Source organism: Sporosarcina sp. Y352, from assembly GCF_056786535.1.
In genome coordinates this window covers 1-56,554 of record NZ_JBXCJE010000017.1, presented here as the reverse complement: position 1 = coordinate 56,554, position 56,554 = coordinate 1, and the positions used below count along the sequence as shown (strand labels likewise).

At 42.4% G+C, this 56,554-nt stretch carries 57 protein-coding genes, 1 tRNA gene and 1 rRNA gene; 52 read left to right on the top strand and 7 right to left on the bottom strand.

Annotated elements, in window-relative coordinates:
- The 11 genes from rrf to rsmI all read left to right on the top strand — a co-directional run.
- Positions 1-97: ribosomal RNA gene (gene rrf / locus AC1TO6_RS19255) — 5S ribosomal RNA — on the top strand; the annotation flags it as partial.
- 264 nt (positions 98-361) lie between these two features.
- On the top strand, positions 362-1,810 hold the full coding sequence (locus AC1TO6_RS19250) for an aminotransferase class I/II-fold pyridoxal phosphate-dependent enzyme (RefSeq protein WP_482103240.1): 1,449 nt from the start codon (positions 362-364) through the stop codon (positions 1,808-1,810).
- A 7-nt stretch (positions 1,811-1,817) separates the two neighbouring features.
- A complete protein-coding gene (tmk, locus tag AC1TO6_RS19245) occupies positions 1,818-2,459 on the top strand; it encodes a dTMP kinase (RefSeq protein ID WP_482103243.1) in 642 nt (213 codons plus the stop codon).
- A 35-nt stretch (positions 2,460-2,494) separates the two neighbouring features.
- Positions 2,495-2,824 carry a cyclic-di-AMP receptor gene (locus tag AC1TO6_RS19240; protein WP_482103239.1) on the top strand — a complete coding sequence of 110 codons (330 nt, stop codon included), beginning with the start codon at positions 2,495-2,497 and terminating at the stop codon, positions 2,822-2,824.
- 19 nt (positions 2,825-2,843) lie between these two features.
- Complete coding sequence (locus AC1TO6_RS19235; RefSeq protein WP_482103238.1) at positions 2,844-3,284, top strand: YaaR family protein; 441 nt, start codon at positions 2,844-2,846, stop codon at positions 3,282-3,284.
- Positions 3,285-3,346: 62 nt separating this feature from the next.
- Entirely contained in the window at positions 3,347-4,354 is a 1,008-nt protein-coding gene (gene holB / locus AC1TO6_RS19230) for a DNA polymerase III subunit delta' (protein ID WP_482103237.1), read from the top strand.
- On the top strand, positions 4,347-5,174 hold the full coding sequence (locus AC1TO6_RS19225; protein ID WP_482103236.1) for a PSP1 domain-containing protein: 828 nt from the start codon (positions 4,347-4,349) through the stop codon (positions 5,172-5,174). The genes holB and AC1TO6_RS19225 overlap by 8 nt, the downstream gene beginning before the upstream one ends.
- A 13-nt stretch (positions 5,175-5,187) precedes the next feature.
- A complete protein-coding gene (gene yabA / locus AC1TO6_RS19220) occupies positions 5,188-5,562 on the top strand; it encodes a DNA replication initiation control protein YabA (protein ID WP_482103235.1) in 375 nt (124 codons plus the stop codon).
- Between the two features lie 95 nt (positions 5,563-5,657).
- A complete protein-coding gene (locus AC1TO6_RS19215) occupies positions 5,658-6,407 on the top strand; it encodes a tRNA1(Val) (adenine(37)-N6)-methyltransferase (RefSeq protein WP_482103234.1) in 750 nt (249 codons plus the stop codon).
- Positions 6,391-6,678: a GIY-YIG nuclease family protein gene (locus tag AC1TO6_RS19210; RefSeq protein ID WP_482103233.1), complete on the top strand. Its 288-nt coding sequence runs from the start codon at positions 6,391-6,393 to the stop codon at positions 6,676-6,678. Before AC1TO6_RS19215 ends, AC1TO6_RS19210 begins: the two co-directional genes overlap by 17 nt.
- Complete coding sequence (gene rsmI / locus AC1TO6_RS19205; RefSeq protein ID WP_482103232.1) at positions 6,656-7,534, top strand: 16S rRNA (cytidine(1402)-2'-O)-methyltransferase; 879 nt, start codon at positions 6,656-6,658, stop codon at positions 7,532-7,534. Before AC1TO6_RS19210 ends, rsmI begins: the two co-directional genes overlap by 23 nt.
- Positions 7,535-7,605: 71 nt before the next feature.
- Here rsmI and AC1TO6_RS19200 read toward each other — a convergent pair whose 3' ends face one another.
- Positions 7,606-7,884 carry an AbrB/MazE/SpoVT family DNA-binding domain-containing protein gene (locus tag AC1TO6_RS19200; RefSeq protein ID WP_149582631.1) on the bottom strand — a complete coding sequence of 93 codons (279 nt, stop codon included), beginning with the start codon at positions 7,882-7,884 and terminating at the stop codon, positions 7,606-7,608.
- A 390-nt stretch (positions 7,885-8,274) separates the two neighbouring features.
- Between AC1TO6_RS19200 and metG the strand changes: the two genes are divergently transcribed.
- The 18 genes from metG to spoVT all read left to right on the top strand — a co-directional run bounded on the left by metG (position 8,275) and on the right by spoVT (position 26,401).
- Entirely contained in the window at positions 8,275-10,248 is a 1,974-nt protein-coding gene (metG, locus tag AC1TO6_RS19195) for a methionine--tRNA ligase (protein ID WP_482103231.1), read from the top strand.
- Between the two features lie 200 nt (positions 10,249-10,448).
- Complete coding sequence (locus tag AC1TO6_RS19190; RefSeq protein ID WP_482103230.1) at positions 10,449-11,216, top strand: TatD family hydrolase; 768 nt, start codon at positions 10,449-10,451, stop codon at positions 11,214-11,216.
- A 135-nt stretch (positions 11,217-11,351) separates the two neighbouring features.
- Positions 11,352-12,590 (top strand): ubiquitin-like domain-containing protein, encoded by a 1,239-nt coding sequence (locus AC1TO6_RS19185; RefSeq protein ID WP_482103229.1) that lies wholly within the window; start codon positions 11,352-11,354, stop codon positions 12,588-12,590.
- Positions 12,591-12,729: 139 nt separating this feature from the next.
- Positions 12,730-13,296, top strand: coding sequence for a ribonuclease M5 (rnmV, locus tag AC1TO6_RS19180; protein WP_482103228.1), 567 nt, complete (start codon positions 12,730-12,732; stop codon positions 13,294-13,296).
- A complete protein-coding gene (rsmA, locus tag AC1TO6_RS19175; protein ID WP_482103227.1) occupies positions 13,289-14,182 on the top strand; it encodes a 16S rRNA (adenine(1518)-N(6)/adenine(1519)-N(6))-dimethyltransferase RsmA in 894 nt (297 codons plus the stop codon). The genes rnmV and rsmA overlap by 8 nt, the downstream gene beginning before the upstream one ends.
- Before the next feature lie 145 nt (positions 14,183-14,327).
- Positions 14,328-14,594, top strand: coding sequence for a biofilm formation stimulator Veg (veg, locus tag AC1TO6_RS19170; RefSeq protein ID WP_482103226.1), 267 nt, complete (start codon positions 14,328-14,330; stop codon positions 14,592-14,594).
- A 133-nt stretch (positions 14,595-14,727) separates the two neighbouring features.
- Complete coding sequence (locus AC1TO6_RS19165; RefSeq protein ID WP_482103225.1) at positions 14,728-14,913, top strand: small, acid-soluble spore protein, alpha/beta type; 186 nt, start codon at positions 14,728-14,730, stop codon at positions 14,911-14,913.
- A gap of 196 nt (positions 14,914-15,109) precedes the next feature.
- Positions 15,110-15,976 carry a 4-(cytidine 5'-diphospho)-2-C-methyl-D-erythritol kinase gene (gene ispE / locus AC1TO6_RS19160; RefSeq protein ID WP_482103224.1) on the top strand — a complete coding sequence of 289 codons (867 nt, stop codon included), beginning with the start codon at positions 15,110-15,112 and terminating at the stop codon, positions 15,974-15,976.
- A 55-nt stretch (positions 15,977-16,031) separates the two neighbouring features.
- Positions 16,032-16,859, top strand: coding sequence for a pur operon repressor (gene purR, locus AC1TO6_RS19155; RefSeq protein ID WP_482103223.1), 828 nt, complete (start codon positions 16,032-16,034; stop codon positions 16,857-16,859).
- A gap of 1 nt (position 16,860) precedes the next feature.
- Positions 16,861-17,238: a RidA family protein gene (locus AC1TO6_RS19150; protein WP_482103222.1), complete on the top strand. Its 378-nt coding sequence runs from the start codon at positions 16,861-16,863 to the stop codon at positions 17,236-17,238.
- A 359-nt stretch (positions 17,239-17,597) separates the two neighbouring features.
- Positions 17,598-17,882, top strand: a complete 285-nt coding sequence (spoVG, locus tag AC1TO6_RS19145; RefSeq protein ID WP_482103221.1) for a septation regulator SpoVG — start codon at positions 17,598-17,600, stop codon at positions 17,880-17,882.
- A gap of 234 nt (positions 17,883-18,116) precedes the next feature.
- Positions 18,117-19,487, top strand: coding sequence for a bifunctional UDP-N-acetylglucosamine diphosphorylase/glucosamine-1-phosphate N-acetyltransferase GlmU (gene glmU / locus AC1TO6_RS19140; RefSeq protein ID WP_482103220.1), 1,371 nt, complete (start codon positions 18,117-18,119; stop codon positions 19,485-19,487).
- Between the two features lie 14 nt (positions 19,488-19,501).
- A complete protein-coding gene (locus AC1TO6_RS19135) occupies positions 19,502-20,461 on the top strand; it encodes a ribose-phosphate diphosphokinase (RefSeq protein WP_482103219.1) in 960 nt (319 codons plus the stop codon).
- Positions 20,462-20,542: 81 nt separating this feature from the next.
- A complete protein-coding gene (locus AC1TO6_RS19130; RefSeq protein WP_482103218.1) occupies positions 20,543-21,175 on the top strand; it encodes a 50S ribosomal protein L25/general stress protein Ctc in 633 nt (210 codons plus the stop codon).
- A gap of 75 nt (positions 21,176-21,250) precedes the next feature.
- Positions 21,251-21,814 carry an aminoacyl-tRNA hydrolase gene (gene pth, locus AC1TO6_RS19125; protein ID WP_482103217.1) on the top strand — a complete coding sequence of 188 codons (564 nt, stop codon included), beginning with the start codon at positions 21,251-21,253 and terminating at the stop codon, positions 21,812-21,814.
- A gap of 54 nt (positions 21,815-21,868) precedes the next feature.
- The gene (locus AC1TO6_RS19120) at positions 21,869-22,099 is read left to right on the top strand and encodes an anti-sigma-F factor Fin (RefSeq protein ID WP_482103216.1); all 231 of its coding nucleotides are present in this window, start codon (positions 21,869-21,871) and stop codon (positions 22,097-22,099) included.
- Between the two features lie 145 nt (positions 22,100-22,244).
- Positions 22,245-25,775 (top strand): transcription-repair coupling factor, encoded by a 3,531-nt coding sequence (gene mfd / locus AC1TO6_RS19115; protein ID WP_482103215.1) that lies wholly within the window; start codon positions 22,245-22,247, stop codon positions 25,773-25,775.
- Between the two features lie 89 nt (positions 25,776-25,864).
- Positions 25,865-26,401 (top strand): stage V sporulation protein T, encoded by a 537-nt coding sequence (gene spoVT / locus AC1TO6_RS19110; RefSeq protein ID WP_482103214.1) that lies wholly within the window; start codon positions 25,865-25,867, stop codon positions 26,399-26,401.
- 321 nt (positions 26,402-26,722) lie between these two features.
- On the opposite strand, the gene AC1TO6_RS19105 is transcribed toward spoVT, so the two are convergent.
- From AC1TO6_RS19105 to garR, 4 genes are read right to left on the bottom strand one after another with little or no spacing between them, the layout of a single operon-like run.
- Positions 26,723-28,045, bottom strand: coding sequence for a gluconate:H+ symporter (locus tag AC1TO6_RS19105; protein ID WP_482103213.1), 1,323 nt, complete (start codon positions 28,043-28,045; stop codon positions 26,723-26,725).
- A gap of 52 nt (positions 28,046-28,097) precedes the next feature.
- Complete coding sequence (locus AC1TO6_RS19100) at positions 28,098-28,937, bottom strand: class II fructose-bisphosphate aldolase (protein WP_482103212.1); 840 nt, start codon at positions 28,935-28,937, stop codon at positions 28,098-28,100.
- 37 nt (positions 28,938-28,974) lie between these two features.
- Positions 28,975-30,420 carry a four-carbon acid sugar kinase family protein gene (locus AC1TO6_RS19095; protein WP_482103211.1) on the bottom strand — a complete coding sequence of 482 codons (1,446 nt, stop codon included), beginning with the start codon at positions 30,418-30,420 and terminating at the stop codon, positions 28,975-28,977.
- Positions 30,421-30,423: 3 nt separating this feature from the next.
- Positions 30,424-31,317 (bottom strand): 2-hydroxy-3-oxopropionate reductase, encoded by an 894-nt coding sequence (gene garR, locus AC1TO6_RS19090; RefSeq protein WP_482103210.1) that lies wholly within the window; start codon positions 31,315-31,317, stop codon positions 30,424-30,426.
- A gap of 242 nt (positions 31,318-31,559) precedes the next feature.
- On the opposite strand from garR, the gene AC1TO6_RS19085 reads away from it, so the two are divergent.
- A complete protein-coding gene (locus AC1TO6_RS19085) occupies positions 31,560-32,201 on the top strand; it encodes a GntR family transcriptional regulator (protein WP_482103242.1) in 642 nt (213 codons plus the stop codon).
- Between the two features lie 225 nt (positions 32,202-32,426).
- Here AC1TO6_RS19085 and AC1TO6_RS19080 read toward each other — a convergent pair whose 3' ends face one another.
- Positions 32,427-32,600 (bottom strand): Spo0E family sporulation regulatory protein-aspartic acid phosphatase, encoded by a 174-nt coding sequence (locus tag AC1TO6_RS19080; protein ID WP_482103209.1) that lies wholly within the window; start codon positions 32,598-32,600, stop codon positions 32,427-32,429.
- 220 nt (positions 32,601-32,820) lie between these two features.
- Between AC1TO6_RS19080 and AC1TO6_RS19075 the strand changes: the two genes are divergently transcribed.
- The 7 genes from AC1TO6_RS19075 (at position 32,821) to AC1TO6_RS19045 (ending at position 38,038) form a co-directional block, all read left to right on the top strand.
- Complete coding sequence (locus tag AC1TO6_RS19075; protein ID WP_482103208.1) at positions 32,821-34,413, top strand: putative polysaccharide biosynthesis protein; 1,593 nt, start codon at positions 32,821-32,823, stop codon at positions 34,411-34,413.
- 1 nt (position 34,414) lies between these two features.
- Positions 34,415-35,884: a bifunctional methyltransferase/pyrophosphohydrolase YabN gene (gene yabN / locus AC1TO6_RS19070; RefSeq protein WP_482103207.1), complete on the top strand. Its 1,470-nt coding sequence runs from the start codon at positions 34,415-34,417 to the stop codon at positions 35,882-35,884.
- Positions 35,871-36,161, top strand: coding sequence for an RNA-binding S4 domain-containing protein (locus AC1TO6_RS19065; protein WP_482103206.1), 291 nt, complete (start codon positions 35,871-35,873; stop codon positions 36,159-36,161). Before yabN ends, AC1TO6_RS19065 begins: the two co-directional genes overlap by 14 nt.
- Positions 36,162-36,249: 88 nt before the next feature.
- Entirely contained in the window at positions 36,250-36,546 is a 297-nt protein-coding gene (yabP, locus tag AC1TO6_RS19060) for a sporulation protein YabP (protein WP_149582686.1), read from the top strand.
- Positions 36,543-37,010, top strand: a complete 468-nt coding sequence (yabQ, locus tag AC1TO6_RS19055) for a spore cortex biosynthesis protein YabQ (RefSeq protein WP_482103205.1) — start codon at positions 36,543-36,545, stop codon at positions 37,008-37,010. Before yabP ends, yabQ begins: the two co-directional genes overlap by 4 nt.
- Positions 37,011-37,064: 54 nt before the next feature.
- Positions 37,065-37,484, top strand: a complete 420-nt coding sequence (locus tag AC1TO6_RS19050; protein ID WP_482103204.1) for an FtsB family cell division protein — start codon at positions 37,065-37,067, stop codon at positions 37,482-37,484.
- 128 nt (positions 37,485-37,612) lie between these two features.
- Entirely contained in the window at positions 37,613-38,038 is a 426-nt protein-coding gene (locus tag AC1TO6_RS19045) for a S1 domain-containing RNA-binding protein (RefSeq protein ID WP_179393599.1), read from the top strand.
- A gap of 381 nt (positions 38,039-38,419) precedes the next feature.
- On the opposite strand, the gene AC1TO6_RS19040 is transcribed toward AC1TO6_RS19045, so the two are convergent.
- Positions 38,420-38,493 (bottom strand) — tRNA-Met (locus tag AC1TO6_RS19040).
- Positions 38,494-38,709: 216 nt separating this feature from the next.
- Between AC1TO6_RS19040 and AC1TO6_RS19035 the strand changes: the two genes are divergently transcribed.
- The 15 genes from AC1TO6_RS19035 (at position 38,710) to lysS (ending at position 56,086) form a co-directional block, all read left to right on the top strand.
- Positions 38,710-41,124 carry a SpoIIE family protein phosphatase gene (locus AC1TO6_RS19035; protein WP_482103203.1) on the top strand — a complete coding sequence of 805 codons (2,415 nt, stop codon included), beginning with the start codon at positions 38,710-38,712 and terminating at the stop codon, positions 41,122-41,124.
- A gap of 101 nt (positions 41,125-41,225) precedes the next feature.
- Entirely contained in the window at positions 41,226-42,629 is a 1,404-nt protein-coding gene (gene tilS / locus AC1TO6_RS19030; RefSeq protein ID WP_482103202.1) for a tRNA lysidine(34) synthetase TilS, read from the top strand.
- Positions 42,630-42,658: 29 nt separating this feature from the next.
- Positions 42,659-43,201: a hypoxanthine phosphoribosyltransferase gene (gene hpt / locus AC1TO6_RS19025; protein WP_482103201.1), complete on the top strand. Its 543-nt coding sequence runs from the start codon at positions 42,659-42,661 to the stop codon at positions 43,199-43,201.
- A gap of 130 nt (positions 43,202-43,331) precedes the next feature.
- The gene (ftsH, locus tag AC1TO6_RS19020) at positions 43,332-45,362 is read left to right on the top strand and encodes an ATP-dependent zinc metalloprotease FtsH (RefSeq protein ID WP_482103200.1); all 2,031 of its coding nucleotides are present in this window, start codon (positions 43,332-43,334) and stop codon (positions 45,360-45,362) included.
- A 222-nt stretch (positions 45,363-45,584) separates the two neighbouring features.
- Entirely contained in the window at positions 45,585-46,349 is a 765-nt protein-coding gene (locus AC1TO6_RS19015; protein ID WP_482103199.1) for a type III pantothenate kinase, read from the top strand.
- An 18-nt stretch (positions 46,350-46,367) separates the two neighbouring features.
- The gene (gene hslO / locus AC1TO6_RS19010) at positions 46,368-47,255 is read left to right on the top strand and encodes an Hsp33 family molecular chaperone HslO (protein ID WP_482103198.1); all 888 of its coding nucleotides are present in this window, start codon (positions 46,368-46,370) and stop codon (positions 47,253-47,255) included.
- The gene (locus tag AC1TO6_RS19005) at positions 47,233-48,156 is read left to right on the top strand and encodes a peptidyl-prolyl cis-trans isomerase (RefSeq protein ID WP_482103197.1); all 924 of its coding nucleotides are present in this window, start codon (positions 47,233-47,235) and stop codon (positions 48,154-48,156) included. Before hslO ends, AC1TO6_RS19005 begins: the two co-directional genes overlap by 23 nt.
- Before the next feature lie 257 nt (positions 48,157-48,413).
- On the top strand, positions 48,414-49,340 hold the full coding sequence (gene cysK, locus AC1TO6_RS19000; protein ID WP_482103196.1) for a cysteine synthase A: 927 nt from the start codon (positions 48,414-48,416) through the stop codon (positions 49,338-49,340).
- Between the two features lie 164 nt (positions 49,341-49,504).
- On the top strand, positions 49,505-50,914 hold the full coding sequence (locus AC1TO6_RS18995) for an anthranilate synthase component I family protein (protein WP_482103195.1): 1,410 nt from the start codon (positions 49,505-49,507) through the stop codon (positions 50,912-50,914).
- A 15-nt stretch (positions 50,915-50,929) separates the two neighbouring features.
- Complete coding sequence (pabC, locus tag AC1TO6_RS18990; protein WP_482103194.1) at positions 50,930-51,784, top strand: aminodeoxychorismate lyase; 855 nt, start codon at positions 50,930-50,932, stop codon at positions 51,782-51,784.
- The gene (gene folP / locus AC1TO6_RS18985) at positions 51,784-52,635 is read left to right on the top strand and encodes a dihydropteroate synthase (protein ID WP_482103193.1); all 852 of its coding nucleotides are present in this window, start codon (positions 51,784-51,786) and stop codon (positions 52,633-52,635) included. Before pabC ends, folP begins: the two co-directional genes overlap by 1 nt.
- A 16-nt stretch (positions 52,636-52,651) precedes the next feature.
- Positions 52,652-53,275, top strand: coding sequence for a GyrI-like domain-containing protein (locus AC1TO6_RS18980; RefSeq protein WP_482103192.1), 624 nt, complete (start codon positions 52,652-52,654; stop codon positions 53,273-53,275).
- 100 nt (positions 53,276-53,375) lie between these two features.
- On the top strand, positions 53,376-53,744 hold the full coding sequence (gene folB / locus AC1TO6_RS18975) for a dihydroneopterin aldolase (RefSeq protein WP_482103191.1): 369 nt from the start codon (positions 53,376-53,378) through the stop codon (positions 53,742-53,744).
- Positions 53,741-54,226 carry a 2-amino-4-hydroxy-6-hydroxymethyldihydropteridine diphosphokinase gene (folK, locus tag AC1TO6_RS18970; protein ID WP_482103190.1) on the top strand — a complete coding sequence of 162 codons (486 nt, stop codon included), beginning with the start codon at positions 53,741-53,743 and terminating at the stop codon, positions 54,224-54,226. Before folB ends, folK begins: the two co-directional genes overlap by 4 nt.
- Positions 54,227-54,595: 369 nt before the next feature.
- Entirely contained in the window at positions 54,596-56,086 is a 1,491-nt protein-coding gene (gene lysS / locus AC1TO6_RS18965; RefSeq protein WP_482103241.1) for a lysine--tRNA ligase, read from the top strand.
- Positions 56,087-56,554 lie beyond the last annotated feature (468 nt).

Genomic DNA, 56,554 nt, shown 5'->3' with positions numbered 1-56,554 from the left:
AGGTCACACCCGTTCCCATACCGAACACGGAAGTTAAGCTCTTCAGCGCCGATGGTAGTTGGGGGTTTCCCCCTGTGAGAGTAGGACGTCGCCGGTCTCAAAGTAAAGTCATTGCCTTCGGGTAATGGCTTTTTTTATGTTTATATAAGATTTTAACCAAAGGTTATATTGATGGCATACATAAAATGTAAATGGCTTGGCGCAGAGGCGTCCATTTTTGAGGGAGATACAATTGGGAGTTTGGATTTTAGATTGTTTGGTGCTTTGGGGAGGCATCCAAACAGCGTCGAAGCGATATTAACAGGATTTATTGATACTCTTACCTATCTATAGTCGTATATAATAGAAGGAAGAAAAGGGAGTGGAAATTGTATTGAAAAGTTCTGAACGTCCACTTGTTGAGGCAATAACCAAATTTAAAGATGCAAATCCGATTTCATTTCACGTGCCGGGACACAAGCATGGAATGCTTTCTGGATTACCTTCCGAACTGCAGGGAGCACTTCAATATGACTTCACTGAATTAAAGGGACTTGATGATCTCCATGAACCGAATGGTGTTATTGAAAAGGCGCAGCAGAAGCTGGCTTCGTTGTACGGTTCCGACCGTAGTTTTTTTTTGGTGAATGGCACAACCGTAGGAAATCTGGCAATGGTTTATGCAACTTGCCGTGCAGGAGATACTGTTATCGTTCAGCGTAACGCGCATAAGTCGATTTTCCATGCTATTGAGTTGACGGGGGCCCGACCTGTGTTTGTATCTCCAGCTTGGGATGAAGCAACCAAGACAGCTGGCACTGTGACGTCTGCGCAAGTTAACAAGGCGCTCCAGGCGTTTCCAGAGGCAGTAGCTGTTATTCTGACTTACCCCACCTATTACGGCATAACAGGTTTGGAGCTGGAAGAAACAATCAGACTTTGTCATATGAATGGAGTGCCTGTATTGGTGGACGAGGCACACGGAGCACACTTTGTCGTAGGTGAACCGTTCCCGCGTTCGGCATTGGAGATGGGAGCGGATATAGTCGTGCAATCAGCACATAAGACGTTACCGGCTATGACGATGGCCTCATTTCTACATATGCGCACTAATTATATATCTTCGGAGAAAGTTGCTTCTTATTTAGGGATGTTACAATCTAGCAGTCCCTCTTATTTACTGATGGCTTCACTTGATGATGCCCGAGCTTTCGCGGAATCCTTTAGTAAAGAAGATAAAGATAAGTTTATGGAACGGCGTGAAATTTTTATCAAACAACTCAATCTCATTCCGCGACTTCTAACGATTAAAACGGATGATCCCTTAAAACTTATTTTACGAGTAGAGGGTTGTTCAGGCTTTGATCTGCAGAAGCGGCTGGAAGCGGTAGGGGTATTCGGGGAACTGGCAGACCCTTATCAGGTGTTATTTGTTTTACCGCTATTGAAATCAGAACTATTTTATCCCTTTGCTGAAACTTGCAACAGCATCAAGACTGCGGTTGTGGGTCTGCCTGCAACAGAAAATACTGAGGGGATAGAAGATCTAGCCCTAGACGAAGAAGAGTTGACTTGCCTAGCTTATACATCTGATGAAATGGCTCATATGGAAGTAGAATGGATTCCTTACAAAGAGTCAGTGAATCGTGTTGCGGCGGAGTCGATTACTCCATATCCGCCTGGTATACCCCTCTTGATCCGTGGGGAAACTGTAAGTGAAGCACATATCCAATCACTGGACAAACTACTTCAAATGGGGGCAAAGTTCCAGGGATCCATTCAAATTGATGAAAAACAGATAATTGTGGTAAAGAATAGAGCGGAGGAATAATATGATACTGGAAGGTCAATTCATTTCGTTTGAAGGTCCTGAAGGGGCCGGTAAGACAACTGTTATTAAAGAGGTTTATGAACGCTTGAAGAATGAAGGGAAACAGGTTATCTTGACACGTGAACCTGGCGGAATAAGAATTGCGGAAAAAGTCCGTGAGATTATTCTGGATAACGATCATCAGGAAATGGATGCCAAAACGGAAGCGCTTCTTTATGCGGCTGCTAGAAGGCAGCATCTCGTTGAAAAGGTTGTTCCGGCACTCAGGGAAGGAACAATTGTCTTGTGCGATCGTTTTGTCGATAGCTCATTAGCCTATCAGGGGCATGCCCGCGGACTTGGAATCGATGAGGTTCTATCTATTAACGAGTTCGCTATAGGTGACACAATGCCTGACTTGACAGTGTTCTTCGATATCAATCCAGAAGCAGGACTTGCGCGAATTGCAGCAAACGAAATGCGCGAAGAGAATCGATTGGATAAAGAGAGTCTGCATTTCCATGAGCTGGTTTACGAGGGGTATCTAGAACTTATTCGGCGGTATCCCGAACGAATAAAAGTTACAGATGCTTCGCTCTCTCAAGAGCAGGTAACGGAAAATATTTGGGAAATCGTATGCGCCCAACTCATTAAAAAGTCAGATTCATGATATAATGGTTGGAAAGCGGAAAAGGGGAGATTATCGTGAAATTGATTGTAGCAGTTGTACAAGATCAGGATAGTAACCGATTATCTACGGCTTTAACCAAAGGAGACTTCCGGGCAACGAAATTAGCCAGTACGGGAGGATTTCTTAGATCTGGAAATACGACGTTCCTAATCGGGACCGACGAAACCCTTGTTCCGAAGGCACTAGAACTTATTCGGGAAAATTGCCGTTCACGCGATCAAATGGTAGCACCTGTTTCGCCAATGGGCGGAAATGCTGATTCATATATTCCATATCCAGTTGAAGTTGAAGTTGGTGGCGCTACGGTATTTGTCCTTCCAATCGAACATTTCCATCATTTTTGATGGACAGAGGTGAGCCGAAATGAAAGTCAATGGTGATTATAGAGCTGGACTTGATAAGACGCGAAATGATCCCTTGCAGGCATCACAAGGCGGAACACGTTTTGGTCAGATGGTTGTTAAACAGGAGCAGCGTCTTCAAGGTGAGCAAATTACTAGGCTTCTCGGAGATATTTCATCGGCCGGGGACCGAATTGCCCGTTCACGAAACTTGCGTGATATGGCCAAATTCAAAATGCTCATTAAGCGCTTTTTAAAAGAAGCCGTTGAATCTGGAATGGGGCTTAAACAATCCCACTCATGGAATCAGTTCGGTGAAGGGCGCCGATTAAAACTTGTTGAAACGATTGACGATCGATTAATTGAACTGGCAAATGATTTATTGGACGAAGAAAAAACATCCGTTGATTTATTAGCCAAAATAGGAGAAATCAAAGGGCTTCTTATTAATCTATACATGTAATCCCGTGCTTTCTATCGCTTAGAAACACGGTTTTTTTTGAACACGGGGGAGGTGTGGTTAACATGACAGAAGAAGGTACTGACCGGCTGGTGCGGGAACAGAAAATAGTAATTCAACGCTTAAGTTCTTCGCATAAAAATGGACGGATTGGACATGCGTACATGTTTGATGGCGAGCGTGGAACTGGGAAAGAAGCTGCAGCCATTTTTTTTGCAAAACTGCTCCTTTGTATTAACCCCGAAAAATCTGTTCCATGTGAAACATGCCATTCCTGCCGTCGTGTTTCATCCAGCAATCATCCTAACGTAACGCTCATCCAACCAGACGGACAAGATATCAAAAAAGATCAGATGTCCGATCTTGTTTTCAGTATGACGAAAAAGGGTTATGAAGCAGGCAAGAAAATATATATAATTAGTAGGGCAGATCGGATGAATGTTGCTGCAGCGAATACGCTTCTTAAGTTTCTTGAAGAACCTGAAGGGGATGTAACGGCAATTTTACTAACCGATTCGTATCAATCGATTTTGTCTACGATCCAATCGCGGTGTCAACGCGTATCTTTTTTACCACCTTCTAGAGAAATAATGATTGGTCAGCTTGTTGAAAAGGGAATTACTCCATCAATGGCGGCGACGGTTTCGATGGTAACAGCCAATCAGGAAGAAGCATTTCGGCTAGCAGGCGATGATCAATTTGCACACATACGAAAAACAGTGGTAAAATTGGTTGAAGCATCGGATCGACATGTCCATGAAGCGTTATTGTTCATCCAATCAGAATGGGTCCCTTTAATCAAAGAGAAGGAAGATACTGAAAGCGGACTCGACTTGCTTCTCTATGCATATAGAGATGTAGTCGCTTCTAAAGCGGGATTGCAGTCAACGGCGGCATTTCCTGATCAGCAAGAACTTATTAAAGGTCTTTCGATGAAGATGACATATAGCCGTTTGTCTGCTAACATGGAGGCAATATTGCGAGCCAAAAAGCAATTACACGGCAATATGAATCGCACGCTTTTAATGGAACAATTGGTGCTCAGCATGCAGGAGGGGTTACTTGTTGTATAAAGTTGTAGGAGTCCGTTTTAAAAAAGCGGGTAAAATATATTATTTCGATCCACTCGATTACGCTTTCGATGAAGGGGACTATGTCATCGTTGAAACCGCGCGAGGAATCGAATACGGTAAAGTTACAGGTAAAGTAAGAGAAGTCGGTGAAAATGATGTGGTCTTGCCACTCAAAAAAATTATTCGTCCCGCACAAACCGAGGACCTCGAAAAAGTGGAGGAAAATCTACTCGAAGCTGAGAGGGCTTTTAGCACAGGTGTAGAAAAAATCGTTGAACATAAGTTGGAAATGAAGTTAGTTGATGTCGAGTATACATTCGATCGAAACAAAATTGTCTTCTATTTTACAGCAGAAGGCCGTGTAGATTTCCGAAACCTTGTTAAAGACCTTGCTTCGATTTTCCGCACGCGTATTGAACTACGTCAGATAGGCGTACGCGATGAAGCGAAGATGCTTGGGGGTATTGGTCCTTGTGGTCGGATGCTGTGTTGTTCGACATTCCTTGGTGATTTTGAGCCGGTTTCTATAAAAATGGCTAAGGATCAGAATTTATCACTTAATCCATCGAAAATTTCAGGCTTATGTGGGCGGCTTATGTGTTGCTTGAAATATGAGAATGATGATTACGAAGAGGCAAAAGCAATGATGCCGGACATTGGTACACGTGTCCAAACAGCAGAGGGACCAGGGAAAGTTGTCGGACTGAATTTACTTGAACGCCTTCTTCAAGTAAGTATGACAGACCAGGACTTGGTTCTAGAATATACATTGGAAGAGATAGTAGAGCAACAAAAAAATATAGCTCAATTGATGAAATAATGGGGTGGGATAGTTGAAAGAAAGGAACTTTCTGGATAGGGTTATGGAATTCGAGCAAGAACTCGAATCTATGCAAAAGCAATTCCGCGAATTGATTGGATTCGTCGCGCAGATGACGGAAGAGAACCATTCGCTTCAACTCGAAAACCATCATTTGCGCAAGCGGCTTGAAGAAATGGATAAACAAATGAATGAACAAACAGAAGAAATTATCAATACGCGCAAGCATCGGAAAAAACCGAATACGATAGATGTTGGCGAAGGTGTCGATAATTTGGCACGCCTGTATAACGAAGGGTTCCACGTCTGCAATGTCCATTACGGAGGTAGTCGTAAAGGGGAAGACTGTCTGTTCTGTCTCTCTTTTCTAAATAAACAAAACGTATGAAATGAGCCGATCCTATTATAATGTAGGCGTCGGCTTTTCTTTTATTCTTTGTACGCTAGGCACTTTACGGATTTTTTAAAATGGGGGAAATTATTATGGATGAATTTTTACAAGATGATGAGCGGCTTGATTATTTATTGGCTGAAAATTTACGGATAATCCAAAGCCCGTCCGTATTCTCATTTTCCCTGGACGCAGTATTGCTTGCAAGATTTGCATATGTTCCGATACGTGCTGGAAAAATTGTAGACTTATGTGCCGGTAATGGAGCAATTCCATTGTTTTTAAGTGCAAGAACAAACGCTGATGTTATTGCCGTTGAATTGCAGGAACGTTTGGCGGGAATGGCTCAAAGAAGTGTTAGATACAATGGGTTAGAAAGTAGAATTCGAATCGTTAATGACAACGTTATCGGAATCGCAGCAAAAATAGGTTCTGAAAAGTACGACACAGTGACTTGTAATCCCCCGTATTTCCCTTCAAATGAAGCCAGCGAAAGGAACTTATCCGAGCATCTGGCGATTGCCAGACATGAAATCCATTTGAAACTTGACCAAGCTATCCAATCAGCGAGTGAATTGTTAAAACAGGGTGGAAAAGCAGCATTTGTTCATCGTCCCGGGCGCTTACTCGATATAGTCACTGCAATGCGTGCCAATCGTTTGGAACCTAAGCGGATTCAATTTGTTTATCCCAAAGAGGGCAAAGAAGCGAATACATTATTAATTGAGGGGATAAAAGACGGCAAACCCGACTTGAAAATACTGCCGCCCCTCTATGTATACGGTGCTGACAATGAATACACGGAAGAAGTGAGGCGCCTCCTTTATGGAAAAAACGAGTGAGCATCTTTTCTATGTTTTAGAATGCAACGATGGCTCTTATTACGCCGGTTATACGAATGATTTAGAAAAACGGGTTCGTGTACATAATGAAGGGAAAGGCGCGAAGTATACCCGTGCAAAAAAACCTGTCCGCTGTATTTATCATGAAAGCTTTGAAACAAAACGTGAAGCAATGCAGGCGGAATATCAGTTCAAACAACTGAAAAGAGATGCCAAAGAAAATTATATTGGAAAGAGGCGTAATGTCGATGAAGTCACAAAAAAGTGCTGAGCTGGGCGGCGGAAAACTATTTTTGGTCGGGACACCAATTGGCAATCTGGAAGACATGACATATCGTGCAATTCGTATATTGAATGAAGTCGATACGATTGCAGCAGAAGATACGCGAAATACGATCAGGTTGTGTAATCACTTTGAAATTAAAACGCCTCTTATAAGTTATCATGAACATAATATAGAATTTGGTGGAGAAAAGATTTTGACACTACTGGAAGACGGAAAGTCAGTAGCACTTGTCAGTGATGCTGGTATGCCTTGTATTTCTGATCCGGGCGCGGATATTGTGTCTAAAGCGATTGGTGCAGGCTATGATGTAGTACCTGTTCCTGGCGCAAATGCGGCAATCAGCGCATTGGTGGCATCGGGATTGGTACCGCAGCCCTTTCTGTTTTACGGTTTTTTATCGCGCCAGAAAAAAGCGCGGACGATTCAATTAGATCATTTAAAGCAGCGGGAAGAAACAGTTATTTTGTATGAGGCTCCTCACAGGTTGAAGGAAAGTTTACGTGCGCTACAAGATAGCTTTGGTGGACAACGTTCAGTTGTTCTGGCAAGGGAACTAACAAAGCGTTTTGAAGAATTTCTTCGCGGCACGCTTGAAGAGGCTGTAATATGGGCAGAATCGAATGAAATACGAGGCGAGTTCTGTATAGTCATTGAAGGCAGTGACGGGGTAATTGTTGAAGAGCAACAAGCGTGGTGGCATGACTTGGATATACATGCACATGTAACCGAATTAATAGAACAAAAAGGGCTTCGTTCAAAAGAGGCAATCAGGGAAGTGGCAAATGAACGCGGATTAAGCCGTCGGGATGTTTATAAAGAGTTTCATGTCGAAATTGATTGAAGTAAAAGAGTATGAAAATATAAGAAAAAAGTCCGAAACGGATAACCGTTCTGGACAATGATGGTTAATGATTATTTTTGTAAGCTTTCTTCAATTTCTTTGATTAGTTGTTTTGCGCCTTCTGGGCTCAAAATCAATTTACCATCAATCAAACTTAAATTGTCGTCAGACACATCGCCCGTAATGGAGCATGTCATGTTAGGCATATATTTCTTCAAGATGATTTTATCTTCATCAACGTAAATTTCCAAAGCGTCTTTTTGTGCGATACCAAGTGTACGACGTAGCTCAATCGGAATAACAACCCGTCCGAGTTCATCGACCTTTCTTACAATACCAGTGGATTTCATAGCTAAACTCCTTTCAAAACAATTATTTTCGTCAAAATTCGACATAATTCGCTTGCTGTTTTCCATCATACCAAATCTTCCAATTTACGTCAATACATCTTATTAGAAACTATGAGAAAAATAGTAGTTTCTTGTAAAGAACATATTTTAGACATAAAAATTTCAAAGAGATATGTTGAATTAAAGAAATTCTTTGGATTGGTTTAGAGCGCAGACATGCCTTCCGTCAGTCTTATACAACTTGTTACCTCTGAAAAGAAGCCTTCGCTCGGTTAACACCAATACATGTGCAAATATAATGAAAGCGGCTGTTGCCGGGTTATTTCATTGTGTCGATGGGATCCTTTCGATAGAATAGAGAATATATACTTACACACTGGAGGAATAGTCTTGGCTGATTTGAATAAGACATTTTATATTACAACACCTATTTATTATCCGAGTGGTAAATTCCATATTGGTACCGCTTATACAACTGTGGCTTCTGATGCGATGGCACGTTATAAACGTCAACGCGGATTTGATGTCCATTTCTTGACTGGAATGGATGAACACGGTCAAAAGATACAGGAAAAAGCTGATGAGGCCGGATTACCTCCCCAGGAATACGTTGATGGTATCGCTGAAATAGCGAAAAAAGTCTGGAGCATTATGGACATTTCCTATGACGATTTCATTCGCACGACGGAAGAACGTCACAAAGAGGGCGTTGAAAAGATTTTTAAGACTTTTCTCGATAATGGTGACATATATAAAGGTGAGTATGAAGGATGGTATTGCCTACCTTGTGAAACGTATTTTACGGAAGGACAGCTTGAAGATGGAAATTGTCCTGACTGTGGACGTCCAGTCCAAAAAGTAAAAGAGGAATCGTACTTCTTTAATATGAAGAAATATGCAGACAGACTATTGAAGTATTACGAAGACAATCCGAAGTTTATCGAACCCGAATCTCGGAAGAATGAAATGATTAATAACTTTATTAAACCTGGCCTTGAAGACCTCTCTGTTTCCCGTATGTCGTTTGACTGGGGTATAAAAGTTCCGAAAGACCCGAAACATGTCATTTATGTGTGGGTCGATGCACTGACAAACTACATTAACGCACTCGGTTATCAGACCAAAGACGATTCATTATTTAATAAATACTGGCCGGCAGACGTCCATGTCGTCGGAAAAGACATTGTCCGTTTCCATACGATTTATTGGCCAATTTTTTGCATGGCACTTGATTTGCCTTTACCAAAAAAAGTATTTGCACATGGCTTCATCATGATGAAAGATGGAAAAATGTCGAAATCCAAAGGGAACGTCGTCTATCCTGAAATGCTCGTTGAACGTTATGGACTGGATGCGACACGTTATTTCTTACTTCGCGAGCTACCATTTGGTCAAGACGGTGTATTCTCACCCGAATCTTTTGTTGAACGGACGAATTATGACCTAGCAAATGATCTCGGGAATTTATTGAACCGCTCCATATCGATGATTAATAAGTACTTTGACGGAGAAATTCCAACAGAAGACATTGTCGCGACAGAATTCGATAAGAGTTTGACGGATTTCATGACAATTACAGTCGAGAAATATGAAACTTCAATGGAGAATATGCAATTCAGTACAGTTCTTGGTGATCTGTGGGCGCTCATATCACGGACTAACAAATATATCGATGAGACCTCGCCATGGGTACTAGCGAAAAATGAAGAAGATAAAGGCCAACTGGCATCGGTAATGCTACATCTTGCCACGTCGCTTCGCCACATCGCTGTGTTATTGCAACCGTTCATGACGGAAGCACCGAAACAGATTATTTCACAACTGGGTCTGGATGAAGGACTGCTTGCATGGGACACACTTGGTAACTTTACTAATATCCCAACAGGAACAAAAGTTGTAGAGAAAGGTGTACCGATTTTCCCGCGTCTGGATGCAGATGTAGAGGTCGTTTATATTCGCGATCAGATGGCAATCACGGCTCCTGCTGAAGCTGCCCCTATAGAAGAAGCTGTTAAAGTTGAAATTGAAGAGACAGTAGAAGCTGAGATTACAATCGATGATTTCATGAAAATCGATTTACGAGTTGCGACAGTAACCGCTTGCGAAAAAATCCCAAAAGCGGATAAACTGCTTAAATTACAACTGGACCTTGGCTATGAACAAAGGCAAGTTGTCTCAGGCATCGCGGAACATTACGAACCGGAATCACTTATTGGTGAGAAAGTAATCGTTGTTGCCAATTTGAAACCTGTTAAATTACGTGGGGAACTATCCCAGGGCATGATTTTAGCAGGGAAATCAGAAGGTACTTTAAAACTTGCAACAGTAGATCCTTCATTAGAAAACGGTGCCAAGGTTAACTAAGTTAAACTTTCGCAGGTTGCTTAAGAGTAGTTAAGCCAAAGTTCTAGAATAAAAAAGAATGAATAAAAACGGCGTCCCTCTTGGAAACGCCGTTTTTTCTTTCACTGCAATAAAACCGTTTTGTAATCGTATTGTTAAATGTGTGAGATGAAAAACATAATTCTTTGAATTACAATAAAACCATTGTGAGGCGAAAATAGATGTATATAGATACACATGTCCATTTAAATGCAGACCAGTATGAAGAAGATGTAGATGAAGTAATTCTACGAGCCCTTGAGGCTGGTGTGGAAAAAATGGTGGTTATTGGATTTGACCGCAAAACCATATTAAGGGCAATGGAACTAACTGAACAGCATGCCTTCATCTACGCGGTCGTTGGCTGGCACCCTGTAGATGCAATCGATTGTACCGAAGAGGATTTGGCATGGATAGAATCATTAACTGCGCACCCTAAAGTGGTGGGGATTGGAGAAACAGGTCTAGATTATCATTGGGATAAATCACCGAAAGACATCCAGCAGGAAGTGTTCAGGAAGCAGATTCGGCTCGCACAAAAAGTAAATCTTCCCATTATTATCCACAATCGGGATGCAACGGCGGATGTTATTCGTATCTTGAGAGAAGAGGAAGCGGAAAAAACGGGCGGAATCATGCATTGTTTCGGAGGAAGTGTCGAAACGGCAAGAGAATGCATCGACATGAACTTTATGATTTCGCTGGGTGGACCCGTAACTTTTAAAAACGCAAAAACACCGAAAGAAGTTGCTACCGAAATACCGCTTGAGCATTTATTAATAGAAACGGATGCGCCCTATCTCGCACCTCACCCTTACCGTGGAAAGCGGAACGAACCAGCTTGGGTGACCTTGGTTGCAGAAGAAATTGCGAGAATGAAAAATATTCCAGTTATGGAAGTTGCAGAAAAGACTACAAAAAATGCTTTGAAAGTATTTAACATTGATTGATTAAACGAACAGGAAGTTTTCCATCCTTTACATATGGAGAACTTCTTAAACTTGCAATGAATTAAGTCCAAATAGGTTGACACTCTGTAGACTTACCTTTATAATTTGCCGAGTACTGAAGGAGGAGTTTTTTTCATGCAAAAAAGCACGATGAAAAACCTGTTCTTTAAGTCATTGAGGGGTAAACGTTTAGCTATTACCGCAGTTTCACTTGCGCTATTCGTTACTGTTATTTCACTTGTTCTCTTTGAAGGAACAAAGAAATCGATCACGTTGGACGTGGACGGAGAAGAACTTAACATCAAGACACATGCACATACAGTAGGTAACCTTTTATCCGAGCAGGATATTAAAGTTGCCAAACATGATTTAGTGGCACCCTCAGTGAATACACCAATCGAAGATGGTTTATCGATCAGGTGGGAACAGTCGCAACAAGTCAAAATAAATGTCGACCAGGAAATCACATCCATATGGACGACTAATCATAAGGTGAAAGACGTACTAGCTGAAGCCGGTATTAAACTGACCGATTATGATGTTGTAAAACCCCAGATTCATGAACAACTTGGGGAAGATACCAGCATTGTCATTCAAAAAGCGTTTGAAGTAACGTTGAATGACGGAGGAAAAGAGAAGAAGGTCCAGTCACCTTCGACTACGGTCGCTGACTTTTTAAAGAGAGAAAACATTCAACTGAATGGAGACGATCGCCTGAACGGAAAGGCTGATGGTTACTTAAAGCCGGGTTCTATAGTGGAAATCGTACGAGTGGAAAAGGTCACCGATGTAGTGGAAGAACCGGCAAACTTTGTAGTTGAAACACGCAGCGATCCAACTTTACTGAAAGGACGGGAGAAAATCGTCCAGGCAGGAAAGAAAGGATTAGTTTCGCAAAAGTTTGAAGTAGTAAAAGAAAATGGAAAAGAAGTTTCCCGTAAGTTAGTAGATGAAAAACCGATTAAAGCATCACAAAAGAAAATTGTTGCAATCGGCTCCAAAGTAATAGTTGCAAGCGCAGCGACACCCTCATCAAAAAAGTCGTCTAACAAAACGGTTTCCCGTAACGACTCATCAGCCGGGGGCAAAGAGTTTTATGTGACGGCCACAGCATATACAGCAGGATGCAATGGTTGTTCAGGCATTACAGCTACAGGCATTAATTTACGTGCTAACCCGAACTTGAAAGTTATTGCAGTCGACCCGAGCGTTATCCCGCTCGGTTCAAAGGTATGGGTTGAAGGTTATGGACACGCGGTTGCAGGAGACACAGGTGGCGCAATCAAGGGCAAAAAGATAGATCTTCATGTTGCGACGAAAAGCGATGCTTATAAATTCGGCAGACGCCAAGTGAAAGTTAAAATTATCGATTGATATAACAATCCGCAGGACTCTAAGTAGTCCTGCGGATTATTGCGTTATGCCGAAGTATGATTGGTCACCTACATATCTGTACATACGCCTGTGTGCAGAGTAGAATTAGGGTAAGAACGCAATGGGAAAGAGGATTTTTGTGAACATTAAAGAAATTGTTGTTGTTGAGGGAAAGTCTGATACAGTTGCCTTAAAACGAGCTACAGGTGCAGATACGATTGAAACAAACGGTTCCGCAATCGATGAATTGACACTTATACGTATTCGCCATGCGCAGGAAACAAGAGGTGTCATCGTATTCACCGATCCCGACTTTCCGGGCAGAAGAATCCGCGCAATCATCGAAGAACGGATTCCGGGCGTTAAACATGCATTTCTTGAAAAAAAGTTGACCATAGCTAAAAATGGTTCAGGTGTCGGAATTGAGCATGCAGCCGATGAGGACATCCGGTCAGCGCTGCGTTCTGTTTATACAGTGGAGGATAAGCCAGTTGTTGATATCCCGTTTGCGGACTTGATGGAAGCGAGACTAATTGGTCATCCAGATGCAAAAAGGCGGCGTGAACGTTTGAGTGAATTGCTACAAATCGGCCCGGTAAATGGGAAAGGCTTAAAAAAGCGGCTTGAGATGTTCCGAATCGGTTATGAACGATTGGGAGAAACGTTGAAAGTTCTAGACAAGGAGGAGAAAGAAAATAATGAATAAAGATATAGCAACTCCGGTCAGGACGAAAGAGATTCTTGCCAAACACGGTTTTGCACTTAAGAAAAGTTTAGGGCAAAATTTCTTGATTGACCCAAATATTTTACGAAATATCATAACTCATGCAGGCCTGACGGAAAAAACAGGCGTTATTGAAATTGGTCCAGGAATAGGTGCACTGACTGAACATATTGCTAGAAGCGCGGGAAAAGTGGTGGCATTTGAAATTGACGGCCGTCTTTTACCGGTTTTGGAAGACACATTGTCTCCTTATAACAACGTTACGATTGTTCACCAGGATATTCTGGAGGTCGATCTTCTACAAGTGATGAAAGAACACTTTGCCGATTACGAGGATGTCGTTGTTGTTGCAAACTTGCCTTATTATGTGACAACACCGATTATCATGAAGTTCTTGATTGGTAAAGTTCCTATCTCAGGAATGGTTATCATGATGCAGAAAGAGGTAGCGGATCGAATTACTGCTGTTCCAGGGACGAAAGCTTATGGTTCGCTGTCAATCGCTATTCAGTATTATATGGATGCGGAAGTGGCTATGATTGTGCCTAAGACAGTTTTTATGCCACAACCAAACGTGGAATCTGCCGTTTTACATTTAACAAGAAAAGAATCTGCACCCGCTGAAGTGATTGATGAAGACTTCATGTTCGTTGTATCCAGAGGTTCATTTGTCCAACGGAGAAAAACGATCTTGAATAACTTGCAATCTTCATTGCCTGAAGGCAAATTAAAAAAAGAGCAGATATTGAAAGCGTTCGAACAAATAGGTATGGATCCAGGCAGACGAGGGGAAACACTGACAATTGCAGAATTTGCAAGTCTTTCCAATGCCTTGTACGAGGATTTCTTCATAAAGCGTAAGAAATAACGAAAAAAGAACATTTTTCACAATAAAATAAGCTTTTTCATAATAAAATGATTGACAAAGTACTTCAGCGATTGTTAAAATGGAGTTTTTAATTGACAGAACCTTTTTAAAGTGTTATGCTTATACTTAGTGAGGTGTAAGCGACGTGCCAAAAACATTAGCGGACATTAAGAAGTCATTGGATTCACATCTGGGTAAACGTTTGCATTTGAAAGCAAACGGCGGTCGGAAGAAGACGATTGAGAGAGCTGGAGTCCTGCGAGAAACATATCGTGCAGTATTCGTAGTTGAGCTTGACCAGGATGAAAATGCGTTTGAAAGAGTATCTTACAGCTATGCAGACATTTTGACCGAAGCGGTTGAAATAACAATTCTCGAGGGTGCAGATCCTACAGCATTCATAGTCAAATGATTACAGCATTTATGATTTAATACATTTTGTAAAGAAACACCTATACAGCCATTCAGAAATGAATGCCCTGTGGAGGTGTTTTTTATTTGATTTAGTCCATACTAAATTTGTCAGCCAAAAGGAGGAAAACCGAATGGCGAAAAAACGTGGTATTATGTCTGAGAGCTTAAAGGTAGAAATTGCCAAAGAGCTTGGATTTTACGATGTTGTTGAGCGGGAAGGTTGGGGTGGCATCAAATCACGTGACGCAGGTAATATGGTGAAACGAGCGATTGAAATGGCCGAAAGAGGAGTAGCACAACAGAAACAGCAGCTATGAATTACCCTTTATCCCACTAATAGGCTGACAAAAGAAGAGTTGGAACCGGGGTCGTCAAGACAACCGGGCCAGCTTTTTTTGTCGCTTTTTCCGTCAAGGAGAAATGAATTACCCAATTGTTATCATTTCACAGCGCAATTATTTCACCCTATGGTAAAATAGGGAACAAAGACAAGCTGGAATGGGGGGAAGCCGGATGCTTTATGAAAAAGCACCTGCAAAAATCAACTTAACACTTGATGTATTACATAAACGGCCAGATGGTTTTCATGAAGTCGAAATGATAATGACTACGGTCGATTTAGCAGACAGGGTCTGGCTCCGTCCAATGAATAACGGTGAAATTACAATTAAAGCATCTGAACGGTACGTACCGAATGATCGTAAAAACTTTGCGTATCAGGCCGCAGAACTCTTACAAAACGAATTTGGCATTACCAGAGGCGTTGAGATTACTCTTGAAAAGAGCATTCCTGTAGCTGCTGGGCTTGCTGGCGGAAGTTCAGATGCGGCGGCTACACTGCGTGGTTTGAATAGGTTATGGAACTTGAAATTAAGCGTTGAAGAGCTTGCTTCGCTAGGGGCTCGAATTGGTTCGGATGTTTCTTTCTGTGTTCACGGAGGAACAGCACTTGCTACAGGGCGAGGCGAAATAATTGAAGTTCTGCCCGCTCCACCGAAATGTTGGGTCATTCTAGCCAAACCAGCAATTTCAGTATCAACAGGTGATATATACGGAAATCTGGACTTGACTACAATTGAACATATAAACACAGCTGGTATGGTGGACGCATTAAAAACAGGTGACTACGACAAAATGTGCAAATCAGTTGGGAATGTACTCGAAACCGTTACGATGAATCTTCATCCTCAAGTCGTCGTGTTGAAAGATCAGATGAAAAAGTTCGGTGCAGATGCGGTATTGATGAGTGGCAGTGGCCCGACCGTTTTTGGCCTTGTTAAACATGAATCGAGAGTGCCACGCATTTACAATGGGTTAAAAGGATTCTGTCCGGAAGTCTATGCAGTAAGAATGGTCGGTGGACATACATTTCTTGATTGAACACGTACAATTGTGGTAATGTACATTAAAATATTCGGGTTTAGGAGATGGTACCATGAAGTGGAAAAGAAGCGAGCGACTTGTAGATATGACTCGCCACCTCTTGGAATATCCACATGAACTAATTCCATTAACCTTCTTTTCTGAACGTTACCAAGCGGCAAAATCCTCGATTAGTGAGGATTTGACGATTGTAAAAGAAACGTTTGAAGAAAAAGGAACGGGTAAACTTATAACGGTGTCTGGGGCGGCAGGAGGAGTGAAATTCATTCCGAAAATGTCGGATTCGGCTGTTCGTGAAGTGATATCGACGCTAATGGGTGAAATTGGTCATTCTGATCGATTGCTACCTGGTGGTTATTTATTCATGACAGATCTTCTTGGCAATCCACGGATTATGGACCGGGTAGGTAAGGTATTTGCTTCAGCGTTTGCTGACACAGAGATAGATGTTATTATGACGGTGGCGACGAAAGGGATTCCGATTGCCCACGCAATTGCCCGTCACTTGAATGTTCCAGTTGTTATTGTTCGCCGAGACAGCAAAGTAACCGAAGGGTCTACTGTGAGTATTAATTATGTATCGGGTTCAAACAGGCGCATTCAAACGATGGTTTTATCGAAAAGAAGTATGCAAAGCGGTCTAAAGGTCCTTATCACAGATGACTTCATGAAGGCGGGAGGTACGATACTAGGGATGAAGAGTCTGCTAGAAGAGTTCGGCTGTGAGCTGGCAGGCATCGCTGTTTTAGTAGAGTCTGATCATGCAGAAGAAGTGTTGGTCGATAATTATCTCTCCCTAGTTAAACTTCAAGCTGTAAATGAGAAGCGTCGAACAATTGAGTTAGAAGAAGGAAACTATTTTGCGGAAGGTGGAAAATGATATGAATTATGTAGCAACAGAAAAAGCGCCAAAGGCAATTGGCCCTTATGCACAAGCAGTCACAGTAAACGGAATGGTTTACACTTCTGGACAAATCCCTTTAACACCGGAAGGTCTACTCGTTGCGGAAACAATCGAAGACCAGACGCACCAAGTGTTCGCTAACTTGAAAGAAGTATTGAAAGAAGCAGGTTCATCTTTGGATAAAGTGATCAAAGCGACTGTTTTCATCAAAGACATGAATGAATTTGTTGCTGTCAACGACATTTACGCACAGCACTTCGGTACGCATACCCCGGCACGTTCAACTGTTGAGGTTGCAAGATTGCCGAAAGACGTAAAAATTGAAATTGAAGTCATTGCGCTTTTAGCAGAATGACGGAAGCGGCCCCGATTAACCGAAGCCGCTAAAAACGAACATTTCAAACCCTGCAAGTAAATCTAAATTTAATTAGGCGACATTTCGTTTGGTTTTAACGAAATGTCGCCTTTCCTATGCGGAATTTTTGCAAGGGTTCCTCTGTGAGAATCCTAGTCCGATTCTATAATAGTGGTCCCTTTCAATAGTCTGGATAACCGGATTATGTACATTTTGTCAACAGTAAAAAGGAATTCAAAGCAGGCATTCTATTCCTTGTCTTTCAAATTTTTAAAAAATTATGTTTGTAAAGAAGGAAATTGCTTACTTTTGTGGAATATAGTCCTCATGTGCTTTAAAGACAAAAGGAGTGGTAGGGAATGGAAGTAACAGATGTTAGGTTAAGAAAGGTGGAGACTGATGGAAGGATGAGGGCGATTGCATCGATTACGATTGACGATGAATTTGTCGTACATGATATTCGGGTTATCGATGGAAATGAAGGATTGTTCGTAGCTATGCCAAGCAAACGGACACCTGATGGGGAATTCCGCGATGTAGCACACCCGATTAATACGAATGCTCGCACAAAAATCCAAGATGCCGTACTTGCGGCGTACCATCTGTCTGCTGAAGAGCCAGTATTCGAGGGAGCCGGCGCATGACGTGCCCTCTTCAATCATATGCAGAACACCTATATAGTGAAATTGACTGCCCTTTTTTAATGCGGCAGTTTTTTCTTGTTTTTAGTTTTAAAAGGGGACTGAGCATAGAAAAATAATAACGATGAGCTTGTCAAGAGTAGAGAGGTTGAAAAAAAGCCTGTTTTCAGCTATAGTTTATAAAGAAAACATTAATAGAGGGATCGGCCTTCCTCACACATTTTTGGAGGCATTCAAATGACAAATACATATGCCATCGTCCTTGCAGCAGGACAAGGTACACGGATGAAGTCAGATTTATATAAAGTACTCCACCCAGTCTGCGGAAAACCAATGGTGGAACACGTAATTGATCATATTCGGGGTCTTGGAACCGGTCGCGTTGTCACTGTTGTTGGGCATGGCGCGGAAATGGTCGAAGAGACACTTGGAGATAAAAGTGAATATGCATTGCAGGATGAACAGTTGGGCACAGCACACGCTGTTCAGAAGGCGGAGAAGTTAATCGGTAATCTTGATGGCACGACAATTGTTGTCTGTGGAGATACGCCCCTAATCCGTTCTGAAACGATGGAGGCACTAATTGCCCATCACAATGAAACAGGCGCTAAAGCAACCATCTTAACAGCTTATGCAGATAACCCAACTGGCTACGGACGTATAATCCGAGGCGCAGGTGGACAGGTTCTACGGAACGTCGAACAAAAAGATGCAACGATAGAAGAGCAAAAGGTAATGGAAATCAATACAGGTACGTACTGTTTTGATAACCGTACGCTCTTTAAGACATTGAGAAAAGTGAAAAACGACAATTCGCAAGGCGAATACTATCTGCCTGATGTTGTCGGAATTTTACAATCTGAGAGTGAACTTGTTTCAGCTTACGTGACGGATGACTTTAGTGAAACGCTCGGCGTCAATGATCGTGTGGTTCTGGCTAAGGCTGAACAAGTAATGCGCCAACGCATTGCTGAAAAGCATATGCGTAATGGAGTAACTATCATCAGCCCAGACAATACGTATATAAGTGCGGCTGCTGAGATTGGTCGAGATACAGTTCTTCAACCGGGTACCATGATTGAAGGGAACACTGTTATCGGCGGGAAATGTATAATTGGACCGAATAGCCAGATTATAGATAGTGTAATTGGGGATGAGACTACCGTCCATTCGTCAGTGGTACGATCCAGTATAGTCGGTTCAACTACAACTGTGGGGCCTTTTGCGCATATCCGTCCTGATTCTAATCTAGGTGATAATGTGAAAATTGGTAACTTTGTAGAAGTGAAAAAGTCATCACTGGGTGAAGGAAGTAAAGTATCTCATTTGAGCTATATTGGTGATGCTAATGTCGGAACGCATGTGAATGTGGGCTGTGGTTCAATTACCGTAAATTATGACGGGAAAAATAAATACCAAACAACGATTGAAGATGACGCATTTATCGGATGTAATTCCAATTTAATTGCACCGGTAACAATTGGTAAAGGTGCATATGTGGCCGCTGGGTCGACAATCAATAAAAATGTACCAGAAAGTTCACTTGCAATTGCGCGCGCGCGCCAGGAGAATAAAGAAGGATATACTAACAAACTAAATCATAAGTAAACAGGGGGAACATGATGGCTAATCACTATCCGAACGATAAACTAAAGATATTTTCTTTGAATTCGAACGAAAGACTTGCGGAGCAAGTTGCGGAAGTAATCGGACGACCACTAGGGAAATGTTCCGTTAAGCAATTTAGTGACGGAGAAGTCCAAATCAATATCGAAGAAAGTATCCGTGGCTGTGACGTGTTCGTCATCCAGTCAACATCGTTCCCTGTCAATGAAAACTTGATGGAACTTCTAATTATGATTGACGCATTGAAACGTGCATCTGCGCGCACAATCAATGTCGTCATGCCTTATTATGGTTATGCACGTCAGGACCGAAAAGCACGTTCACGTGAACCAATCACGGCGAAGCTTGTTGCAAACTTGCTTGAAACGGCTGGTGCGCATCGCGTCATTGCAATCGATCTTCATGCGCCTCAAATTCAAGGTTTCTTTGATATTCCAATTGATCACCTAGTTGCTGAACCAATTCTTACTGAATATTTTAAAGGAAAAGGAATCAACAGTGACGAATTAGTTATAGTATCGCCGGATCATGGCGGTGTAACGCGTGCGCGTAAAATGGCGGACCGTATGAAAGCTCCTATTGCAATCATTGACAAACGTCGTCCTCGTCCGAATGTAGCTGAAGTGATGAATATCGTTGGGAATGTTGAAGGGAAAACAGCCATCCTGATTGACGATATAATCGATACAGCAGGGACAATTACGATTGCGGCGAGCGCATTAATCGAAAGTGGAGCAAAAGAAGTGTATGCTTGTTGTACACACCCCGTGTTGTCGGGGCCCGCAATTGAACGAATTGACAACTCTCAAATCAAAGAATTGGTCATTACGAATTCAATCGAACTTCCGGAAACGAAGCAGTCTCCGAAGATAAAACAACTATCCATCGCTTCACTGCTTGCGGAAGCAATTGTCCGTGTATTTGAGGAGAAGTCCGTCAGCACCTTATTTGAATAATTCGAGATGTTTCATGTCGCTTGCCATTGGGTATTTATCAATTAGCACAATTTTTTTCAATCAGAAGGGTGATTAAATAAAATGAGTACAAGTATACAATCAGAAGCGAGAGTACCAGCGAAAAAGTCAGCACTAACAGAATTAAGAAAAGAAGGCTATGTTCCTTCAGTTGTCTATGGTTATAAAACTGAAGCTACACCGATTTCAGTAAAAGAACGTGACCTCTTGAAAACATTGAGTGAAGTGGGCCGTAACGGTGTAATTAAACTTAATGTTGACGGTAAGGACATCAACGTTGTTCTAAGTGAATATCAGTCTGGCGCACTAAAAGGTGAAATCCGACATGCAGACTTCCTTGCTATCAATATGACAGAAGAACTTGAAGTAGAAGTACTTGTCCATCTTGTAGGAGAATCTGCGGGCTTGAAAGCGGGCGGCGTACTTCAACAGCCAAACCGCGAAGTGAAAATCAAAGTGAAACCTTCAGATATTCCTGAAACATTCGATATCGACATTTCAGAACTTCAAATTGGTGAATCAATTACAGTCGCAGATATTCGTGCGAAATCAAAATATGAAATTCTAAATGAAGATGATCATGGACTAGTTCTAATTTCTTCTCCACGTACGGAAGCAGAAATGGAAGAGCTTGAAAGTGAAGCTTCTGAAACGGCTGAACCCGAAGTAATCGGCGAGAAAAAAGAAGAGAAGTAATATGAAAACAAGCGTACGGAAACCCGTGCGCTTATTTTCTGTCTAATCATCTATTGTTAAAGGAAGATAAAATCGATGAAAATGATAATAGGACTCGGGAATCCGGGTAAACAATATGAAAAAACACGCCATAACGTAGGCTTCCATGTCATAGATGAGCTTTGTAGACGTCTGACGGCACCTGTGATGCAGTCCAAGTTCGGTGGGATGTACACAGTCATACATCGTCCAGAAGGCAAAGTGATGCTCGTGAAGCCGCTTACGTATATGAATCTATCCGGGGAATGTGTTCGCCCGTTAATGGATTACTTTCAAGTCGATGTGAAAGATATCACAGTTTTGTACGATGATCTGGATATTCCGCCCGGAACCATTCGGTTGCGTCAAAAAGGCAGTGCGGGTGGCCACAATGGCATGAAGTCACTCATTGCACATCTCGGAACAGATCAGTTCAACAGAATCCGTATTGGTGTCGGTCGTCCGGTTGGCGGCATGAAGGTACCTGATTACGTACTATCGCCTTTTGGTAAGGATGAAAAACCATTGATTGAAGATATGGTGCAAAAAAGTGCATCTGCTTGTGAAGCCTGGCTGAACAAACCATTTAACGATGTGATGAACAACTTTAATGGTATGTAAGGAATAACAAAGCCCTTTCTCGCCTATACTTTGATAAAAGGGCGGGGGATTAGAATGGCGATCCGTTATACTTGCAGACATTGTGAGACCGAAATTGGCACACTTCCGTTTGAATCCGCGAAGGAGACTATTCTTCTTCTGCAGAAGTTGGACGACGGGGAAGTTGAGCATTTTCTGACGTATGAAGAGGACGGGGCATTAATGGTGCGATGCATATGCGAACAGTGTGAGCAATCGCTTCGGAGTTTCCCGGATTACTATACACTCAAGAAATGGCTTCAATAAGATGTACGCTTTGGCGCGGAATGCGTCCAAAGCTTTTTCTGTTTTCCTATTTATAAAGGGGATTTATCTACTAACTTTTGGTGGCCAAACTCGTTTTGTCCTCCATTTTGAGCGTTTACTATAATTATAGAAAGGGTGTGTAGTATTGGAAACGCTGATGAATTTAATTTCACAAGAGAAAGAGATTAACGAACTAGTGAAAGAGTTGGAGGCGGGAAATGACCGCCAGCTTATCGCTGGTTTCTCAGGCGGAGCGAAGTCGATCCTTTTCAAGGTGCTCCATCAAGCAATGGATGAGCCCGTTCTAATCGTCTCCCCCAACTTGTTGCAAGCGCAACGTACATACGAAGACCTTGTAAAGATGTTGGGTGATTCACTCGTACACCTTTATCCCGCAGAGGAGCTAATTGCTGCGGATTTTTCTGTTTCCAGTTACGAGCTAAGGGCACAGCGCATCGATACAATCGATCATATGGCTCGTGTCGGAAAAGGAATTTACATCGCCCCCATTGCAGGCATGAAAAAACGATTGCCAGAGAAAGAACGATGGTTGGCTAGCTCCTTATCAGCGAAATTAGGGGAAGAACTTAATATCTCTGAATGGCTTGTTAGACTTGTGTCAATGGGGTATACAAGACAGCCAATGGTTACCGCGCCAGGTGAATTTGCGTTACGGGGGGGAATACTCGATCTCTACCCGTTAACTATGGAAGAGCCAGTTCGAATAGAATTATTCGATACGGACATAGACTCGATCCGTACATTTTCAGCAGAAGACCAACGTTCAACAGGGAAGTTGGAAGCTGTGTCAATCCTCCCAGCCTCTGAATTTGTCTGGATGAAAGAAGATCTCACAGCAATCGCCGATGAACTTGAAAAAGCACTTGGGGTTAGCTTGAAGAAGATGAAAGATGCAGAAGCAAAAGAGCGCTTAATGATTAATATAACAAATGATATTCAATTGATGAGAGAAGGGTCAATGCCTGAAAACATGTTGAAATATGCATCATTTTCGGGTTCGACAACCTCGCTCGAGAGTTATTTCCCGAGTAATGGAATCGTTCTGTTCGACGAGATTGGACGTATTCTTGAAGTTGTAGGGTCACTTGAAACAGAAGAAAAGGAATGGATGGTTGCTCTTCTTGAAGAAGGGAAAATTGTTCATGATGCAACATTGTCAATTTCATTTGAGGAAATGAATGCGTTGCTAAAACAAAGGAAAATGTATTTCTCTTTATTCATCCGTACCGTGCCGGGAATCGTCGTGAAGAGGACTGTAACATTTTCTTGTAAACCCATGCAACAGTTTCATGGTCAAATGAATTTATTGAAAAGTGAAATAGAACGTTGGCATCAAGGAGAGTTTAATGTATTCATTGTTGCAGACGGGGAAGAACGGATGCGAAAAGTCCAATCGATTCTTCAAGATTATGATGTGTCGTCTTCCTTTTCAGGAAAAATATCGAAATCAGGTGGAGTACAGATTATAGACGGTGATTTGTCTGCGGGGTTCGAGCTTCCATTCCAACGAGTTGCAGTTGTGACGGATTCTGAATTATTCAAAGGGAAATCTAAACGAAAAGCACGACCACATAAATTGACAAATGCCGAACGCATCAAAAGTTACTCGGAGATCAAACCGGGCGACCACATCGTTCATGTGCATCACGGCATTGGAAAATACTATGGTGTTGTAACGCTTGAAGTAAGTGGAATTCATAAAGATTACCTCGACATCCGATACCGTGGGGAAGATAAGCTGTTTGTTCCGGCAGACCAAATTGATCTGATTCAGAAGTATGTAGCCTCCGGCGAAAAAGAACCGAAACTCCATAAATTGGGCGGAGCGGACTGGAAGAAAACAAAAAGTAAAGTTACGGCTGCTGTTCAAGATATCGCTGACGACTTGATAAAGCTCTATGCAAAACGGGAATCTGAAAAGGGACATGCTTTTGCGGAGGATGACGATATGCAAATGGCTTTTGAAAATGCATTCCCGTATGACGAAACAGATGACCAACTCAGATCTATCGCGGAAGTGAAGCTAGACATGGAAAGAGAACGGCCTATGGATCGTCTGCTATGCGGAGATGTAGGATATGGTAAAACGGAAGTTGCAATCCGTGCGGCATTCAAAGCTGTATCCGACGGCAAACAAGTCGCATTTCTCGTTCCCACTACGATTCTGGCACAACAGCATTACGAGACAATGAAAGAGCGCTTTTCTGGTTTCCCAGTTGAAGTTTCCCTTTTAAATCGTTTCAGAACAAAAAAAGAACAAACAGAGACATTAAAAAAATTGAAGGCCGGTACAGTTGATGTGGTTGTAGGTACGCATCGTCTTTTATCCAAAGATATCGTCTACCATGATCTTGGATTATTGGTTGTCGACGAAGAACAGCGTTTTGGCGTAACACACAAAGAAAAACTGAAGCAGTTGAAAACGCATGTCGATGTCCTGACACTAACGGCAACGCCGATTCCGCGGACACTCCATATGTCGATGCTTGGTGTTCGTGACTTGTCCGTCATTGAAACACCTCCTGCAAACCGTTTCCCAGTCCAGACCTATGTCATGGAACAAAATTTTGCACTCGTTCGTGAAGCAATTGAAAGGGAAATGAGCCGCGGCGGTCAAGTATTCTACTTATACAATCGAGTCGAAGACATGGAACGGAAAGTGGATGAAATAAAACAGTTAGTTCCAGAAGCAAGAGTAGGTTTCGCCAATGGACAGATGGGGGAGTCTGCACTTGAATCAGTAATATTAAGTTTCCTTGAAGGGGAATACGATGTCCTAGTGACAACTACAATCATTGAAACAGGTATCGATATTCCAAATGTCAACACACTTATCGTCCAGGATGCAGACCGTATGGGCTTGTCTCAGCTTTATCAACTTCGCGGACGAGTGGGGCGGTCAAATCGTGTAGCTTACGGATATTTCCTATATCAGCGTGACAAGGTGCTTACAGAGGTTGCGGAAAATCGTTTACAGGCGATTAAGGAGTTTACAGAACTTGGATCTGGCTTCAAAATTGCTATGCGCGATTTATCCATTCGTGGTGCAGGCAATCTACTCGGTTCCCAGCAACACGGGTTCATCGACTCGGTCGGGTTCGATCTTTACTCTCAATTGCTTCAAGAAGCTGTCGAGGAGAAGCAGACAGGTATTATAAAAGCGGATATTCCTGATTTGGAAATAGCATTGCCGCTAAATGCATATATTCCTGACGATTACGTGCGCGATGGATTCCAGAAAATTCAAATGTATAAAATGGTAAAAGCAATCGAAAGTGAAGCTGACTATAATGAACTTGTCGACGAAATGACAGACCGGTTTGGCGATATACCACTGGAAGCTGACTTATTGCTCCGTGTAGGCCGTTTAAAAGCTTGGGGCCGTATTGCAGGTGTCGAATCAATTAAAAAGCAACAATCCCTTATTGAAGTTCGTATTTCATCGGAAGGAACAGCGTGGACAGACGGCGCAAAACTTGTATCCGATTCAATGCCTTTTGGGCGCGCTGTTGGATTTACGATGGAAAACGGACAACTCATCATGACAGTAGATGAGCGTCATACGGGAAAACAGACTGGATTCGACGTTTTGGAAGCGATAATGAGGATACTTGAGTCATCCAAAAAGGAAACGATTGTTGCTGATTCCTTCTAAAGGACATGTTGCATATTTTGTCCATTGTTGACGCATACTACAATTGAAATGAAGTCTTTGTTCAATTTGTAGAAAGTGAGGCATCATACATGAAGGCAACAGGAATCGTTCGCAGAATTGATGATCTTGGAAGGGTAGTTATCCCTAAAGAGATCCGCAGAACATTGAGGATACGTGAAGGGGATCCACTTGAGATTTTTACCGACCGTGATGGTGAAGTTATTTTAAAGAAATATTCACCGATATCGGAACTCGGGCAATTCGCAAAAGAGTATGCGGAAACCCTTTACGAAACACTTGGAACTCCAGCACTGATTAGTGACCGTGATGAAATGATTGCCGTCTCCGGGTTATCTAAAAAAGATTATTTGAATCGCCAATTGTCCCCTGATATCGACGAAATCATGAATGGTCGTAAAGTCGTCACGGAAAAACTTGAAAAAGCCATCGAATGGGTTCCGGGACAAGTCGAACAAGTTAAATCTTATTGTATCGCACCAATTGTAGCTGCTGGGGATACAATCGGAGCTGTCTATTTACTGTCGAAGGTGCATTTTATAGGAGAAACCGAACTGAAAGCAGCGGAAACAGCTGCTCATTTTTTAGCAAAACAGATGGAACCGTAAAAACAGCCCGCCAAAACCGGATAACACTGGTTTTAGTGGGCTGTTTATATTTACGTGGTGGGCAATAGAACATAAAATGACAGGTTAACGAGACAGCTATTCCGACAAAGGCTGCATTACATGTTTTTTTGTTATCCCCCAGTTTCAGCTGTTGCGATTGCAGGGCAGTTTGACTCCGATGGCTTGTGGCACCCCATATAGCACGCCATATTTACTTTAACTTCTGAGGAAAATGAAAAGAAAGCTGTATACATGAACATAAGAAAACAAAAAAGGTGTCTTCTTACTTCCGTTTATCGGGAGAAGAAGACACTTTTATTATTATGAGATAAGCATATTAAGGACTAAGACACCAGCTAATCCAACTATCGAGAGAATCGTCACCATGACCGACCAAGTTGCAATCGTTTTACCGATTGAAAGATTAAAGTACTCTTTATAAATCCAGAATCCCGCATCATTTACATGGGAGAACGTAATACTACCTGCACCAGCAGCCAATACCATCAGTTCTGGGCTGACACCCGTCATTGCGACTAGAGGTGCTGCAATACCGGCAGCCGTCATACCGGCAACAGTAGCTGAACCTACCGCTACACGTAAAATAGCAGCAATTAACCAAGTGAGAAGTAACGGAGATAGAGTCGAGCCTGCCATGATATCTGCAATATATTGGTCGATGTGACTGTCAATAAGCACTTGTTTGAAGGCGCCACCAGCCGCAATGATCAGTAGAATCATTGCGATTCCGCTTACAGCCTCCGAAGTCGATTGCATAACCTCTTTCATTTTTCTACCGCGGTTCAGGCCAAACGTAAAGAAGGCGAGAATCACGGAAAGTAACAAAGCAATATTGGGATTGCCGATAAAGTCAAAGAACGGCATTATTGCTGATTCTGGAATAGCGATTTCTACAATTACTTGAGAAGCGATTAAAATGACCGGCATTAAGGATGTCAAAAGACTGGTAGCAAAACCAGGCATTTCTACCTCTGTAAATTCTTTCGGGTTAAATAATCCCTTCGGAATATCCACTTCTAAATATTCTTTTTTGAACAACTTCGTGAATAATGGTCCACCAATAATAATGGCAGGAATCGCAATTATAATTCCATATAATAAAGTTTTCCCTATATTAGCTTCAAATACACTAGCAATCGCTGTCGGTCCCGGGTGAGGGGGAACAAAGCCGTGCATCGTAATAAGTGCTGCAATTACTGGCATCCCAACATATAATATCGGTACTCCGGCTGCAGTAGCGATTGTAAATACTAAAGGAATTAAGACGACAACCCCTGTTTCGAAGAACAAGGCAATCCCGACGACAGAAGCTGTCAAAACAGCAGCTAGTTGAACTCTCTTTTTCCCGAAGGATTTAATAAGGGTTGTCGCAATTCGCTGTGCGCCGCCTGAATCTGTCATCAATTTACCAAGAATTGCTCCAAAAATGATAATCATCGTCAGACTTCCAAGTGTTCCACCTAAACCGCCTTGTACGGATGCGATTGCATCAATCGGCGACATTCCTTCTAATATCCCGACTACTAGGGCGACAAGGATTAAAGAGATAAAAGCATTTAACTTAAAAACAATCATTAATAGAAGTAATAGGGCAACTCCTATACAAACAGACACTATCGGCATGATATCCCTCATTTCGTCATATAGTAAAATGTAAATCGAAGAACTAATTATGTTATTGTTTATTTGCAAACAATCGAATGAATTTAGTCATCACGGGTTCAATGGCTTGTTGCATTTCTGCCATAACAGTGGAAAGGTGGACCATTTCTTTGTGTTCGAAACAGGTTTGTAAATAGGAAACGGCAGCCATGGAAACCTCCGTATTAACATTCACTTTGCATATTCCAAGTTGTACAGCTTGTCTAATGATGGACGCTGGAGTTCCTGATCCCCCATGTAGCACAAGAGGAACGTCAACAGCCTGTTGTATACTTTCTAAAAGCGACAAATCTATCTTTGGCTCACCTTTATACATACCGTGGACAGTGCCGATAGCGGCTGCCAAAAAGTCTACGCCTGTTGCGTCAACAAAGTCTTTTGCAGACTGCGGATCAGTCAATGTACCATCTCCTTCTTCTTCATCGGAGAATTCACCTTTCGCCAAGGAACCAATCTCAGCTTCAACAGACACGCCTGCCATATGGGCAATTTCTGTAATCTCTTTTGTACGGCGAATGTTTTCTTCTAACTCAAAGGTAGACCCGTCAAACATAACGGATGTAAATCCACAACGGATGGCTCGAATGATTGATTCCTTTTCATATGCATGATCAAGATGAAGTGCAATAGGAACGGAGGATTTTTCAGCCATTGCTATTACGAAGGCTGAAAACCCTTCAACATCAACGGTAGGGAAATAACGTTCTCCCAGTGCAATAATGACCGGTTGATTTTCCTGTTCGGCAACTCGCACCGCTGCCTGGGCAGTTTCTAAATTGTATACATTAAAAGCTGCAACAGCGTACTTGTTTTGCTGTGCATGCTGTAATATCGTTTTCGTATTTACTAACATGTGAAATGCCCCCTTATCTTACTTGATGAACAATTGACTAGTTATTTAAAATTTCTACTGTTTCTTTTAAAGTTGTTACAGCTCCTACATTACCTGGGAAGATAACGTATGCGATTCCTGGAAACTTACTTTCCTCTCCAGTAAACCATACCGGAATTCCCGGTTTTATTTGACCGGCTACCGTTGCTCTTTTTACTTCAAGACCTTTTGTTCCAATATCGCTGGACGTGATGCCGCCTTTTGCAACAATATAATTTGGTCGTACGTTCAGACGTTGCACGATACTTGTGACCGCATCCGAGATTTTCACGGATAGTTTCAATTCTTCTTCTTTTTTGCCCTCACCGAGATCCAATCGCTCGCGCCTCGTATACACCGTCACTGTTTTACCGGAGCGAACAAATTTTTCGGTTTTTTCAATCACTCGATTTACTTCTTCTTGGAACTCGGCAGGTTGCAACACAAGATGGGAATCGAATTCAATAAATTCGATAAAATCACTTGTTTTCAATGCATCTAATTGCTCAGTTGTCTTTTTAACATGAGATCCAACAAGGATTAAACCGCCATGGCCTGTTTCTTCCCGAATCAATTCTTCTCTTGTCAAAAGTGCTTTATCGCTCACTCCGCCAATCACTTTAGTAAGAGCAGCCGCACTTCTAAACATGAATTGTTTCCCGGATTTCATAGCTTTGATAAGAGCAATCACAAAAACTTCTACATCTACGTAATCGACTGCATTCACAACTACTTTATTGAAATCATTAACTTGTAGTAATTGGTTCTTAATGGTTTCAATATCAATCGCCCTTAAGCTTTCAAGAGAAATATATGTGGAATTCACAGCTTTGAATTCACCGTTTGTTTTTTCCTCAACCCATTCGCCTAAATGAGACTTGGAATAACCGAACGTCCTGTCCTTCGCAAATTCCGTCTCTCCTGCAGGCACTAGATAGTCTTCATATTGCACATAGTGGATATTGTCGACTGTGTAGCGGCCACCTTCTTTGAAGAACGGCAAAATTACTTCCCCGTCATAGCGAATGTCCATAGCTGATTCGATTGTATTTTTCAATACTTCTGTCTCAAGAGGATAATGCCCTCTTAAAGTTGAATCTCCGCGGCTAATGATAATAAAGTCCTTGTTCTGTTTCTTCGCCGCCTCTACGACGTTTGCAGCAATTTCTGTATGTGCTTTTTCCGTTTCAGCAGCAGTGAATCCTCTGGAATTTGTCAATATGAAAAACATAGCATTTTCTTCTACAAAACCTTGTTCCAAACTTTCCACAGACCAATCGGTATAGACGGAAATACCATGAACCGTTTGAACACCTGTTGGATCATCATCCAGTACGATGATCTTTTTATTCAAATCAACTAATTCGTTTGCAAGCATACCTTTCACGGCTTGTGAATCGACCGCTTGGATATTCTCTAAAACATCTTGAACTAATCTCTTTTCATTACTCCCAATTGTGGTCATTGATTAAACTCTCCCAACTGTAATGTTTGCCATTTTTTCATAGTATTGAACAATTCCGCCATGGTCATCCGCCGCTTTACCATCCACTTTTAATGCGTGGAAAATCTCCAGTAATTGGCTAGATAACGGCATTGGAACGCCAATACTATGCGCTGTTTCCATTACGTTTGTCATATCTTTCAAGTTAATGTCAATTCTTCCGCCTGCCACGAAGTTTCGATCAAGAATTAATGGAACTTTCGCATCTAGGACGGCACTTCCTGCTAATCCACCTCTAATTGCTTGGTACATTTTTTCTACATCGATGCCTGCTTTTGCAGCTAATACCAATGCTTCGGACATAGCAGCAATATTTAAGTTCACGATTACTTGGTTGGCTAACTTCGCGGTTGCTCCGCTTCCATTACCACCAACCAATGTTATTTCAGAACCCATTGCGAATAAAACATCCTTCACTTGTTCAAAAACTTGTTCTTTCCCACCAACCATAATCGCTAACGTGCCTTCTATTGCTTTCGGTTCACCACCGCTAACAGGTGCATCCAACATTTCTACGCCTTGTTTTTCCGCGATTGCTGCAATTTCTTTTGAAACAACAGGGGAAATCGAACTCATATCAATAATAACAGCGCCTTTTTTCGCGCCGCTAAGGACACCGTTTTCACCCAATACTACTTGTTGTACATGATGTGAAGCGGGCAGCATTGTAATAATAACATCACTATTTTCGCCGATACCTTTTGCAGAATCCGCTGCTTTTGCCCCAGCATCTATCAGTGTTTGTACCGTCTCTTTATTCAAATCATTCACCATGACATCGTACCCTTTAGCTAATAAGTTCAATGCCATAGGTTTCCCCATGATACCTAAACCGATGAAACCAATTTTTTTTGACATGACAATTCCTCCTATTTATCTTAGTGTTCCTTACTTTATAGTGTAAAATACTCTCAATTAATTGGAATTGTAACCGTTTACAACAATCCTAACAATTATATTGTATACCTTTTTTAAAATTTTGTACACATTTTAACTAGTTTTGTATACGAAAATGAAGCCGTAACATTTTAGGCTTTCTTTCTCTATCTACTTTTGATAAGTTAATGGTAATTAGGTTGAAGGAAATTGGAGTGAAAGAAGTGACCCGAAACGATAAAAGCCCTCGCTCTGCTTACCATCAAGCATATGAAGTGATTCGTGACAGAATCCTAAACGGAGATATACCAGGCGGCACCAAAATGGTAGAAGAAAAATTAGCGGCAGAATTAGGATTTAGCCGTACACCTATTAGAGACTCTTTAAGACAATTGGGTCATGAAGGACTGATCGTCAATAAAAGAGTTGTACAGCCCACAGAAAAAGATTTACGCAACTTGTTTCAAGTACGAATTCTTCTCGAAGGTTTCTCTGCGAAGTCAGCTGCTACCTATTTGCCGGAAGAAGAATTAACCGCGCTTTCCAATTGCGTTACAATAGGAAGAGAAGGTACAGTTGAAGAGATAATGGAAGCCAATGAGCACTTTCACGAAATTATTGTTCAAGCCAGTGGTAACGCTCTAATGATAGATACAATAGATCGCATGAAGTCCATAATTTATCTTTTTCGCAAGACCGTGGTGCTTTACAATCGTCCGCGATTAATAGACGAGCATGAGGAAATTTATGAAGCGATCAAAGAAAGAGATGGCGAGACAGCAAAACAGCTAATGGAAGCTCATCTAAAGGAGGATTTAGATTTTTGCCTCCATATATTAAGGAGTTCAAGTCATAATCACATATGAAAACTATACGGCCCCCACTTTTTTAAGAAGTGGGGGCCGTATAGTTTTGAAATAGGGTTTAATTCATCGCCGTTATCTATGAAAGAATCATTGAGTATTCGGTAATGCTGAATGGATGTCAGGGTTTGCTCTGAAAGGTTTGACGCTTTTTCCCCATTTACAAACAAGCGTTACAAACCAAGGTGGTTTGTAACGCTTATTGATGAAATATGTCCATTTTTTTGTTCATTGTATAGATTGGATTCCTTGATATCTATTCAGCAATATATCCAGCTCTTGACTGTGTTCGACGACAATTGGATGACTCAAACCAAAGTCTTTTGCTTTCATATACATAATTTCCCTTTTTGATTTTATGAGAACCGATAGAATACGTTTTTTAGGAATTGTTTTTATCATTCTAGTCCCTCCGATTTATTTATATCACCATTCTTATTTTTTAATACAATTTAAAGTAAGATATTCACAAACTTCATACCTATGTCTTTCCCATACAGTTGAACCATTAAACCTATTCTGAAAATTTAATTTGGATATTTGTAATACTTACTTGGAAATCTTTAAATTATTCATTCATGGTATAATGAATCTACTATGTATGACAGAAAGAGGCACGAAAATGGCGCAACAATGGGATATGAAAACATTCATGAAAGGCGCGTCGATTCTGACGATTTCTGCGATTATTGTGAAATTACTTGGTGCGGTCTACCGAATTCCGTTCCAAAATCTTGTCGGCGACAAAGGGTTCTATATTTATCAACAAGTATATCCTTTTATCGGTATTTTTATCGTTTGGACGTCTTATGGCTTTGCGGTAGCTGTATCGAAATTGCTTGCGGAAAGTACAAGCCGCGGTGAAGCAAAAGCGATGATGCGTGTGGCATTTACATATCTACTTTTATTATCAATAACCTTTTTTGTTCTATTAACTGTTTTTGCACCATTTTTCGCGCACTCCATGGGAGATCCCGCACTTGCTCCACTTCTGCGGGCAGGCGCGTATATCGTTCTGCTTATGCCGGCGTTAGCGGTATTGAAGGGGTCATTTCAATCGGAGGGACAGATGGTGCCAGTTGCCGTTTCCGGTGTTGGTGAGCAGGCTTTCCGTGTAACCGTTATCCTCATTGGGACATGGATTGCGATGCGGACAGGTGCATCGCTGTATACAGCGGGTGAAGTGGCGATGTGGGGTGCGGTTATCGGAGAAAGTGCGGGCGTTGTAATTCTCGCTCTCTATTTTCGTAATTCATTCAAAGACCCGCTGGAAAGAGTCGATACATGGCGAGTGGTAAAAGAATTAACGGTTGTCAGTTTGGGGGTCAGCGCAAGTTCACTCATTCTCCTGATGTTTCAACTGGTCGATTCATTTACGATCTATAATATCCTCATGTCTAATGGTCTTGCAGAAGATACGGCGATGGTAATGAAAGGTGTCTACGACCGGGGACAACCGCTTGTGCAAATGGGGATTCTAATCGCTTCGACATTAGCGCTTGCGATTGTTCCACTAATCGCTCATCATTCAGCAAAAATAGCGGGACAAGGGGCATTGCCATTTATCCGATTAACGTTCCGAACAGCATTCCTATTCGGATGGGCCGCCGCCGCTGGGCTTGCGCTAGTTTTACCCTATGTGAATGAAATGCTGTTTGAAACACGTGATGGTACCGCAGCACTCGTAATTTTTTCGTTTCAAATTTTTTGGCTATCGCTTATTTTACCGCTAACGGCGATGCTACAAGGTGCAGGGAAAGTGAAAGTGCCGACGCTTCTACTTATTGGTGGACTGGTTATAAAAGTCTTTGCAAATCAACTGCTTGTCCCCAGATGGGATGTCATTGGCGCGGCAATTGCAGGAAATATTGGTTTCGCGGCGATTACGTTTGGACTCTTACTTTATTTCAAAAAGGTTTGGCCGATCCGCCTTGCACAAATCCGTTTTTACGGATGGGTGATAGCGGCGACTGTCCTTATGATTGCAGTTGTCCTGCCATGGATGCTTATTGCAGACGGGTTTATATTCGACAGGTTTCCAAGTAGGATAGGTGCGACAATTATCGCGCTAACTTCTGTCGCTGCAGGTGCAAGTGTTTTCCTTTTCGTTGTTATGAAATCACGTATAATGGCAGAGAAGGAATGGTTTCTGCTGCCATTTGGCAAGCGTTTTGCTACATTGCAATTACGACTTAATAAAAGAAAAGGTGAATAACATGCATCGGTTAACAATTATTGGTCTCGGTGCGGGTGACCTTGATCAGTTGGCGCTCGGGACATACCGAAAGTTAAAAGAAGCAAACCGCGTCGTAGCGCGTACGGATCAGCATCCTGCTGTCGCTGAATTAAGGGCAGAAGGACTTGTTCTGACAAGCTTCGATGAAATTTATGAAAAACACGACTCGTTCGAGCGGGTATATGATGAAATCGTAGATCAGCTGCTTGCAATGTGTGAGGAACAGCCAGTTACCTATGTTGTTCCGGGACATCCACTCGTGGCCGAACGAACAGTTCAGCTATTAGTCGAGAAAGAGCGAGAAGGTATCGTTCAGCTTGAAATTGCGGGCGGCAACAGTTTTCTTGACCCGATTTTCGCAGCGCTGCGCATTGATCCAATTGAAGGATTTCAATTGCTTGATGGTACGGATATAAAACGCGATGATGTCCATATGACGCAGCATGTGCTGATTGGACAAGTGTACGATGCATTCGTGGCGTCTGAAGTGAAATTATCGTTGATGGAGAAATACGCTTATGATCACCCGGTGACGATTGTGACGGCGGCCGGTTCGACAGGCGAGAAAATTAGCACAGTCCCTCTATTTGAACTGGACCGAGTGACTGAAATTGATAATTTAACGACCATATATGTACCGCCTGTCTTCGAACGGGAAGCGCGGTTGAAAGAATGGACGACGTTTAGAGAAATCATTGCTGCACTGCGCGCTCCTGATGGATGCCCATGGGACCGTGAACAGACGCATGGATCATTGAAACGGTACTTAATCGAAGAAGCACATGAACTGCTTGAAGCAATCGATAAGGAAGATGACGGAGCAATCATTGAAGAACTTGGTGATGTATTACTTCAAGTGTTCCTTCATGCTCAAGTTGGGGAAGATGACGGTTACTTTGCGATGGAGGATATACTTCAATCGGTCAGTTCGAAAATGATCCGGCGGCACCCGCATGTTTTTGGTGATAAGAGTGTGAAGGATTCTGAAGAGGTCCTGCAAAATTGGCAAGAAATTAAGCAACAAGAAAAACCGCATCTGGCATCGCTTTTGGCAGGGCAGAACCGACCTTCTTCTTCACTACTGACGTCATTTAATTACCAGAAAGAAGCGGCAAAGGTTGGGTTTGATTGGCCTACGATTGACGGTGCTTTTGAAAAGTTTGAAGAGGAATGGATGGAGTTCCGTAAAGAATTGGAGAGCGGAACAAAATACAGTCAAATGGACGAACTGGGTGATGTCCTGTTTACCATCGTCAACATTTCTCGCTTCCTCAAATTGTCTCCTGAAGAAGCAATGGTCCACGCGAATCAAAAGTTCAATAGACGGTTTTCATTCGTTGAAAAAGGTGTAAAAGATGGACGTGGTGAATTTGCGGACTATACACTTGACGAACTCGAAGCATTTTGGCAATTAGCAAAAGAGGGGGAAGATAATCATGAGACTCGATAAATTTTTGAAAGTATCTCGCCTCATCAAAAGAAGGACGCTTGCAAAGCAAGTAGCCGATCAAGGCCGTATAACGATTAATGAAAAGGTTGCGAAGGCATCGTCTGTCGTGAAAGAAAGCGACGAACTGGCAATCCGTTTCGGTCAGAAAGTAGTGACGGTTAAAATCAATATGCTGAAAGATACGACTAAAAAAGATGATGCAGCCTCAATGTACACGATTTTGAAAGAGGAGAAACTTGAAAAGGTGGAACCGGAGTTCATGGATGACGAAGATTGAACGGCATGACAGGGAATATTCCTGTCATGTTTTTTTATGGTCCGGCATAAGATGGCAATGAACGTACAAGCAAAGGGGGAAGCATATAATGCAATTTCAAACTGATAGTCCTACGTACGCAATTCCATCAGGAGACCATGTCGTTACGATGCGCAACAGAAAGCGGATGGATCTCACATCGGTAAAATCAATTGACCGCTTCGATCAGGAAGAATTTCTCGTTCGTACATCTCAAGGATTGTTACAAATCCGCGGAGAGGAACTGCGCATCGTCCACCTAGATGTCGATAAAGGACTTCTTACATTGGAGGGAACGGTCAGCACGATTCAATATGATGAAGAAGAATCAGGCTCAAAAGGTTTCCTCCATAAATTGTTTGGATGAGTTTATCCGTTCAATTTCTTAGCCTGCTCGCTATGATTGGGACGGGCATTGTCGCCGGGGCATTCATGGACATGATTGGAACAGGCACCACACACGCCGGCAAGAAATCAATTATTCGAAAGCGCGCGGCCTGGATTGAAGTGTTTGGATGGATACTTGTCGGATGCGGAACGTTTTATATTCTTTATCTTGTCAGGGATGGAGCATGGCGGATGTATGACCCCTTTGCTCAGATAAGCGGACTGCTTCTTTATGCAAGTATCTTCTATAAGCCATTCCGGTTTCTTGGTAGATTAATACTGGCATTACTAATAAAGCCGCTTTGGTTTCTTGCGCGTCTGATTATTACGGTTATTCGACAAATCATCCGTTTCATTATAAAAGTCTTTGTAATACTTTTCACACCAATTGTTAAACTATACCACTTCATTTCTGGAAAACTCTTTAAAGTGAGAGTGAAATGATGTATAATTTATGGACTAACAACTTGTAAGGTGTGAAGAGAGGAAGTGTGGGACATGCAACAAAAGCAGCCGAAGAAATCGTCCGAAAGGATTGCATCGATTCAAACTGAATATGTCCGCTCCCTAAAAAAGAAAGTAGATAGGAAGAATGCGCGAAAAGTTCGTCTATACAGGAGACTAGCGGTTTTTGCTATCATTTCAGCAATTATCCTTGGCGGTCTAACGAATATGTTTTTCACTCAGAAGAAAGCTTTGGCAGAGAAAGAACTACAAAAAGAAGAAATGCTGACGCAGCTTGAAGAGGTAAATGAAGAGCAGGACATGCTGAAAAGACAACTAGTGAAATTGAATGATGATGACTATATTGCTAAGCTTGCGCGCAAAGAATACTTCTTGTCCGAAAAGAATGAGATTATTTTCGCAATACCGGAAAATGAGAAAAAAAAGGAAAAAAAAGATGAAGGAAAAGAGTAGTCTTATTGACACTCTTTTTTTATTGGCTATAATGGAAGTACGGTTCTTGCATTTGCAGGACTGATTAATATGGTTGCAAGGCTTCCAGCGTGGGGCCCGCTTAAATTTTAAGGAGGAGCATTTTTTTTATGTCAATTGAAGTAGGCAGCAAGCTAGAGGGTAAAGTAACAGGGATCACAAACTTCGGGGCATTTGTCGAGCTACCGAATGGCTCTACAGGCCTGGTCCATATAAGTGAAGTAGCGGACAATTATGTCAAGGACATCAATGATCATTTTAAAGTCGGTGACATGGTTGAAGTAAAAGTGATGAATGTCGGTGCAGATGGTAAAATCGGGTTGTCGATTAGAAAAGCGAAGCCTGAATCTGAGCAGCGTCCAGAACGTCCTCAGCGTCCGCAACGTCCGCGTCAAGGTGGTCGACCTGCTCCTGATCGTCCGGAGAACTTTGAACAAAAGATGGCAAAGTTCATGAAAGATAGCGAGGAGCGCCTCTCAACACTTAAGAGAGCGACAGAGTCGAAACGCGGTGGCCGTGGCGCAAGCAGAGGGTAACTTGCTAGCTGTTTCAATTCATGAAAAAATGTACGATAGTATAAAGAAAAACGGTGGCCAAGGGTTATTACTCTTGACCGCCGTTTTTTGGATTTTAAGATGTAATGTCTAAGAGACTGTCATAATTCTAACTAGGATAATTGCGGTAGTCTGACAAATTGTCATGGCTCGTCAATAATAGCTCCTCTTCTTGTTTGACCTAAAAATATAAGAGCAGTCCCAGCGTCGTTAGCAAACGACACTGGGACTGCTCTTTTACAACCTATCGTCTAGCAAGTTTAAATCATTTGCTGCTCGTGACACGATATAGCGAACTTAGACTGTTTTTTTAATCGTATGATGATTTTCGCATATAAACGACCATTTTTTGTAACTCATTTATGGCGGCAGAGGGGATCGAACCCCCGACCTCACGGGTATGAACCGTACGCTCTAGCCAGCTGAGCTACGCCGCCTTAACCTTATTTGCAAAAGAACTTGTTTCTGCTCATAAGAACAACAATATTTATAATACAATCGAACCGCGCCAGTGTCAACCTACTTCGAAGGAAAAAAGAAAAAACAGTTCGGAATGAGTCGAAACATTTTATTTTCTTCTTGTCATGAACAGACAATTTCCTGGCAAACGCCTATGTATACTCAAGGCATAGTAGACATAGGGGGAATGGGAAATGAAACTAATCGATAGCGTAATGCGTCCTGTGGGCCATCCGATTGGCATGTATCTCGAAATGATTGGGAAACGAAAAATGCATATTTTAGTTGCAAGCCTATTCTTATTTGGATCCTTTTTCTTGGCACAAGCTGTTTTGTTCGACGCGGCTGTTCCTTTTTTCTTGCCGGTTTGGGCATTGGCACGGGCGCGCTTTAGGAAGCATCTGATATGGGTATTTATCGGTGGAATGCTAGGGAGTGCTTTTCTAGGTCTTGGACAAGCTGTCATTCATCTACTGATGCTTGCTTTGTTCAACGCAGTCATTAAGTATCCATTGTTACGAAAATCGGTACCTTTCACGGTAGCCGGATGCATCATCATCGTACAGGTGATATGGCAGTTTGTTATGCATGCCGGACAACCCCCAGTCAATGTTCAACTATATATAGGTTTTGAAGCAGTTCTTGCTTTATTTATGACGTTTTTCCTTTTTGTTGCTTTCCCGCCTGCTGATCGAATCTTTTTTGGAAAGTGGACACCTGAGCGGCTTGGGGCGGCTTGCCTTATCGGAGCGATGGCTACAACTGGTATGAGTGGGATTATGTTGGGATCTGTATCGGTTTCAGGAACACTTATCCATCTTGCAATCTTACTAGCAGCACTAGTGGGGGGACTTCCATTTTCAACAACAGTCGCGATGATAATCGCTGCAATCGTTGGGATAGCAGAATTATCGTTTACCGGAATGATGGCGGTCTATGGGATGACGGGCTTTTTTGCAGGTGCATTACGACGCTTTAAAAAAATGGGTATTGCAGTGGGGGGGATTGCGGTATCACTATTCTTCCTTATGTATGATCTGACGTTGCCTCTTGATAAATCTCATTTTGTGACAATCGGCGTAGCTACTGTTCTTTTTTTGTTTTTCCCAACAAAAAAACTTGAGACAATTCGGCGTGTATTTCATCCGGAAAACACGGATGTGACTGAAAAGCGACAGAAATGGCTAGCGGAAAGACTAGATGAACAGTTATCTGACTTCCAACAGTTCTCCGAATTCATGTCGGCACTCGTTAGCGACCGGTTTTCTCCGCAGAGTAATTCGAATATGGTGCCTCAACAAGTCATACCGAAAATCTGTCAGTCTTGTTTTAGGTACTCAAAGTGTTGGGATAGTGGAGACAATGATATGGGAGGACTGATTAATGAATGGGAAATGACCTATTCCATGACGAAAAAAGCGAAGCGGCACCGCGTGGAAGAAAAAATAAAATACAAGTGTATTCGTTTTAACGGACTTGTGGCAGAACTTGAAGAAACAGCAGCTTCAAGTTTATTGACAGGGCAACTTCAACACGGACGAAAAATGCTAGCTCTCCAGTTACGGGATATGAGTACTCATCTCGATAAAATAATGAATGAAGTTAAAGAGGATTTATCTGTTTATAAACCAGCTGAAGAAGAGTTAGCAAAACGTCTGCTAGAAAAAGACATCGAATTCTTTCAGATTGATATGTTGTCAGGAGAAAGGGGAGCGCGTCGCATCATCTGTTGTATCCCGGAGAAAAGATCCGACTTCGAAACAGATACTACGGTGGCAGAAAGGTTAATCCTACCTGTTCTAGAAGAAATGTATGACGAGCCTTTCCGGGTCGCAAAATCTCTCGTACTGCAAGAACCATTTCCGCATATTCAACTGACGTTCGGCTCTGCAGTTCGCTTTTCACTGGACTATGGCGTTGTCGCGACGGCGGGTGGTGAAACATTCCGAGCAGGAGATGCCTATGAAGTGTTCCCAATACATGAAGGACTAACTGCAGTCCTGTTGTCGGATGGGATGGGACAGGATTTGAATGCCTATCATGAGAGTCGAAAAGTAATCCGTCTGATGCGGGAGTGTCTTGATAGGAAAATGGATCCTGAAACGGCCATGCATACGCTTCACTATATGATGTCCCTGAACGGACTTGATGATATGTATGCAACACTAGATCTTGCTCTTATTGATTTACAGGACGGTCGTATTTGGTCTTGGAAAGCCGGGTCGATGAGTACGTATATTAAACGGGGGGAGGACTTTTTAAGGTTGGACAGCAAATCTGTGCCCGTTGGTTTTCTCCCATCCTTTTCTATTGAGGCGAAGAATGAAGAGTTAAAGTCGGGTGATATTATACTAATGTTAACGGACGGCATTTTTAACGGTGATATTCCAATTGAAAAACAAGAGGAGTCGCTGTATAACAGCCTTGAAAAATACGGAGGTTACGAATGCGACAAAATCGCCGATCGAGTTATGCATGAGATGGAGCGGAAGTTTGGTGTAATGGGTGACGACCGTACAGTGTTAGTTATGAAAATCGATCATGTATTGCCGAAGTGGTCAAGTTTTACACCGTACTCGCAAATTATTTCCCGGGAAAAGGCGATTTGAAGAATCTTTAAGGGAGTGAGGGGACCCTAAATTGAAGCCCCTTTAGAAGTTTTATGATAAAATTTGATTAAGAGTAAGTCACTATAGGAGGAAGTCGGGCAATGGATACATTGGGACAGAAAATTTTTCGTTTCGTCAAGGATTGGTTGCTAATTTCCCCGAATGACCGTATTCTTGTCGCTTGTTCAGGGGGGGTCGATTCAGTGGCGCTACTACACTTCATGGTCTCCAATCAGGAACGAATGGGTATTGAAATCGCCGCAATTCACGTAGATCATAAATTGCGTGGAGAAGAATCGGAGGCAGACGGTACCTTTGTGAAAGAATTATGTGAATCATACGGAGTACCGTTTTTTGGTGGAAGTGTTCCGGTGCCTGAAATTATAGAGAGAGACGGCGGGAATGTGCAAGCTGTCTGCCGTGATGGAAGATATGCTTTTTTTGCAGATATCATGCAAAAACATGGTTATCCTGTCTTGGCAACAGCGCACCATGCAGAAGACCAGTTGGAAACGGTATTGATGCAAGTGACAAAAGGCAGTATGCCTTCAGGTATCCCCGTTAAACGTGCAGTGGATGGGGGTCAACTTATTCGACCATTTCTTCCTGTCATGAAAGCGGATCTCTATTCATACGCTGCTGAAAACAACTTACAGTTCCGTGAAGACCCGAGTAATGAAAGTGACGCCTACCAGCGTAACCGTTTCCGTCACCGAATCATCCCCTTCCTTCAAGATGAAAACCCGGCAGTTGCGGAAAATGCAGTGAGAATGTCAGGTTGGCTTCAGCAAGATGAAGAGTTGCTTGAAATAATGGCGAAAGACCGTTTGGATGGAATTATTAAATTCACAGAAGCGGGCTTGCCTAGCGTCGATGGAAATGCTTTCTCTAACATGCATCAAGCTTTACAAAGACGGATGATTACACTACTATTGAAGTATGTTTACAATGGGGAATTTGTGCCCGTAAAATATAATTTCGCGCTCATTAACCAACTACTGCATCATCTGGCTTCACAGAATGGAAATGTCTCCATTGACCTTCCGCGCGGTTACCGATTCATTCGGGAGTATGGGGTGTTGACGTTCGTTCGAGACACAGCAAACGAGGAAATCTCTGGGCAAAAACGATTGCCGAAAGATAGTTGGATCAGTTGGGGAAATGACGTACAGCTTTATTGGACTGATGTGGATAATCCCGCAGCACAATTATTCACGGATGCAGATGATATCATGTATTTTGATCTGCCTCATTCTGCATTGCCTCTGGGAATTAGGAACAGAGAAGATGGGGATCGGATTTTGTTACCCGGAATGTCACATCCGAAACGCTTATCCAGGTTGTTTATCGATTCGAAGGTTGCTATGACTTCGCGCAACCAATTGCCGGTACTCATTACAGCACAAGGTGAAGTGTGTGCGGTTCCGGGCTTAAGATATGGAGTGGCATTTTCGAGAAAACAAACAGATCGTAGTAAATACATAGTTAGTACAAGGAAGTTATAATTGATATGTATGAAAGAGGGGGAATTCCGATGTTGGCAAAAGATATCGAGGAAATACTGATTACAGAAGATGAAATCCAAGGGAAAATCCGTGAGCTTGGTGAAGTACTTACTGAAGAGTACCAAGATAAGTTCGTTCTTGCAATTGGCGTTCTAAAAGGCGGCTTGCCTTTCATGAGTGATCTTATTAAGCGCATTGATGCTTATATTGAACTCGATTTTATGGATGTCTCCAGTTACGGCAATGCAACAGTTTCGTCCGGTGAAGTTAAAATTGTTAAGGATTTGAATACAAGTGTCGAAGGGCGCGATGTACTTATCATTGAAGACATTATCGACAGTGGGAAGACGTTAAGCTACCTCGTAGAATTGATGAAATACCGCAAAGCAAATTCTATTAAAATTGTCACACTTCTTGATAAACCGACTGGCCGGAAAGTAGATTTAAAAGCGGATTACGTTGGTTTCATCGTACCGGATGCGTTTGTAGTCGGGTATGGACTTGATTATATGGAGAAATACAGAAACTTACCTTACATTGGTGTGCTGAAAAAGGAAATTTACTCATTTTAAGAGAGTGGTAAGTATTTCTTAAATGAGTTTGCGAAAAATTCATTTAGCTAAGGCATTTCCTTTGTAGGTGAATCATACCTATGATAAGATTTACACTAGTTTTCTGTCTAATGAAATGAGGAGGCTTGGGATGAATCGAATACTTCGATACTTTCTATTATACGGACTGATATTTCTTGCGATAATGGGGATATTCAGTTCACTAAACAACACAAACCCAAAACAGAAAGAGATTCGTTACGATGAATTTATAACTGCTTTGGAAGAGGGTAAAGTGGAAACAGTAAGTTTACAGCCAGTCCAGCTCGTCCTTGAAGTGAGGGGTAAAATGGATGGGTATGAAGAAGGTGAAGAATTCGTAACAAATGTTCTGAACGATGCTGCTATACAAGATGACATCCGTTCACTTGCTACGAAAACCAATACTGAAATTGATATCTTGCCTACTCCTGTAGCAAGCGCATGGGTTTCTTTCTTTACCGGTCTTTTACCGTTCATCATCATCTTCATTCTATTCTTCTTCCTGTTAAACCAGGCGCAAGGTGGAGGCGGCGGCGGTGGCCGTGTTATGAACTTCGGCAAGAGTAAAGCGAAGCTTCATACAGACGATCGCAAAAAAGTTCGCTTCACTGATGTTGCAGGAGCGGACGAAGAGAAAGCGGAGCTTGTGGAAGTTGTAGACTTCCTGAAAGATTCGACTAAATTCGTCGAAGTCGGAGCACGCATACCTAGAGGAATCCTGTTAGTTGGACCTCCTGGTACAGGTAAAACGCTATTGGCACGTGCGGTTGCAGGCGAAGCGGGAGTTCCGTTCTTCTCAATCTCAGGTTCTGATTTTGTGGAAATGTTCGTTGGGGTCGGGGCATCACGTGTACGTGACCTTTTCGAAAATGCTAAAAAGAATGCACCATGTATTATTTTCATCGATGAAATCGATGCGGTCGGCCGTCAACGTGGCGCAGGCCTCGGCGGTGGACACGATGAACGTGAACAAACACTGAATCAGCTTCTTGTTGAAATGGATGGGTTCGGTGAGAACGAAGGGGTTATCATAGTTGCGGCGACAAACCGACCGGATATCCTTGACCCTGCACTTCTTCGTCCAGGACGTTTCGACCGTCAAATCACAGTTGGTCGCCCGGATGTAAAAGGAAGAGAAGCAGTTCTAAAAGTCCATGCGCGCAATAAGCCACTTGATGACACTGTCAACTTGAAGGCACTTGCACAACGTACACCTGGTTTCTCGGGAGCAGACCTTGAAAACCTATTGAACGAAGCAGCGCTTGTGGCTGCAAGACGTGACAAAACGAAAATCGATATGTCTGACATCGACGAAGCAACTGACCGAGTTATTGCAGGTCCTGCGAAGACGAGCCGCGTCATATCGAAAAAAGAACGTGATATTGTAGCATTCCATGAAGCGGGTCACGTTGTTGTTGGGCTAATGCTCGATGACGCTGAAATCGTTCATAAAGTAACAATTGTTCCTCGTGGTCAGGCAGGCGGCTACGCCGTTATGCTTCCAAAAGAAGACCGTTACTTCATGACGAAGCCCGAACTTCTCGATAAAATATCAGGGCTTCTGGGTGGTCGAGTTGCAGAGGAAATTGTCCTCGGTGAAGTTTCAACTGGGGCTCACAACGACTTCCAGCGTGCAACTGGCATCGCGCGTTCGATGGTAACTGAGTACGGAATGAGCGATAAGCTAGGACCGATGCAGTTTGGTCAGTCTCAAGGGCAAGTATTCCTTGGTCGTGACTTCAACTCTGAACAAAATTATTCCGAATCGATTGCATATGAAATCGACCAAGAAATGCAACGTATTATCAAAGAACAATACGCTCGTACACATGAAATTCTATCTGGACAACGCGACTTGCTTGATTTAATTGCAACGACGCTTCTAGAAGTCGAAACACTTGATGCAGAGCAAATTAATCATCTAAAAGATCATGGTACACTGCCAGATCGTCCATATGGCCGTTATGGCTTGGATAATTTAGATGATAAACCGAAGAGTATCGATGCAGTAGAAAGTGGAGATGACGTAGTCATTTCTGATTCGACTGGAGCACCTACGGATCCGTCAATCGTTGATTTACGAAAAGAATCCGATGGCGAACAACCTCTTAGGCCAATCGAAGAAGAACGCAGAGATTAAAAATTATGAAAGCTGACTGTTTCTTTTGAAACAGTCAGCTTTTTTGTTGCAAAATAATGTCTTTATGTCCGATACTTTACTGTATGGGAAGAATTAAACTTGCACCCATCCTCAATGTGACCCTGTTCAATGTGTCGCCATTCAAGCCACTTCTGCTTTTGTTCATAGCTTGGTATGTGGTATGATATGTTGGAAAATGACGAAGTTAGCGGGGGAACCAATATGATTCTAGTGCTGGATACAGGAAATACAAATATTGTCCTTGGTGTCTATGAACAAGGAGAACTTAAACATCATTGGCGTATGGAAACTTATCGACATAAGACGGAAGATGAATATGCGATGCAAGTAAAGTCGATGTTTTCACATGTCGGACTAACTTTTGACGATGTACGTGGCATTATCATTTCATCGGTCGTCCCGCCTGTTATGTTTCCATTGGAGCAAATGTGCAGAAAATACTTCAATCAAAAACCACTAATAGTTGGACCAGGTCTCAAAACTGGATTGAATATCAAGTACGAAAATCCGCGTGAAGTTGGTGCAGACCGGATTGTCAATGCGGTTGCAGCAATTCATGAATATGGAACTCCGCTGATTATTGTCGATTTTGGGACGGCAACGACCTATTGTTATGTAAATGAAAAAGGCGAGTATATGGGTGGGGCAATTGCGCCAGGTATCGGAATTTCATTGGAAGCATTGTTCGACCGGGCATCTAAATTGCCTCGTATCGAGCTCACGAAGCCAGAGCATGTTGTAGGGAAAAACACTGTAGCCGCTATGCAGGCTGGAATTGTTTATGGATATGTTGGACAAGTTGATGGTATTGTTGCCCGTATGAAAGCACAGAGTAAGGAAGAACCTACCGTCATTGCTACGGGAGGGCTTGCAGATCTTATTGCAAGTGAGACGACAGTTATTGATATTGTTGACAACTTTCTGACGCTAAAGGGGCTTCATCTAATATACGAAAGAAACATGTAGAAGGAGTAGATATTTTAAATGAAAGATTACTTAGTAAAAGCACTTGCATTTGAAGGGACAATCCGCGCGTATGCGGTACGCTCAACAGAAACGGTGTCTGAAGTACAACGCCGCCACAGCATGTGGCCGACAGCGACGGCAGCTCTTGGGCGTTCAATGACGGCGACTGTTATGATGGGTGCCATGTCAAAGGGCGAAGATAAACTGACAATTAAAATTGACGGCAATGGTCCAATTGGTTCAATGGTTATCGATGCAAATGCACATGGCGAAGTTCGGGGATATGCATCGAACCCACAAACGCATTTTGACTTGAATGAAATGGGTAAACTCGACGTAAAACGTGCGGTTGGAACAGAAGGGATGCTTTCAGTCGTAAAAGATTTAGGTCTTCGCGATTTCTTTACAGGGCAGGTTCCGATTGTATCCGGCGAGATTGCTGAAGACTTTACGGAGTACTTTGTCGTTTCGGAGCAGGTGCCTTCTGCAGTGGGACTAGGTGTTCTCGTAAATCCTGACAATACAGTTAAAGCCTCGGGCGGTTTTATAATCCAGGTTATGCCTGGTGCATCGGAGGAAACGATTGTACAACTTGAAGAGCGTATTGCTAACGTCGAACCAATTTCATCATTAATCAACCGCGGTCTTACACCTGAGGAAATACTTTATGAAGTACTCGGTTCTGAAAATGTGGAAATTCTAGACCAAATTGATGTTTCATTCGAATGTAATTGTTCAAAAGACAGATTTGGTAATGCAATCATTGGCCTTGGAGAGCAGGAAATCAGAGAAATGATTGACGAGGATGGAAAAGCTGAAGCACATTGCCATTTCTGTATGGAAACGTATGTGTATCCAAAAGAAGAGCTGGAAGGCTTTATCGATGAAATACAATCGAGGGCCTGAGTCTGGGACGGAAAGTTCACAGACACGTAAACTAAAGACGAAACCACTTGTTCTCCTAATTGCAATTCTATTACTGTTTAATATCTTTTGGTTTGTAGGTTGGCTTATGCCGAACAAATCAAAGCAAACAGATGAAGTAGTGGCATCGGTTTCCGGTAAGCCAATTACAAGAGAACAGTGGATGACTGCGATGGAAAAAGAAGTGGGTCACGAAACGCTCCTAGATCTAGTAAATGACTTGGTGATGGAAGTGGCTGCAGATCAGTATGAAATTGAAGTGTCCGATAAGGAGATTAACCTTGAAATGGCGCTTATCCGTTCCGTTGACGGCCGTTCCATTTCAGGTCAAGATGAAGAAAAGATGCGTCAAAAAATCCATTCCAATCTCATCCTTGAAAAAGTGTTAACGAAAGACATTGTGGTGAAAGACGATGCGATTAAGAATCATTACGATGAAAATAGTTCACTTTATAATATCCAAACTTCCTATCGAACCTCTATTATTATTGTTCCGACGAAAGACGAAGCAAAACAGACAATTGATGAACTGTCAAAAGGCTCAAGCTTCGACGTACTTGCAAAAGAGCGGTCGACGGATCTTGCATCAGCAAGCCTTGGTGGGGATATCGGCTATATCAACGATTCGACAGATTCAATTGACTTGGCTATCGTTGAAGCAGTGTCCGGAGTGAAAGAAGGAACGATAAGTGATGTAATAGCTTTGAGTGACGGTACTTACTCGGTTTTGCGTGTGAATGAGGTAGTGAAGGGGCAATCTTTTAAATTTAAAGAAGTAAAAGATCATATTAGGCGTGAGCTTGCAATTGAACAACTTCCACAAGCGGTTAACCCGGAGGCGTTCTGGGAAGAGTTTGATGCGGAATGGTTTTATGGTAAATGATAGATAGCTGTCCGGAAGTCGACTTTAATCGGCATATCCGGATAGCTTTTCTTGTCTTCGGGCATAGGATAACTTCTAGATAGGAATTTCGACTTGGTTACGGCATTATGCACTATTGGTCTGTCAGAGGGTTAATCTTTAAGGGGAGTAAAAGAATATATATTGTGCGCGTTCAATTGTTGACAATGTTCACATAATGGTAGTAAAATTAGTATTATAAAACATATCAAATTAGTAGGGATTGGGAGAGGGTAAAAATGACATTAGTTGGAAACTCCATTGCAGACTTAGTTGGGAAAACACCTCTTGTTAAAATGAACAGAATGACAGGTGCAGAAGATGCGGATATTTATTTGAAACTTGAATATATGAATCCGGGATCGAGCGTCAAAGACCGTATTGCGCTTGCAATGATTGAGGCTGCTGAAAAGTCGGGTGATTTGAAAGAAGGAAGTACGATAATCGAACCGACAAGCGGAAACACAGGAATTGGGCTTGCAATGATCGCTGCGGCAAAAGGCTATAAAGCGGTTCTCGTTATGCCAGATACGATGAGTTCTGAACGACGCAATTTGCTTCGGGCTTATGGTGCAGATCTTGTACTTACGCCGGGTGCTGAAGGAATGAAGGGCGCCATTGGAAAAGCTGAAACACTAGCAAAGGAAAATGGTTGGTTTATGCCACAACAATTTAACAATGAGGCAAACCCTGAAATACATCGCTTAACAACAGGTCCTGAAATTGCCGACGCACTAGACCGTGTGGACGCATTCATTTCTGGAATTGGAACGGGCGGTACGATTACAGGAGCGGGTCTCGTCTTGAAAGAGCGTTTTCCGGAAGTGAGCATTATCGCAGTTGAACCGACAGACTCTCCCGTACTTTCAGGCGGTAAGCCGGGACCACATAAAATTCAAGGTATTGGTGCAGGATTCGTTCCAAAAGTTCTCGACACGGAAGTCTACAACGAAATTATCCAAGTGACGAACGACGAAGCGTATGAAACGGCAAGACGTGCAGCTCGAGAAGAGGGTATTCTGGGCGGCGTTTCATCAGGAGCGGCAATCTTTGCAGCTTTACAAGTTGCGAAGAAACTTGGTAAAGGGAAGGTAGTCGTTGCGATTCTTCCTTCTAATGGAGAACGTTACTTAAGTACACCACTTTATCAATTTGACGAAGAATAATTAAATGCAGCTAGAAGGTGCTAAAATGCACCTTCTTTTTTATTTCAATTTTATTGGTTTTAGATGTTCTTCGAATAAAAAAGGAATTCACGCTAATTGTTATAGCGTAAAAAGGCTTTTTCCCTGTAAGATGAAGTTACTAAAGTTATCGGGAGGAAACTGGGATGCACAAACAAAAGATCGATTATACAACATTGTCGATGACGAAAGAACAATTTTTCTATGGCTATAAAGAATTGGCTCATATGCATGACACTCATGTCCTTCTTGAAAGTGGACGGGGCGGGGCATTATGTATGGCGGGAATTGACCCTCTTGTTACATTGCGGACATTGAACGAGAAAAAGTTACAACTAATTTGGCGTGATGGCACAGAGGAAGTAAGAGAAGGAGATCCCCTCGAACTACTAAATGAGTTTGTTCAGTCATATGAAATTGAATCTATTCCTGGACTGCCGGATTTTCAAGGCGGTGCAATAGGTTTCATAAGCTACGATTATGTCCGAACTTATGAAAATATTCCAGACGATACAATGGACGACTTGGATACACCCGACTTATTCTTCTGTCTGTTCGACCGCTGGGCGGTTCTTGATTGTAAGAATGAAATGGCTTATTTCATGACACTCCCAGATAGTGATTTAGAACCCTCGGAGCTAGAATCCGACTGGGTAGCCGCTGCGTTAGCGGGAATAAGCAAGCAAGTTTTCGCGCCAGGGGATGCTAAAGAGGTCTCTATTAGTGAAAAAAATCTAGCTGTTTCTGTTACGGGGCCGCAATTTGCGCAGATGGTTCGTGACGTGCAGAATTATATTTCAAGCGGGGATGTTGTTCAAGTCAATCTCTCGGTAAGGCAATCACAATTGCTGACAGCAAATCCGCTTGATATGTATGAAGCGCTACGCTCATTTAATCCATCTCCTTATATGGCTTCAATCGGGTCCTCGGAATTCTCCGTTGTCTCGGGTTCACCCGAGCTACTGCTGAAAAAGCGTGGAGATGAAATGAGTACGCGTCCAATTGGTGGTACGCGCCCTAGGGGGAAAGACGAAACTGAGGATGCTGCGCTTCATGCTGAATTATTGTCGAACAAAAAAGAGACGGGCGAACATATTATGCTTGTAGATCTGGAACGAGAAGACTTTGAACGTGTTTGTAAAACAGGAACGGTTGAAACAGATGAATTCATGGTCGTGGAAAAATATTCACACGTGATGCATCTCGTGTCGAACGTCCGAGGAAAAGCTGCAGAAGGCATATCTAATGCTGATATTGTCAAAGGTGTATTCCCAGGGGGTTCCATCACAGGTTCTCCGAAACTCCGGACAATGGAAATTATTGAAGAACTAGAACCCACGCGAAGAGGATTGTATACGGGTTCAATCGGTTGGTTTGGCTTTAATGGTGATTTTGAACTTAATATTGTCATCCGTACTGTCTATATTAAGGACGGCATTGCACATATCCAGGCAGGCGCAGGTCTTGTCGCCGATTCAGTGCCGGAAGCAGAATATGTAGAATCGTTAAATAAGGCAAAAGCGCTTTGGCAGGCAAAAGCGATGGTGGAGAAGTAAGATAGGAGGTTCGTTATGTGGTGTTGGATGAATGGTGAATTCCTGCGAGCGGACGAGTTAAAGATTTCACCCTTCGATCACGGTTTTCTGTATGGAGCTGGCTTTTTCGAAACGTTCCGAACGTATAAGGGTAATGTATTCTTGTATGATAAACATATGGATAGACTACATGCTGCACTCACAGAGTATCGGATTTCGATGCCTTACGATGAAATGGAAATTCTCACTGCTGTAGGTAGACTGGATGAACTGAATGGCGGCAGTGATGGCTATTTCAGGCTAAATGTCTCGGCGGGAGTCCATGATATCGGTCTTGCACCTTCTTCCTATGCAATGCCGAACGTTATTTTGTTTAGAAAAGAATTGGTTCCGACTGTTCGAGGTACGGAGAAGAGGGCAGTCTGGCTTGAGACGCCGCGTAATAATCCAGAAAGTACGGTACGTCATAAGTCGCACAACTTCCTTAACAATGTAAAGGGGAGACTGGAGCTATCTTCGTTGAAAGAGATGGAAGGTCTTTTCGTAACTGCTGAAGGTTATGTTGCTGAAGGCGTTACGTCAAATGTATTCTGGTTGAAGGATGGCGTATTATTTACGCCGACTATCGAAACGGGGATTCTCCCGGGGACGACACGTGCGTTTATCATAGAAAGTGCTAAGTCTGCCGAAATCACCGTGAATGAAGGGTTTTATGGTAAAGAAGATGTAGAATCTGCTGACGAGGTATTTGTAACGAACGCTGTGCAGGAAATCGTGCCCCTATCCATGATTGAAGAAATACAGCTTCCGGGAGCGGCGGGTGGTTTTTATAAAAGGCTCCATGAATACTACTTGCGGGCGATAGATGATATGAAAGAAGGTTATCGGTAATGAAATTGATTCATGCACGTGATACATACCAGTTTGGAAATGTAGAAATGGATTTTAAAAAAGAAACGGTTATCATGGGAATTTTGAATGTGACGCCCGATTCGTTTTCAGATGGCGGAAAATATGGCCGCATTGACGCTGCGCTTAAGCGTGCGGAAGAAATGCTTCGAGATGGAGCAAAAATTATTGATGTGGGCGGTGAATCCACTCGTCCAGGACATATTCCGATTTCATTGGAAGAAGAGCTTGAACGAACGGTTCCAATTATCAAGGCTTTGACGAATGAATTTGGATGCACCGTGTCGATTGATACATATAAAGCTGGCGTCGCAGAAGAAGCAATCTTGGCAGGCGCAAGGATCATCAATGATATTTGGGGAGCAAAACGCGAACCGTATATTGCAGACGTTGCAGCAAAACATAATGTGCCCATTATTCTAATGCACAATCGTGAGAAGGCGGAGTACGAAGGTAACTTTATGGATGAAGTTATCGCTGATTTGAAAGAAAGTGTAGGGATTGCTGTTGCGGCAGGTGTAACGCATGATAATATCTGGCTCGATCCGGGTATTGGGTTTGTCCGGAATGCAATTCAAAATATATGGACAATGCAAGGGCTCGATCGAATAGCTGAGATGGGGTACCCAGTACTTCTCGGAACATCGCGAAAATCGCTGATTGGAAGCGTTCTTGGCTTACCTGTTGAGGAACGACTTGAAGGAACAGGAGCAACTGTTTGTTACGGAATCGAACATGGCTGCCATATTGTGCGTGTGCATGACGTGAAAGAAATTGCCCGTATGGCAAAAATGATGGATGTGCTAACTGGGAAAACGGATTTCGAACAATAGGAGGAGTCCATTTTAAATGATGAAGTATGAGTGGCGAAAAGAGGATAAAGAAATCTATTTGCCAAAACAGACACCCACTATTTACGATGACATCGAAAAGTTGTATATCATAGTACAGGGTGAAGGGCATCCAGATAGCGATTTGTTCCGGTCAAACGTGGAACTTTTATATGCGTTGTCTTATAGTATTCGAATGATGCCAAAGAGTGGTTACACACCAAAAGACTACTATGAATATACAGTATTTCCGCTTGAGGGAATTTGGGATTTAGATGAAGAGGGCAGAAAATTGGATTACCTCGATAAAAATCATTTTGTTTATCAATTAATGATCAGACAGCCTGACTTTGTGACGAGCGAAGTTTTTCAAAGGGCTGTTGAAAACGTGCGGGCCAAAAAGAAACATATACCAGTCGATGCGGCAACACTTGAGCCGTTTTCTGATGGATTATCTGTTCAGATGATGCACCATGGTAGTTACGATAAAGAACCAGCAACGTTTTCTATAATGGAAAAGTATTGCGAGGAACAAGGTTTGATCCGAATTGAAAAAAGTCATAGAGAAATCTATATCACAGACGCTAGAAGAACAGCACCAGAGAAATTAAAGACTGTGCTTAGATTTAAAGTTTCAAAATAAGAAATGTAGTTTAATTGAGGAAGTAAATAAGTTGTGTACGTACGCTAACTTAAAGGTGGGTCACCCCATTGCTTTATCAGTCATACGAGGAGGATGCGGTATGGATTATATTCATCTGAACGAATTGGAGTTTTACGGCTATCACGGTGCACTGCCGGAAGAGACAAGGCTTGGTCAGCGTTTTCGAGTGACGGTTTCGCTTGCAACAGATTTGTCGGAAGCGGGAAAGACAGACAATCTGGATAAAACGGTTAATTATGCTGAAGTATATAGCTTGTGTCGAACAATCATAGAAGGCGAACCTGTAAAACTGATCGAAACAGTTGCAGAAAATATTGCGACAAAGGTATTGGTAATGTTTGCAGATAAAGTGACTGGCGTTCGTGTGATACTTGTAAAACCTGATCCACCGATTCCGGGCCATTATACATCTGTATCGGTAGACATTACGAGGGGGCACTTTCAATGAATGTTGCGTACCTCTCTTTGGGTTCGAACATCGGTGATAGGCTGCATCATTTGAAAGAATCGGTTCGAGCGCTTCATGTAAGTAATGGCACAACGGTTACATCGATATCGTCAATTTATGAAACAGTGCCTGTTGGCTATACAAATCAGGCAGACTTTCTTAACCTGGTTATCCGTGTTGAAACAGATTTAACAGCACATGAACTGTTGGTGGTGTGTCAAAGTATAGAACAAGAGCTTGGCCGAGTTCGTGAAGTCAAGTGGGGTCCTCGGACTGTAGACCTTGATATTCTGTTGTATAATAACGACAATATTGAAACGGAGAATTTGGTTGTACCGCACCCAAGAATGCATGAGCGGGCATTTGTTCTAATTCCTCTTCTAGAAATAGCTCCTTTAATTGCCGATTCGATGGTAGATACAGGCGTTATACTTTGGAAGAAGCTTAACGAAGTTGATGAATTCCTGCAAGAAGGGGAATGACACATACCATATACCATAGCTGTTCTGTCGGCGGGATAGGTAATAGAATATCCGTAACATGGTCAATACAATGAAAACGGCTGATGAGTTAACGAACCTTATGAACGGCTTTGGTGATGAAATGATGAAACGTGATCAAGTAGCAGTTAGTATAAGTTCTGTTTGCGTTGGATAAGTCGGGCTGTCACGCGTTGTGGCAGCCTTTTTCGATACGGATAAGTTAAAAGTTGGAGATTTTTCGTCAAGACAACAGTTATTCTTGGTGTTATTAGATGATGTGAATAAGTAAAACGTGTTTGGGTGGCGCAAATTGTGTACAATAGATGCATGCTATCTTATGCAGCGGATAATGATGAAGGAGTGAAAGAAATGTCACATTTGGATGAAATGAACGATCAGCTTTTGGTGAGACGCCAAAAGATGGAAGATATACGGGAAAGTGGACTAGACCCATTCGGCTCAAGATTCGAGCGGACACATCTATCGAATGAAATCCGGGAGCGTTTTGAAGAGATTTCAAAAGAAGACCTCGATGAAACGCCTCATACAGTAACAATTGCAGGTCGTATCATGACGAAGCGCGGTAAAGGAAAAGCTGGATTTGCGAATCTGCAAGATCTTGGCGGCCAGGTTCAAATCTACGTAAGACAAGATGCGATTGGTGAAGATGCTTACAAACTCTACAATAGTACAGATCTTGGGGACATTATCGGGATTACAGGGACAATCTTCAAGACGAAAGTTGGAGAACTCTCTATTAAAGCGACAGAATTCACATTCCTTACAAAAGCGCTGCGTCCATTACCTGAGAAATTCCACGGGTTGAAAGATATAGAACAACGTTACCGTCAGCGTTATTTGGATTTGATTGCGACGGAAGGTAGTAAAGAGACATTCATTCTAAGAAGTCGTATCATCCAGTCGATGCGCCGTTACTTGGATGGACAAGGTTTTCTTGAAGTAGAGACACCGATGCTACATGCGATTGCAGGAGGAGCATCTGCACGCCCATTCGTCACACATCATAATACGCTCGACATGACACTTTACATGCGGATTGCAATCGAGCTTCATTTGAAGCGTCTAATTGTCGGTGGACTTGAGAAGGTATATGAAATAGGACGCGTATTCCGTAACGAAGGAATTTCAACGCGCCATAATCCGGAATTTACAATGATAGAATTATATGAAGCGTACGCGGATTATAACGACATCATGGAATTGACCGAAAACTTAGTAGCTCATATCGCCCAAGATGTGCTCGGCACGATGCAAGTGCAGTATGGAGAAGATGTGATTGATTTAGCGCCAGGATGGAAACGTCTGCATATGGCTGATGCGATAAAAGAGTATACGGGTGTTGATTTCTGGAAAGAGATGACTAAAGAAGAAGCTCATTCATTAGCTAAAGAACACGGGGTAGAAGTTAAACCATTGATGGAAGTGGGACATGTGTTGAATGAGTTCTTCGAACAGAAGGTAGAAGAGCAACTTGTGCAACCGACGTTTATCTATGGACATCCTATTGAAATTTCTCCACTTGCGAAAAAGAATGCACAAGATAGCCGCTTTACGGATCGTTTTGAGTTGTTCATTGTACGACGTGAACATGCGAATGCATTTACAGAATTGAATGATCCGATTGATCAACGTGAACGTTTTGAATCACAACTTGTAGAAAAGGAACAAGGGAATGATGAAGCGCACGACATGGATGAGGATTTCATCGAGGCACTTGAGTATGGATTACCGCCAACTGGAGGACTTGGAATCGGTGTGGATCGCCTTGTCATGCTGTTGACAAATGCACAATCAATTCGTGACATCTTACTGTTCCCGCAAATGCGCCCGAAAGAATAAATGGAGTTAACCGCTGTGTAATGCCTATTAAAGGGCTTTTACACAGCGTTTTTTATAGATTTGGATAAAAAGATGAAACTAATTCAAAATTAGTGTTGCATTAAAAGTAGCCAGGTGATATATTAGATAACGTTGCCAGTCCGACACATCGTGTTTAGTCAAAACTTGAAAAAAGAAATTGAAATTAGTTGTTGACACGGACGACGTAACTTGGTATGATATAAGAGTTGCCACTGAAACAAGCGGCAAACAAATAAAGAGGAATGCAAATCAGTTCCTCGCCAAATGAACCTTGAAAACTGAACAGCAAAACATCAATGAGATATCGCGAGAGTGTGAACGCACTTGAGCAAAACGTTTCAAAGTAAGTCGATTTCGGTCGAACGAAAAGAAACACACACAAGAATCTTCGGATTCGAGTCAGCAAGAAATGAGCTATTCATTTTCTTCTATTATGGAGAGTTTGAT

Excerpts from the sequence above, each read along its gene's own strand:
- purR (WP_482103223.1), top strand. The coding sequence starts at position 16,032 with ATGAAGTGGAAAAGAAGCGAGCGACTTGTAGATATGACTCGCCACCTC.
- holB (WP_482103237.1), top strand. The coding sequence starts at position 3,347 with ATGACAGAAGAAGGTACTGACCGGCTGGTGCGGGAACAGAAAATAGTA.
- AC1TO6_RS19075 (WP_482103208.1), top strand. The coding sequence starts at position 32,821 with ATGGCGCAACAATGGGATATGAAAACATTCATGAAAGGCGCGTCGATT.
- AC1TO6_RS19065 (WP_482103206.1), top strand. The coding sequence starts at position 35,871 with ATGAGACTCGATAAATTTTTGAAAGTATCTCGCCTCATCAAAAGAAGG.
- AC1TO6_RS19045 (WP_179393599.1), top strand. The coding sequence starts at position 37,613 with ATGTCAATTGAAGTAGGCAGCAAGCTAGAGGGTAAAGTAACAGGGATC.
- hslO (WP_482103198.1), top strand. The coding sequence starts at position 46,368 with ATGAAAGATTACTTAGTAAAAGCACTTGCATTTGAAGGGACAATCCGC.
- rsmI (WP_482103232.1), top strand. The coding sequence starts at position 6,656 with ATGAAGTCACAAAAAAGTGCTGAGCTGGGCGGCGGAAAACTATTTTTG.
- garR (WP_482103210.1), bottom strand. The coding sequence starts at position 31,317 with ATGTCAAAAAAAATTGGTTTCATCGGTTTAGGTATCATGGGGAAACCT.
- AC1TO6_RS19100 (WP_482103212.1), bottom strand. The coding sequence starts at position 28,937 with ATGTTAGTAAATACGAAAACGATATTACAGCATGCACAGCAAAACAAG.
- yabN (WP_482103207.1), top strand. The coding sequence starts at position 34,415 with ATGCATCGGTTAACAATTATTGGTCTCGGTGCGGGTGACCTTGATCAG.
- AC1TO6_RS19005 (WP_482103197.1), top strand. The coding sequence starts at position 47,233 with ATGAAATACAATCGAGGGCCTGAGTCTGGGACGGAAAGTTCACAGACA.
- yabQ (WP_482103205.1), top strand. The coding sequence starts at position 36,543 with ATGAGTTTATCCGTTCAATTTCTTAGCCTGCTCGCTATGATTGGGACG.
- AC1TO6_RS19215 (WP_482103234.1), top strand. The coding sequence starts at position 5,658 with ATGGATGAATTTTTACAAGATGATGAGCGGCTTGATTATTTATTGGCT.
- AC1TO6_RS18995 (WP_482103195.1), top strand. The coding sequence starts at position 49,505 with ATGCACAAACAAAAGATCGATTATACAACATTGTCGATGACGAAAGAA.
- AC1TO6_RS19105 (WP_482103213.1), bottom strand. The coding sequence starts at position 28,045 with ATGCCGATAGTGTCTGTTTGTATAGGAGTTGCCCTATTACTTCTATTA.
- yabP (WP_149582686.1), top strand. The coding sequence starts at position 36,250 with ATGCAATTTCAAACTGATAGTCCTACGTACGCAATTCCATCAGGAGAC.
- AC1TO6_RS19080 (WP_482103209.1), bottom strand. The coding sequence starts at position 32,600 with ATGATAAAAACAATTCCTAAAAAACGTATTCTATCGGTTCTCATAAAA.
- AC1TO6_RS19200 (WP_149582631.1), bottom strand. The coding sequence starts at position 7,884 with ATGAAATCCACTGGTATTGTAAGAAAGGTCGATGAACTCGGACGGGTT.
- spoVG (WP_482103221.1), top strand. The coding sequence starts at position 17,598 with ATGGAAGTAACAGATGTTAGGTTAAGAAAGGTGGAGACTGATGGAAGG.
- folB (WP_482103191.1), top strand. The coding sequence starts at position 53,376 with ATGGATTATATTCATCTGAACGAATTGGAGTTTTACGGCTATCACGGT.
- rsmA (WP_482103227.1), top strand. The coding sequence starts at position 13,289 with ATGAATAAAGATATAGCAACTCCGGTCAGGACGAAAGAGATTCTTGCC.
- hpt (WP_482103201.1), top strand. The coding sequence starts at position 42,659 with ATGTTGGCAAAAGATATCGAGGAAATACTGATTACAGAAGATGAAATC.
- lysS (WP_482103241.1), top strand. The coding sequence starts at position 54,596 with ATGTCACATTTGGATGAAATGAACGATCAGCTTTTGGTGAGACGCCAA.
- AC1TO6_RS19150 (WP_482103222.1), top strand. The coding sequence starts at position 16,861 with ATGAATTATGTAGCAACAGAAAAAGCGCCAAAGGCAATTGGCCCTTAT.
- AC1TO6_RS19185 (WP_482103229.1), top strand. The coding sequence starts at position 11,352 with ATGCAAAAAAGCACGATGAAAAACCTGTTCTTTAAGTCATTGAGGGGT.
- pabC (WP_482103194.1), top strand. The coding sequence starts at position 50,930 with ATGTGGTGTTGGATGAATGGTGAATTCCTGCGAGCGGACGAGTTAAAG.
- AC1TO6_RS19120 (WP_482103216.1), top strand. The coding sequence starts at position 21,869 with ATGGCGATCCGTTATACTTGCAGACATTGTGAGACCGAAATTGGCACA.
- AC1TO6_RS19135 (WP_482103219.1), top strand. The coding sequence starts at position 19,502 with ATGGCTAATCACTATCCGAACGATAAACTAAAGATATTTTCTTTGAAT.
- AC1TO6_RS19235 (WP_482103238.1), top strand. The coding sequence starts at position 2,844 with ATGAAAGTCAATGGTGATTATAGAGCTGGACTTGATAAGACGCGAAAT.
- AC1TO6_RS19015 (WP_482103199.1), top strand. The coding sequence starts at position 45,585 with ATGATTCTAGTGCTGGATACAGGAAATACAAATATTGTCCTTGGTGTC.
- AC1TO6_RS18980 (WP_482103192.1), top strand. The coding sequence starts at position 52,652 with ATGATGAAGTATGAGTGGCGAAAAGAGGATAAAGAAATCTATTTGCCA.
- AC1TO6_RS19190 (WP_482103230.1), top strand. The coding sequence starts at position 10,449 with ATGTATATAGATACACATGTCCATTTAAATGCAGACCAGTATGAAGAA.
- AC1TO6_RS19165 (WP_482103225.1), top strand. The coding sequence starts at position 14,728 with ATGGCGAAAAAACGTGGTATTATGTCTGAGAGCTTAAAGGTAGAAATT.
- tilS (WP_482103202.1), top strand. The coding sequence starts at position 41,226 with ATGGATACATTGGGACAGAAAATTTTTCGTTTCGTCAAGGATTGGTTG.
- AC1TO6_RS19130 (WP_482103218.1), top strand. The coding sequence starts at position 20,543 with ATGAGTACAAGTATACAATCAGAAGCGAGAGTACCAGCGAAAAAGTCA.
- ispE (WP_482103224.1), top strand. The coding sequence starts at position 15,110 with ATGCTTTATGAAAAAGCACCTGCAAAAATCAACTTAACACTTGATGTA.
- glmU (WP_482103220.1), top strand. The coding sequence starts at position 18,117 with ATGACAAATACATATGCCATCGTCCTTGCAGCAGGACAAGGTACACGG.
- folP (WP_482103193.1), top strand. The coding sequence starts at position 51,784 with ATGAAATTGATTCATGCACGTGATACATACCAGTTTGGAAATGTAGAA.
- AC1TO6_RS19035 (WP_482103203.1), top strand. The coding sequence starts at position 38,710 with ATGAAACTAATCGATAGCGTAATGCGTCCTGTGGGCCATCCGATTGGC.
- ftsH (WP_482103200.1), top strand. The coding sequence starts at position 43,332 with ATGAATCGAATACTTCGATACTTTCTATTATACGGACTGATATTTCTT.
- cysK (WP_482103196.1), top strand. The coding sequence starts at position 48,414 with ATGACATTAGTTGGAAACTCCATTGCAGACTTAGTTGGGAAAACACCT.
- AC1TO6_RS19210 (WP_482103233.1), top strand. The coding sequence starts at position 6,391 with ATGGAAAAAACGAGTGAGCATCTTTTCTATGTTTTAGAATGCAACGAT.
- AC1TO6_RS19050 (WP_482103204.1), top strand. The coding sequence starts at position 37,065 with ATGCAACAAAAGCAGCCGAAGAAATCGTCCGAAAGGATTGCATCGATT.
- spoVT (WP_482103214.1), top strand. The coding sequence starts at position 25,865 with ATGAAGGCAACAGGAATCGTTCGCAGAATTGATGATCTTGGAAGGGTA.
- pth (WP_482103217.1), top strand. The coding sequence starts at position 21,251 with ATGAAAATGATAATAGGACTCGGGAATCCGGGTAAACAATATGAAAAA.
- AC1TO6_RS19095 (WP_482103211.1), bottom strand. The coding sequence starts at position 30,420 with ATGACCACAATTGGGAGTAATGAAAAGAGATTAGTTCAAGATGTTTTA.
- folK (WP_482103190.1), top strand. The coding sequence starts at position 53,741 with ATGAATGTTGCGTACCTCTCTTTGGGTTCGAACATCGGTGATAGGCTG.